Origin of the sequence: Candidatus Hamiltonella defensa 5AT (Acyrthosiphon pisum) (assembly GCF_000021705.1) — a bacterium.
Taxonomy (GTDB): domain Bacteria; phylum Pseudomonadota; class Gammaproteobacteria; order Enterobacterales; family Enterobacteriaceae; genus Hamiltonella; species Hamiltonella defendens.
The window spans coordinates 1,352,006-1,409,676 of sequence record NC_012751.1 but is presented as its reverse complement, the minus strand read 5'-3'; the positions used below and the strand labels follow the sequence as shown (position 1 = coordinate 1,409,676).

The window sequence follows — 57,671 nt, the reverse complement described above, 5'->3', positions numbered from 1 at the left end:
AGGTATGTACTCAGATGATTTCACGCATTTGCAATGTGCTTCGCAAATTTGACAAAAACATATTTTAAACTTTAGCAATATTAAAGTTATTATTTTATACTAGAGCCCATATTTCATGGGGAGAATTTTATGGCGAGTAGAGGTATCAATAAGGTGATTTTAGTGGGGTATCTAGGCCAAGATCCAGAGGTTCGCCGTATGCCAAGTGGTAACCCTGTTACTAACATTACTATCGCAACTTCTGAAAGTTGGCGTGATAAGCAGACAGAAGAGCAAAAGGAAAAAACAGAATGGCACAGGGTCGTGATATTCGGAAAATTAGCAGAAGTAGCTGAAAAATATTTGCGCAAAGGGTCGCAAGTTTATATTGAAGGCGCTTTACAAACTCGTAAATGGACCGATCAAAATGGCCAAGATCGTTATACGACAGAAGTGATCGTAGGTGTCACCGGCAGCATGCAAATGCTTGGAAATCGCCAAAATGCGATCGTCCCTGCTTCCAATATCTCTATTAGCAATACCGCTTCGGAGTGGGAATCACAACAGTCGCAAATGCAAAGTGGCCATTTATTAAATAGCACTAAAACAGTAACTAAAGAACGATCGACTGCTTTTTCATCACCAGTTCATTCAGTACCTTCAGGAGAAGATTTTGATGACGATATTCCATTCTAATAGGCGATTTTTTTAAAACTACGGCTACGGTTTTGGAGCCTTTCAGGTAAGATACTTATAAGTGCTTGCTTATGTGAGGACCAAAAGACGGATGTGCTGGTTAAGCCATGGGCAGTAGAAAACTGGATAAAGGTGAAGGAAGTGATATCAGACAAGGGCTATGAATTGAGTGAAGTGAGAAACCTGATTCGTCAAAATGGAAAAGAGCCTATGATTCGCCGCTCTGCTATTGAACGTTTTTTTTGAAAAATAAAAAAACATAAAAGGCTTCTTTACGCTTTGATACGCTTGATGTTACCTTATTTTCTTTCTTTCTTTCTTTCTTTCTTTCTTTCTTCGCCATGGCTTGCCTTAAGCGCTTTAATTGACTTTCATTAACAGTGCCATAAAACCAGTACTTTCAGGTTAGATGAGTATATGATTGATGTGTTGAAATCCGGTATTCACTTTGATGAAAAAATGACAATTACATCACGAGCGCCAAGACGGTGTCTCAATAAGCGGATATTAATAATAATATGAATAAATAGTGGTACCCGAGGCGGGACTTGAACCCGCACAGCCATAAGCCAAGGGATTTTAAGTCCCTCGTGTCTACCGATTCCACCACCCGGGCTTGTAAATCTGGAGGCGCGTTCCGGAGTCGAACCGGACTATACGGATTTGCAGTCCGCTACATAACCGCTTTGTTAACGCGCCGGAGTCATTTCATAAAAATGACATTCATTTATTTAATTTGGAGCGGGAAACGAGACTCGAACTCGCGACCCCGACCTTGGCAAGGTCGTGCTCTACCAACTGAGCTATTCCCGCAATAAGGTCATATTTTCTTGCTCTTTAAACTGCGATGCATTCTACTTACCTAACGTGATGAGTCAATAAAAATTATTTAATTAAGACAGCATATTGAGCTTTTTTAAGTGATTATTGATCACCCATTCAAAAAATTTTTCCAAACGGCATTAAAATATCGAAACATCGACGAAAAACTCAGCACGGTCGCTACGTACAATAAAATCATGCTGATCATTTCAACATTGTATCCCGGAGACCAAAGTAATCCTATCAATGAAATCATTTGTACTGTTGTCTTTAGTTTGGCCAGTTTCGAAACCACAATGCTATTATGCTTCCCCAATTCAGCCATCCATTCACGTAATGCAGAAACGATAATTTCACGGGATATCATCGTGGCAGCAGGTAATGTTACCCACCACACATGATAACGTTCGCTGATCAGTATTAATGCAATCGCGACGATGATTTTATCTGCCACAGGATCAAGAAAAGCCCCAAATCGAGTGGTTTGCTTCCATCGAGAAGCTAAAAATCCATCAAACCAATCTGTCGCTGCTGCTAATACGAATATCATTGCACAGGTAAGAGGAGCCCATGAAAAAGGCAAATAAAACGCCACAATGAAAAAAGGAATGAAGGCAAGACGTAATATGGTGAGCCAAGTGGGTATATTTATTTGCATAATGTGGCAATCTTTGTCAGGGAGCGGTGATGAGGCTGACTTGCAAAACCTGTTACAGACTATGACTTCTGAGTTCCTCATTTTTTATAAACCAGTGGGTTTGCCGTCTTTATTCTATATAGATTCGGTGGCTTTGCTCGGAGAGTCTTGCTAACAATCCTTGCCACTGTTTTACAACAGGCCTAAGTATCAAAAATAGTTTGCAATATCAGCTCACTGTTTCAGTGCATTATAAATTTTTTGAGCCAATATTCGAGAGATATTTGGAATTTTAGCGATCTCTTCAACACTGGCATTCAGTAAAGGTTTTAGTCCACCCATATATTTTAATAACATTTGTCTGCGGCGAGGACCAACGCCCTCAATCATTTCTAACATGCTGGTATTTTTTATTTTAGCGTGACGTCGCCGATGCCCTGTGATCGCATGGGTATGTGACTCGTCACGAATATGCTGAATTAAATGTAGTGCCAATGAATCACAAGGTAAAGACATCCCCTTCCCTGTAACATAAAAAAATAATGTTTCCAATCCAGGCTTACGTTCACTGCCTTTTGCAACAGCAACCAGCTTCGGTTTGTCTTTGTTCCAGCACACCTTTAAGGCAGAGAACATATCTATCGCCTTTGCTAATTGCCCTTTACCTCCATCAATAAAAATAATATCGGGGATTTGTTCGTCTTTTAATGATTTACTATAACGGCGTTGTAGCACCTGTGACATGGCAGCATAATCGTCTCCCGGGGGGAGACCCACTATGTTATAACGTCTATATTCTGATTTCACAGGGCCCTGTTCGTTAAAAACAACACAAGAAGCAACCGTTTGTTCTCCCATATGATGACTAATATCAAAGCATTCCATACGTTTTATCGGTGTGAGATTCAAGACAATTTCTAACGCTTTGAGTCTGCTGTGAAAGGTGGATTTTTGGGATAAACGGGTGCTTAAGGCACTAACAGCATTAGTAGAGGCCAGTTTTAAGTAACGGGCTCGATCTCCTCTAGGACAATTTTGTATTTGAATTTTTTGACCTGCTCGTTCTGTTAATAAAGAAGAAAGCGCAGTTTTTTCAGGTAAAGAGAAATTGAGTAAAATTTCCTTCGGGAGCGTTCTCATTTCACTACCTGCTAAATAAAATTGTCCAACAAAAGTTTCGACCACCTCACCCAATTTTGTGCCTCCAGGTACCTTAGGAAAATAGCTGCGACTACCTAATACCTTGCCATAACGAATAAATAAAACATGGACACAAGCTAAGCCAGCCTCAAAAGCCACTGCTATGACATCGAGATCTTGATTATCCCCAGAAACAAATTGCTTTTCGGTGACCTGCCGAACGGATTGAATTTGATCACGAATGCGAGCGGCTTTTTCAAAATCCATTGATCGACTGGCCTCTTCCATCTGAGATACCAATTTGTTTAATACTTGTTGATCTTTTCCAGAGAGAAACAAACGGACATAATTCACCTGCTGTTGATATTCTTCGTCACTGGTTAATCCTTTAACGCAAGGACCAGAACATCGCTTAATTTGATACTGTAAACAGGGGCGTGAGCGATTTCGGTATACCGTGTTTTCACATTGTCGTACGGGAAAAAGTTTTTGTAATAAGGTTAAGGTTTCTCTGACTGCATAAGAATTTGGGAAGGGCCCAAAATAATCTCCTTTTTGATGTCTCGCTCCACGATGGATGGTGAGACGGGGATGATTTTCTGCACTCAGAAAAATAAGAGGATAAGACTTATCATCGCGTAAAAGCACATTGTACCTTGGCTGATAACGCTTGATATAATTGTGTTCTAGTAATAGTGCTTCTGTTTCAGAGTGCGTGACTGTAACATCAATTTTAAAAATATGTTTTACTAAAGCTTCTGTCTTATGGCTGCTGACCTGTTTTCGAAAATAGCTGGTGAGACGTTTCTTCAGATCTTTCGCTTTACCGACATAAATAACAGCCCCAGTCGTATCGTACATACGATATACACCAAGCTGATGTGTGACTGTTTTTAAAAATTCTTCGGCATAAAACATTCATTCACTGTTAGAAAGAGTCGAAGTATTAAATAAACCGTGCTTTATCGCCAAATGAGTTAAAGCAACATCGCCACTGATATTGAGTTTATTAAAGAGGCGATAGCGATAACTATTGATTGTTTTTGGGCTTAAGTGCAGTTGTTGGGATATTTCATTCACTTTTTGCCCTTTTGTTATCATGAGCATAATTTGTAATTCACGATCAGAAAGACAACAAAATGGGGTAGAGGGAGGCGGCTCAATGTGGCTTAAAGCAATTTTTTGGGCGATATCAGACGCAATATAACGTTGCCCTGAGTGAACCGCTCTGATGGCGCTAATGACTTCTTTAGGTGCGGCTCCTTTGCTTAAATAGCCACTTGCACCCGCTTTCATGACTTTCGCTGGCAATGGATTTTCTGTATGTATCGTCAGCATAATGACTTTAACGCCAGGAGAAAATCTCAAAATTTTCCTAATCGCTTCGAGTCCACCTATACCAGGCATACTCATATCCATTAAAACAACATCAATTGGATTGCTGCGACACCACTTTACTGCGTTTTCACCACATTCTGCTTCACCGGCAACTTTGATACCTCTAATATCTTCTAGAATGCGTCGTATCCCTGCCCGCACGAGTTCGTGGTCATCAACAAGAAAAACGCTAATCAAGCAAAATTCTCCAAAAATTAAAAAAGTGGCTTAACTTTTTTTTTTACATAAAAATGGTCAACTGTTTTTATACAAGAAAATATTCGTTAATTAAGCATTAAAAAAGGAAAATATGAAATATATAGAATGGAAAATATGTTGAAAATACGTCATTAAAAGAACAATCTTATGGGTCGTGCAGGGATCGAACCTGCGACCAATTGATTAAGAGTCAACTGCTCTACCGACTGAGCTAACGACCCATAGCCGTGAATTATTGTCTTTTTTACCCATACTGTCAAACATTTAATCAGGGTATTTAGGGATTATTTTATAATAATAACCAATAGGTTAAATGCATATTTTTGTGTATTCATCGCGAGCTTAACGATAACCATAACAAAGATTTTCATGCTGGGAGCAAGGCCGATAATATGCAGCATAGCTAACGATACCGCACTGGCCTCGAGGTCAGCACGAATGTGACATTTTTTCAAAAATATCATTCCTCTTATTCTATTATTACTCAAGATACGTCAGAGGCTTTTGACGATACTTCGTCAGCTTTTGCTTGCTCTATATACAGCTTTATTTTTTAGATCCGCTCTAATTCTTCACGTGCCGCATCATGTTCTAACAGCAACTTATTATATTTAGCTTTCAACATAATATTCTCCTTCATTTTCTTTTCTGCAAAGTTGCATGCTTCATCAAGAGATGATTTTATATCATTAAGCTCTGATTTTGTACTATCAAGGTCGCTTTGCAAGCATTTAATTCGTTCATGTAAATCGATAGTATTTTGATCATCATTTTGATTCTCCTGATGAGATTGAGTTAAAATGACTGAATCAAACGTTGCTGTGTAACCTGAGCTTTTAATAGAGTTCTCTAATTGAGCAAGCCGACTCTGTAAAGCGTTTTTTTCTTCTTCTAAGGCTTTATTTTTTATTTCTAAGGCTGTGTTTTTTTCTTTCAAAGATGTAATCATCTTATTTTTTGATTTATCACTCTTGATGAGTAAAGTATTATGACGTTGCAAATTCTCTTCTGATATATGGTAACCGATAATCTTACTTTTTAAGTTATTTAATTCTCCATCTTTTTCATCTTTTTGTTTTATAAGAGATCGGATAATTTGACCTTGCTCACCAGTGAAGTTGCTTAAATTGGAATAATTCAATTTGAGGTGTTGAACTTCTTTTTTTAATTCTAAATTTTCTGCATCTATTATTATTTTGGCGTCTGGTTTTTCTGTAAATATTTTTTTCTTTAACGGAATTATTTGATTCTCTGGCTCCAAGTTTACTAATTTTTTATCCCGTATTATATCTAAAAACTCCCGTGAGCAAATATTTAAAATTTCTGAATCTTTGCAGATATTTGTAATTTCTTCTTTAATGTTTTTTTGCCCTTTAATAACTGAAGATATATTTTTTTTCACAGCATTAGAACTATTTTCTATTTTGAATTCGTATTTTTTTGGTGCCGTTTCTTCACAGCCAAATTCATATTGATTTTTATTGTCTGATATTTTTACTATTTGATTTTTTTGAATGACAATAAATTTATTTTCTTTTAAAAGCTTTTTTATGTCTGATACAGACTGAGTATGTGGAATAATCTTAATACCACAATTGCGGGCTTGTTTTAAAAATCCTTGTATTTTCTGCATTTCGTTATCATTATCAAAAAACACGATAGAGGCATTTGTTGCTGGTTCAGTTATCATATTATTTTACCTATTAAAAAGTCAGTTAGATTTGATCAATAAATAAAATTTATTGATCTCAATTTTGTTTTTGTCTATCTCATGAACCTTTATTAAAAGGTAATATTAAAATATTAACAATACATTTTTCGTTTAATGACTGATTTTCAGGTAATCACCTGAGGTATTAAATCAAGATCTCGTTCGAAATAAAAATGAAGATAACCCGTTATTGTAAAAGCGCTTTTGCTTTGGCAACCACATGATCAATCGTGAAACCAAATGCTTTAAACAAACACTCGGCGGGTGCCGATTCGCCAAAACTGCTCATGCCAATGACGTCACCTTTCAGGCCTACATATTTGTACCAAAAATCGGCAATACCCGCTTCTATGGCTAATCGAGCAGACACTTTGCCAGGTAAAACCTCATCGCGATACTTTGCAGTCTGTTGATCAAACAGATCAGTGGAAGGCATAGAAACCACTCGCACTTTATGACCCATTTCAGTTAATCGTTCAGCTGCCGAGATGGCTAAACTCACTTCAGATCCTGTTGCCATCAAAATTAATTCAGGCTGACCTTCAGCATCTTTGAGGATGTATCCCCCTTTTTTGATGCTGTCTAATTGTTTTTGTGTTCTTGATTGTTGTTGTAAATTTTGGCGAGAAAAAATCAGCACACTGGGGCCTTCTGTCCGTTGGACGCTCAATTGCCATGCGACGGCCGATTCCACCTGATCGCAAGGGCGCCATACACTTAAATTGGGTGTGACACGTAAGCTGGCCATTTGTTCCACCGGTTGATGAGTCGGGCCGTCTTCTCCTAATCCAATAGAATCATGGGTGTAAACGAAAAGACAGCGAATTTTCATCAAAGCCGCCATACGCACTGCGTTTCGTGCATATTCAACAAACATCAAAAAGGTCGCGCCATAAGGAATAAAGCCACTATGAAGCGCGATGCCGTTCATGATGGCCGACATGCCAAATTCTCTGACACCGTAATGAATGTAATTGCCCATGGGATCTGTTTTGATAGATTTGGAACCAGACCAAAGGGTTAAATTACTGGGCGCTAAATCGGCAGATCCCCCCATCAATTCTGGTAATATTTGGCCAAAAGCCTCTAAAGTGTTTTGGGAAGCTTTACGGCTCGCAATGTTCGCCGGATTCGCTTGTAAATTTTGAATAAATTGATGGGATTGAGGCTCAAAATCAGCCGGTAATGCACCCTGGATGCGGCGCTTAAATTCTAAGGCCAGCTCGGGGTACGCTTTGGCATAATCTGAAAACAATTGGTCCCAACGCGCTTGTTGCGATTGGCCTTTTTCTTTTGCATCCCAAGCCTGATATATCTCACTGGGGATCTCAAAAGGAGGATATGGCCACCCAAGCTCTGCTCGCACGGCCTCAACCTCAGCGGTACCTAAAGGCGCGCCGTGCACATCATGACTGCCGGCTTTGTTTGGCGAACCATAACCAATGGTGGTTTTACAAATCAATAACGAGGGTTTGTCTGGAACAGAACGTGCTTCTTCAATAGCCGATTTAATCGACTCAGGATGATGGCCATCTATTGTGTCAATGACATGCCAACCATAAGCCATGAAACGCCCGGCCGTATTATCCGTAAACCATCCGCTCACATGACCATCAATAGAAATATCGTTGTCATCGTAAAAGACAATCAATTTCCCTAATTGTAACGTGCCCGCTAATGAACAGACCTCATGAGAAATCCCTTCCATCATGCATCCATCTCCCATAAAAGCATAGGTATGATGATCCACTATAGGGTATCCATGACGATTAAACTGGGCACCCAGGGTTCGCTCTGCAATCGCCAAACCCACGGCATTTGCAATCCCTTGCCCTAAGGGGCCTGTGGTGGTTTCTACCCCAGGCGTATAGCCATATTCTGGGTGCCCTGGTGTTTTAGAATGTAGTTGTCTGAAATTTTTTATTTCTTCTATCGAAAGATCGTAGCCTGTGAGATGCAGCAGGCTATAAAGCAACATGGAAGCATGCCCGTTCGATAAAACAAAGCGATCTCTGTCACACCAATCAGGGTGTCGTGGATTGTGTTTTAAATAATCACACCATAACACCTGGGCGATATCTGCCATACCCATCGGGGCACCTGGATGCCCTGATCCTGCTTTTTGTACCGCATCTATACTGAGCGCGCGAATGGCATTAGCGCATTCTTTTCTAGAGAGGGTTTGATGAAAAATCATATTTTGCTCCAGAGAGTATTAAAAAGTGCGTGAATATTTGTTTTTGCTGATCGTTTTTTAGTCGTGTTCAAGATAGGTATACCCGTACAAGCTTGCTTCAAATTCTTCCAAAAATGCCATTTGTAACTGAGCATTTAAATCCGTTTTTTTGATTTTTTGAGCAAAGTACGCGAGCAATGCCTTCGGATCTAATTTTACGTATTTCAACATATCAGAAACCGTATTCCCTGGATTATCTATCTTCACTGAAATTTTTTCTTGTTCATCAAGGCTGACTTCTACTACGGCTGTGTCGCCAAATAAATTATGCATATTTCCAAGGATTTCTTGATAGGCCCCTACCATAAAAAATCCTAATATAGGGGGATTTTCAGCATCGTAGGGTGGTATAGGCAAGGTGTTCGCTACACCATCGCCATCCACATAATGCTCAATAATGCCATCAGAATCGCAGGTAATATCCAGCAAAACCGCTCGACGCTCAGGGCGTTGATTTAATCCTTCCAATGGTAATATCGGAAACAATTGATTAATGCCCCAAGCATCTGGCAATGACTGAAATAATGAAAAATTAACGTACAATTTATCCGCCATGCGCTCCTGTAAATTATCAATCATGGTCCTGTGTGCCCGATCACTCGGATCGAGCTCTTTTTGAATGTGATGGCAAATCTGCAGATACAGTTGTTCTGCCCAAGCGCGTTGCTTTAAATCTAATATGCCATGCGTATATTGCGTATGCACATCCTGTAAATCCCTTTGACTGTCATGTAAACATTCTCTTAATGAGTGTCTATGATCTGGTTTTTGCATTTCTTGCCAGGTGTACCATAGACTTTCTAATGCACGGGGCGAATGTTTTTCAGGGGCTTGAGGAGGGCTAAACTCATTACGTTCAACGCCGATCACGTTTGATATCAATACGGTATGATGCGCTGTGAGTGCTCGACCAGATTCACTGATTACGGTGGGATGAGGCAAATGGTTTTCATTACAGATTTCTCCAATCCCCCAGATCACATTGTTGGCATATTCTTTGAGCCCATAATTGACCGAACAATCCGATTGTGATCGCGTGCCTTCATAATCCACACCTAGACCGCCCCCCACATCAAAGCAGCTGATTTTGACGCCCAATTTGTGTAATTCGACATAAAATCGAGCCGATTCTCTGACACCAGTGGCAATGTCGTGAATATTGGATAACTGCGAGCCCAGATGAAAATGCAAAAGCTGCAAGCCAGATAAACAATCCGCAGATTTTAATATTTCGACCAGCTGTAATACCTGCGTCGCCGATAAACCAAATTTAGACTTTTCTCCGCCACTGGCCTGCCATTTTCCTGAACCTTCTGAAGCCAAACGAGCACGTACACCGAGACGAGGGACGACGTTTAAGCGCTTTGCTTCCTCTAATACCATTTTAATTTCTGACATTTTTTCGATAACGAGATACACCTTATAGCCCAGCTTTTCGCCCATTAATGCCAAACGAATATATTCTCTATCTTTATAGCCGTTACAGACAATGAGGGAGCGCGTACCACCGGCATAAGCCAGTACAGCGACCATTTCTGCTTTAGAACCCGCCTCTAAACCTAAAGATTCGCCCGATTTCAACAAAGATTCAATCACACGCCGGTGCTGATTCACCTTAATCGGATAAACCAAACAATAATCTCCTTGATATCCAAAAGAATCGCGTGCGCTTTTGAACGCCTTATTAATGGCATGTAAACGGTGCTGTAAAATTTGCGGGAAAAAAAACAAGGCCGGCAAAGGTTGAGGGTTTTTTCCTTCTTTTTCTTTCAACAGTTCTGCAAGATCGATAGAAGACTGAGACACCTCAGGATTTGGGCGAACACAGATATGGCCTAAATCATTAATATAAAAATAATCATTTCCCCAATAGGCCACGTTATAAGCTCTACGAATTTTTTCGGCATGACGATCATTCATATGAATTTCCTGCAGGAGAGTGAAAGAAGATGCCAGAGCCTTAACATTTTCTGTGCAATACGATGCTCGGCAGACGAAAAAAGAAATAAATAAAAGAGGCGCATTTTGAGGTTGTTTTTAGAAAACAACAAGCAATTAAGAGGCCTCGAAAAAGCCTGACTCAGCATGATCATAAAAAACCAATACAGAAAGCCGAAGTCGGTAGTTGATTTTGAAAAAATCTATTGCCTGATTAATCTTCCGACATTGAAGCTGGATTCATAATCACTCCTGAAAGGATTTATATCTAATCCGCCTCTACGAGTATATCTCGCAAAAACGGTTAATTTTTCAGGACGACAATATTTTTTGATATCCATGAATATTCTTTCTACACACTGTTCATGGAATTCATGATGCTGTCGAAATGAGATGATATATCTGAGTAATTTTTCTTTGTCTATTGGATGGCCCTCATATTTGATAAAAACACTGCCCCAATCGGGTTGATGGGTGACCAGACAATTGGATTTTAAAAGATGTGACATCAATGTTTCACTGACAAAAGGGGCCGTTTCCTGGGTTGCGTCTTTTAAATACCCCTCATTAAAACGGTAATCAGGGACCTCTATGTCTATGTCATCGATATTCACTCCCTCAGGGTGATGAATGTGTAAATCATCATTTTTCATTCCTTCAGAGACAGTGATGTAAACTGCTCCCACAGCGGCGTTAGAGAGGTCTTTTGATAAAACAGATTGAAGTGCTTCTGAAGAATCAAAATGGGATTGGTTTAAACTATTGAGATACAGTTTTAATGATTTTGATTCAATTAAATTTTTTGATTGGGCTGGTATCTTAAATTCAGCCATGCCGACCATCGGTTTTCCTTTTTGATTTAACCAGGACAGCTCAAAGGCGGTCCATAAATCAAATCCATCGAAAGGAAGCGTGTCGTCCATCAGCCCTATTTTTTTTCTGCCTAACACTCTGGGGACAGGCTCTAATAAAGAAGGTGTATAAGTATCTATATAGTCTGATTTTTTGCCAAGATACTTTGAATAAACATCTTCATTATCATGCATTTTTGCGTCCTTAAAAATTGAGGAGTGGCGGGAGGAATCAGGAAAAACTTCACATCTCAATGACGAGGTGACCGACTTGGTGGGAGGTCGTTCGATGAACCAATAAGGTCAGTGTTTTCAGTGCAGACGTAAAAAAACCTCGCCCTTAAGAAGGACGAGGACGATATTAAGATAGTGAGACAACAGGTAGTGGTGTCATTTAGCGGCAACTTTTTGCTTCTTTTTGACTGGTGCTGCTAATTTTGTTTTTCCCCCCACATCCTCTGACCCTTTAAGTGCGTCTTTTAAGGCTTTTGCAAAGTTCAAAGAAGGAACATAGCATGCAGGAAGTTCTATTGGTTCACCAGTTTGAGGGTTACGCGCATTACGCGCATCACGATGTTTGACGTTAAAGGTACCAAAACCCACGAGTTGCACTGACTCGTGTTTTTTCAAAGATTCAGTAATTCGATCTAAAATGATATTTAAAACCGTATTGGCTTTAATTTTTGTTATACCAGCATTTTCTGCTATTTCATCAATCAGTTGAGCCTTATTCATAAATTGATCCCTATCTCTTTTTATCATTTGTAAAACATCAATCACGACGGATATGCCTGTTGCAATCGCACTTTTACTGCCGTCAGCCATTTTTTCAGGCACTAATGTAGAACAGATAGCAGTACCTGTGAAGTCTCAATTACAACAAAGAAAAAATTAAATGTGGTTTTGGCGAGTAATACAGAATTTGACATTCTCGAACTCTAATAACACAGCATAAAATAAAGCATAGAAATCCATTTTTTCCAATGATTTTAAAGTAATTAATTTTTATTCATTACTAAGATAGATGATGTCTTCCTGGTTTCACAAATTGACTGATCAAAATAATGCCCCCAATGAACAGATAAATAGCAAAAATACCGATCAGGCATTGTGCCATGTCAAGTGACATCAACTGCCATTGTTGGCTAGCGCAATCACTGTAAGGCGCAAATAAAAAAGGCAACCATTTATCTAAAGAAAGCCATGAAGGAAAATCCATCAGTAAAACACAAGAATGAAAAGGACTGGGATCTGATTGGATTTTAACCTGTTCCCAAGCGAACTGAAGACCTTTCGCGGCACTGTATATCCATAGCAATATACCAAGATGCCGTAACAAAGATTTAGGATAAATAGCAGCAAGTAACGATGCTCCGATCAGCCCCAAAAAAGCGCATCGCTGATAAATACATAAGACACAAGGGGAAATCAGCAGAATATATTGAAAATAAAGTGCTATCAGTAAAAAGCAAAAACCCGTCAAAGCAATAAAAAACCAGATACAACGTCTTTCAGAATAACATTTAAGTAATTGCAACATATTTTTATATTTCCATCATATCTAGATTTCGTTTCCATGTGTAAAATGATCTCAGGTGATCATAAATAAAAAGGTAATAGATATTTATGAAGCAATTTAAAATGTTAACAAACCGATGTGTTCATTTAATCTTAAATATCGGAGACTTCAATTTTTCAATTTTATCATCATTTTTATTGATAATCACAGCCACATTAATCGAAATTATTACAGTTTTTACACTAGATAAAAAAATGAATGAGCTTAATTTATTACGCCTCATTTTTTTTATTTCTTTTACTGTAGTAGTGATACTGTATTTTCTCTCCAGGGTCATCAAAAAAGTGGAGCAATCCCGTCAAAGTTTATCTCGTTTGATTGATCAATTTGAAATAATGCGCTCACGGGATTTTTTTCATCAAGATGCTTTAAAAAAAATCAATAGAGATCAAGACAGGTTTATCTCCACCATCAGTCATGAGTTACTCACGCCTCTGAGTGGGATTGTGGGGCTCAGTCATATTTTACTGGATACAGAATTAAACCCTGATCGAACACAATATCTGAGAACGATTTATATCAATGCGTTCACTTTAATTCATATTTTTAACGATATTATGAATATCAATAAAATAGAGCGGGCCGAAATGGTGCTCGATGAGCAAGAAATTTCTCTTACTGATTTTTGTGTGGAATTAGAACATATTTCTAATTTATTGGCCTATTCGAAGGGGCTAGAATTTAAAATAAAACTGTCGCCTGATCTACCCAAAAAAGTCATTATCGATGGTACGCGGTTACGTCAAATACTCTGGAACTTAATTGGTAATGCCGCCAAATTTTCTGATCAAGGTAAAATTATTGTTAACGTCTCTTATGAGTCAGAAAATCGATTAATATTTTGTGTCAAAGACCCTGGTATTGGCATTTCTATTGAAGAACAAGATAAAATTTTTACTCTGTATTATCAAATTAAAAACACTCCAGGCAAAACAGCAAACAAAGGGGCTGGTATCGGCTTGGCTGTATCAAAACAGTTCGCCCAAAAAATGGGAGGGGACATTACCGTAAAGAGCATGAAGGGTCAGGGATCTTGTTTTACTTTGTCCGTAAAAGCGCCATTATGTTTAGAAAACACAGCCGTTTTGAAGAATGAGGATATCAATTTGCCTCTGCTTCATGTTCTTTTGGTTGAAGATGTTGATATCAATATTACCGTCGCTTGCGCTGTTTTTAAAAAATTAAAGATCAGTTTTGAAGTGGCCATGAGTGGCAGTGAAGCGCTGTCAATCTTTAGTCCTGAACGTTTTGATCTGGTTTTTTTGGATATTCATCTGCCAGATATGACTGGTTTTGAGATTGCTCAGCAGATTCGATCAGATCATCATCAAAAGTCACTGCCCCCTTTGATTGCCTTTACGGCTAATATCTTAAAAAAAGAAAAAGAGTATTTAGAGAAAGGCATGAATGAGGTACTCTCTAAACCGCTTTCTACGCAAAGTCTTATTCAAATAATCAGAAAATACTTTTCCGATTTTTCCCCACCTCATCCAGAGAGAAAACAGCAGTATCGAGATATCGAGGATAAAGGATCTGTTTTCAATCTGACCTTGCTAAAACACTACATAGAACTGTTAGGATTTCCGACCATGAAAAAAAATGTGGCGCTGTTTGAAAAAACGCTTCCTCATTATTTGGCCACATTAGAGGATCATGCAAAAACAAAGAATCAGCAGGGTATTTTAGAAGAGGCACATAAAATTGAAAGCGCCTGCGGCTCTGTTGGACTGTCTTACTTACAGCAATGTTGCCACGAAATACAAACCACATCTCAATGGAATAAAATACAATATGGCGTCGATGATCTAAAACAGCACTGGAAGAGCCACATAAAAATGTTGCGTGAATGGATTGAGCAAAATGGAGAGAGGATGCAATGATTCCATTTAACAAACCCGCCATAGTGGGAACCGAGATTGCTTACATGCAACAAGCCATGCAATCGGGAAAACTCAGTGGTGACAACCGCTTTACCCAACGATGTCAAGAGTGGATCGAAGCACGTTTTAAATGCGAAAAAACACTTCTGACGCCATCTTGCACCGCTTCTCTTGAAATGGCGGCATTACTGTTAAATATCAAACCCGATGACGAAGTGATCATGCCAAGCTTTACTTTTGTTTCTACCGCGAATGCATTTGTTTTACGGGGCGCAAAAATAGTGTTTGTTGATATTCGTGCCGATACCATGAACATAGATGAAACAAAAATTGAAGCGGCGATCACTCAAAAAACACGGGCCATTGTTCCTGTACATTACGCCGGTGTCTCTTGTGAAATGGACTTTATCCTTGATTTGGCCAAAAAATACCATTTATATGTGGTGGAAGATGCTGCACAAGGTGTGATGTCGACCTATAAAGGAAAAGCCCTGGGAACCTTAGGAGATATCGGTTGTTTTAGCTTCCATGAAACCAAAAATTACACAGCGGGTGGAGAAGGGGGGGCGATCCTCATTAATGACAAGGGCCTGATTGAAAACGCTGAAATCATTCGTGAAAAAGGCACTGATAGAAGCCGATTTTTCCGGGGTCAGGTGGATAAATACACCTGGCGTTCATTGGGGTCGAGCTATGTAATGTCCGATTTACAGGCAGCGTATCTTTGGGGGCAACTAGAGGCCGCAGATCAGATCAACGCTCGTCGGTGGGTATTGTGGAAAAATTATTATTCCGCTTTAGAACGGTTCGCTTTGTCTTGCCAGATAGGCCTCCCCTATGTCTCTACAGACAGCATACAAAATGCTCATATGTTTTATATTAAATTACCTGATAAAGAAGATCGGGAACATTTTACTCATCATATGAAAAAGAATGATATTTTCATCACTTCTCATTACGTTCCATTGCATATCAGCCCCGCGGGGAAAAAATTTGGGCGCTTCGTTGGGGAAGATACAAACACCCTACAAGAAAGTGATCGTTTGGTTCGCCTGCCTCTTTTTTACAATCTTTCTGATGAAATACAAAAAAAAGTGATAGAAAGCGCTGTCAGTTTTTTTGCCTGAATCATTTTTTTAATCACCACTGGTGATGAGATCAGTCCATCTCTTTTTGAGCGTACAACATATAATTCACATCCACATTCGGGCCAAGCTTAAAACGGTCCAGTATCGGATTATAATGCAAGCCTATCATATGTTTTTCCTGCAAAGAGGCCGCTTCTAACCAGTCAATCAACTCTGATGGCCGAATAAATTTTTTTGCATCATGCGTTCCTTTAGGTAACATTTTTAAAATATATTCCGCCGCCACGACTGCCAACAACCAGGCTTTGGTATTCCGGTTAATGGTCGAAAAAAAAACATGACCAGAAGGTTTGACTAACGTCGCGCAGGCCCGCACAACAGACGCAGGATCTGGCACATGCTCGAGCATTTCCATACAGGTGACCACATCATAATCTTGAGCATGATCTTCTGCATAAGATTCCACTGTTTGACACACAAAATGGATCTCAAGCCCACTTTCCAGGGAGTGCCTCCGAGCAACCTGTAGCGATTGAACATCCATATCCAATCCTGTCACCTGAGCTCCTTCTCGTGCCAAACTTTCTGCTAAAATCCCCCCGCCACAACCGACATCAAGCACTTTTTTTTCAAAAATCCCTTTTGTATGCTGCAAAATATAATCCAAACGTAAAGGATTAATACGGTGCAATGGCTTAAATTCTCCCGAGGTATCCCACCAGCGGGAAGCCAGAGCCGAAAATTTGGCGATTTCCTGTTCATCTACGTTGTGTGGTTTATTCCATTTGTCGATTTTTGGCATGATTAAAAATGGCTCCTTTTTTGTGAGAGATTGAAGATATCATATCCGGCTAAGATTCAGATTGTGATAGTATTAAATCATTTTAGATCCCCTCCATCATCAAAAAGAATATCAAAGGAATAGCACTTTAATGAGCCAGCTTGCCAAAGAAATTATCCCAATCAACATTGAACAAGAACTTACAGATTCCTATTTAGAATATGCTATGTCGGTTATTATTGGGCGAGCTTTACCCGATGTTCGAGATGGTTTCAAACCCGTTCATCGCCGTGTGTTATATGCCATGAAAGTATTGGGGAATGATTGGAACAAAGCCTATAAAAAATCGGCCAGGGTCGTCGGGGATGTGATTGGTAAATATCATCCTCATGGTGACACCGCAGTATATGATGCCATTGTTCGTATGGCCCAACCTTTTTCTTTAAGATACATGCTGGTGGATGGCCAGGGCAATTTTGGCTCAGTTGACGGAGATTCTCCCGCTGCCATGCGTTATACCGAAATTCGCATGTCAAAAATAGCGCACGAAATACTGGCAGATCTTGACAAAGACACAGTGAATTTTGTGCCCAATTACGATGAAACAGAGCAAATTCCAGAGGTGATGCCAACCAAAATACCGAATTTGTTGATCAATGGATCCTCGGGTATTGCCGTTGGGATGGCAACCAATATTCCTCCTCATAATATTTCTGAAGTCATAGCAGCCTGCCTTGCTTACATTGATGATGAAAATATCAGTGTTGAACATTTGATGAAACATATGCCAGGCCCTGATTTCCCTACCGCCGGTATTATTTACGGGAGTAAAGGCATAGAACAGGCCTATGGTACAGGGCGAGGCCGAATTTATATTCGAGCTAAAGCAAACATAGAAGTGGACGAAAAATCCGGGCGGCAAAGCATTATTGTCGATGAAATTCCCTATCAGGTGAATAAAACAAAATTGATTGAAAAAATCGCAGAACTGGTCAAAGAAAAACGCTTGGAAGGGATCAGTTGCTTGCGTGACGAATCTGATAAAGAGGGGATGCGGATCCTCATTGAATTAAAACGCGATGCCATCGCTGAGGTGATACTCAATCAGCTATATTCGCTGACACAATTACAGGTTTCTTTTGGCATCAATATGGTGGCTTTGGATCACGGGCAACCCAAAGTCATGACCCTAAAAGACATTTTGAGGGCTTTTATACGACATCGGCGAGAAGTGGTGACACGCCGTACGCTCTTTGAATTACGTAAAGCTCGTGATCGGGCTCATATTTTGGAAGCATTAGCCGTGGCCTTAGCCAATATTGATGTCATTATTCAGTTAATTCGCAATGCTGGGAACCCCACTCAAGCCAAAACAGGATTGCTGGCGCAGGCTTGGCCATTAGGTCATGTGACGAGCATGTTAGATTGTGTTGGAGATGAAAAAGATATCGCTCGTCCAGAATGGTTAGAAGCCAGATTTGGGATTCATAACGGGGAATATCATTTTACTGAGCAGCAAGCCCAAGCGATACTGGATCTGCGTTTACAAAAATTAACGGGTCTGGAACACGACAATCTACTCAATGAATATAAAGAACTGTTAAACGCCATTCACGAATTACAAAAAATCCTTTCTGATCCCGATCGTTTATTGGAAGTCATTCGAGAAGAATTTTTGTCCATCAAAGCCCAATATCATGATCCACGTCGTACTGAAATCAAAATCAATACCGCGGATATTCATCTTGAAGATTTGATTCCTCAAGAAGATGTGGTGGTGACACTTTCTCATCAAGGATATATAAAATATCAACCTCTGAGCGATTACGAAGCCCAGCACAGGGGAGGGAAAGGGAAATCGGCGGCTCGAACCAAGGACGAGGACTTTATTGAGCGCCTGCTTGTGGCCAATACGCACGATAACATTTTATGTTTTTCAAGCCGTGGGCGCCTTTATTGGCTGAAGGTATATCAATTACCTGAAGCAAGTCGTGGATCACGAGGCAGGCCCATAGTGAATCTATTGCCATTAAATCCCGATGAACGCATTACCGCTATTTTACCGATTAAAAATTATGAAACAGGGCAATATGTCTTCATGGCAACCGCCTGTGGCGTGGTCAAAAAAATCGCTTTATTGGAATTTAGTCGCCCTCGCAGCACTGGCATCTACACACTCAATTTAGATGACGGGGATGAACTGATAGGCGTCGACCTCACGGATGGCACTAATGAAGTGATGTTATTTTCCTCTAAAGGAAAAGTCATTCGTTTTTCAGAAGATGATGTCCGCGCCATGGGCCGAACCGCAAGAGGGGTTGGGGGAATACGTTTGGCTCAAGAAGATCGCGTTGTGTCACTGATCATTCCTCGTGGAGACGGAGATATCTTAACCGTGACAGCGAATGGTTATGGTAAAAAAACCTCCAAAGAAGAATATCCCACAAGGTCTCGAAACGGTATGGGCGTGATTTCTATCAAAGTGAATGGACGCAATGGCAATGTAGTGGGGGCGATTCAAGTAGATGAAAACGATCACCTAATGATGATTACTGATGCAGGCACTTTAGTTCGTACTCGTGCATCTGAAATGAATTCAATCAGCCGGAACACGAAAGGGGTGACCTTAATACGTACTCAAAATAATGAAAAAGTAGTCGGTTTACAACGTTTGGTAGAAGACTAACAGATCACAAACCCCCACTTTTTGCAGAGCCGCTGAAATTGATTATCAAGAATAAGCTGTGTTGAAATGATTGTTACATCATCTATTTCTATTGGGTTGGATGATTCTTGAGAAGGCTCAGTAGAGGGTGATGTTACAATGTTCTTCGCCTGTGATGTCATATTGACCATCAATAAAAAAAATAAAAAAACAAATAAGATTTTGTCATTCAGGGGCTTTCCTTGTCTAAAATATTAACTGTAAAATTTTTACTCTATACAATCAACCTATTGAATACACGACCTGATAGGCTGTATTTCGTTCAAACAATAGGTGTTGGTGTTGATCTGTGAAAGAAGATAAAGAAAAAAATGAAGAGAAAAAAAGAAACCACTTGGTGCGTCCGAGTGGACTCGAACCACCGACCCCCACCATGTCAAGGTGGTGCTCTAACCAACTGAGCTACGGACGCACATATCAACATTTCTTATTGGTTTTTAACGCGAGCGAATACTAACGAGCTGCTGTGCAACTGGCAAGAAAAAAATGGTATTTTTAATTAAAATGTCATTTTTTAAAACCGATACTCTGACAATACAAGAAATGGTCTATCTCGATCCTTGGCAATGGGCTAAATTCATTCTTAAATTCTCTCAAAAGCGATTTTTATTCACCGGATGATCACTTAATTTTTGAAAAAACGATATATTGCATTTATGAACGAATTTTTTATCCAACTACTGGTGCTAAAATTCCAGATATCAAAAAGGTTAGGATGATTGCGATACTGAACGTTTTTTGTCAGTGGCTGTAAATCTTCATCTTCTATTGCTTTCAAGGTCTCTGGTGTGGATTCGACTGCTTTGCCTTCTATGGAATTAGAGCTGTTCGTTTCATCTTTTTTTTCTATCAGATACTTTGGATTGACTGTACTAGTAGCGCGGCCAGGTGTATTTTCGACAGACTCTAGATTATCATTTGATCGCTTATTAGCTTCTCGTAAAGATGACTTCGCTGACTGACTATGGGTCATTTTTTCTGGTCGATGAGGTATTCCTTTAGAATGAGGTGTCGTGTTTTTACCGCCTTTAAGTTTATAACAGCAGGGTAAATCCTGTGATAATGCCTTATAAATATCTTGACAATTAATTAAATTGGCGGGATCCAGGGAAGAAAATGATTCAACATGATTTTTTAGTTGTCTAAACTCATGCTTATCTAAATCAACATGTTTTTTCATCTCATCTGAATTCAAATAAGTATTTTTTTCCATAAAAATATCCAGGATACTTTTATCTTCGTGCTTATTATTCTTAGCTAAATCATCAACTATTTCTCTTATCGTTCCCTGCAAAGACTGAGTCAGTTTTTTGTTTTTTCTTAAAATATCTAAAGAATTCTGTTGGTCATTAGATTTTTCAAATGCGGTTTTTAATTTTAAAAAATCAGATTGTAAGTCTTTTGTCCATTTTCCCAGTTTTTGACCATCACTTTTGCCTTCTACAGATTCTAGTATCATAGCCGCGTAATTCACAATGTTGCTAAAATATTCGACTTTCTTTTCATTGCCTTCACATTGAGGTAATTGATATCGACATTGAGGTAATTGATACTTGGCGACGCGTTCTTTTTCGTTTTCTTTTATATTTTTTTCTATCTCGCCCCTTATTTCTTTAATACCAGTCGTCATTTGATCATCTGTTGCTATTTTTGAACCAGGCATAGGATGATCTATAGAGCTGACCTTTCTTAAATTTTCTTCCAAGGCGCCAGTTTTATGCTCATCATTGTTCTGACCCAACGTATTTTGGGTCACCATCTGATTTTTGTGCGTCTCTATAAAAGGCATTGTATTCACCAATTTCTTACAATTCCTATCAAAGCCTCTGCTATCATCTGACATGCATTAGCTAATACTTTATATAAATTTTCGGCCATCGAATGGGCTTGACTCAATTTTTGCGCGGATTGTCTGGTGTCTCCTAAAGCATTATCTGTCATCGTGGTGCCAGTCGTTTTCAATGGGCCAAATTTTTGAATATCTATTTCGTAGAATTTATCGTTTGTTGCCATTTTGGATTTCGCATCCTTCAGCTCCCTTTCTGCTGCCTTCAAAAGATCGTATGATTTATTAGCCTCCGTCGTTAGGGGGATTTTTTCCCAAAATGCCCAAGATGACGTATTTTTAAATCGATCAGATACGTCTTTATAATGATCCTGACGTCTTTTTAACTCCTTTTCAAGATAATCTATATATTCTTTATGTGTCCGTTGTGAGTCTTCAGTAATTTCTGGAAACGTGTCTTTTACCGACTTAATCAGAGTATCTATATCAGAGGGATTCGCAACGATAATGTAGCCTGTTTCATATCTTCCCTTACTTTCATCCCATATCTTCACTTCAACAAGAGACTTTTCAGGCGATAATCCAAGGTCATTACACAAATTTGTCATCTGATCTTTTTTTGTTAACTTGGCATTTACTTCACTTGCCACTGTAGGATACAAGACTTTTTTCTTGGTATAACTACCATCAGTGTTATATTGCGAAACTTCAATAGACGCATTATCATTATTTGCTTCATTAACATTGACATAATCACCGCCTTGTGACTTTTTTTGATCCTTAAACACTATCTTGGTTCCTTTTTCGACCCCATAGCTCTTTTTCAATTCCTCTAATGCGTTGAGATAGGCACCTGCTTTAAATTTTATTTTTTCGCCAGACTTATCCGTATTGTCTATCCATTGTTCCATACGATTTATTTCGCTCAATTCTTTTGAATAGTCTTTTTGGGCGTTCGACACACGTCCATGTACATCAACATAACTATCTTTGACACTCTCCATAACACCAATTACTTTCGTATACACTCTTTCTAGCAGGCCACCTCCATCGCTGCTCGGTGGCGCTGGCAGGCTCGGTGGCGCTGGTGGTACATGAATCGGTTCTCCTGGCAGGCTCGGTGGGGCTGGCGGCGCATCAAGCTCATTTGTACTGCCGCTGTCATTTTTTAACTGTTTATTCACTGGGTCTAAAATAAGAGAAGATGTTTCAGGAAAAAGGTTAGCAATCTGTTGTTCACAAAACTCTTTTTCGTTCGCTTCCAGACCTGTTGAATCTAAAATAAAGCGTTTCAGCACTTCTACTGATCCACCCTCGGAGATGAAGGTTTTTTTAAATATCTCTTGAAAAAGTGTTTGCTGTTCAGCACTCGAGGCTTTTGATAACGCTATCATTGCACGAAGATGTGTTGCGCCTATGTGCTGATTTAATTCTGTTGTTTGTTCATTCTGATAACATTTGAATTCTGATAAAAAATTCTTTAAAGATTCTTTATAAATTTCAACATTAGCATTATTATTATGATGGTTTTTGAATTCCAGAGAAGGAGAGTCTGAAAGACTTCTCTCTTTTTTATCCAATTGATTTTCTGGAATTTTGTCATTTGGTTCGGTTTTTATATATTCACTTGAAGACATCCAGATTCTGGAAGTAGCAGTAGCAGTAGCCATAAAATGTTGAATCCTATTATTTTAGTTGAGAACTTTTTTGTATTATTAGGTATGAGATGAATCATCCCCTTCTGCTCTTTTACGCCGATTTTGAGGCCTGTATCTGGCTACCTATAGTATTTGATGCTATATCTGCAGTTCCATTGATACCTTTATTGACATTTGTCAGGCCGTCATGAGCATCCTGTAATCCTCTCTCTGCAAGATTTTTTTCATATTCACTGAGCTTTTGTTGCACCATCGCTTCTTCTCCCAGGGATTGCTTGGTGACGGTTCTGATGACTTCACCAACCTGACCGGCCATTTGAAACCCAGCACTAGAGATGCTTTCATACACTTTTGCTTTCTTTATCTCTTCATGCTTTTTATTGTATGCTTTGTTAATTGCATCCAGGTGTTCATTTTTTTCCTTTTCATGAATTTCCTTAACCTTTGGATTGCGTGAATTGTTAGCGTGTTGCTTGTTAGCCTTCGCAAGTGGTCTATGTGTGCTTTCTATTTCTTTATATTTTGTTTTTGCTTGATGAGTCTTTGTTAAACTTTTTAAACTCGCAACTGCTGAAACCGCTGACACGGTCATGGTAGAAATAAGTCCATATATGGCCGCCGTCTTTTCAGCCGTCATTTGCTCTTTCATCCCCAAAATTTCTGAATCTAATGCTTTTTTAGATAGTTCACCCATTTTCTTCATGATAGCTATTTCACTGCTTTGCATATCACGTAATAAAACTTTGAGTTCACCAATCATTGAAATTAGATTAGCCAGGCTTCCTCTATTTTCAGGTGAAAATATATCAGGCCTGCTGATCTCCAATTTAAGCGCACCCATTATTTTTTCATATTTTTGAGAAAGCTTTTTATGTTCAGATGCTGCTGCTAAAATTGACGGATCTTTTAATGCTGATTCGACGATATCATTGATTTTATTGTACATCTCTTCCGAGATTTCATCGCTTATATCTGAGTCTGAATCAGACTCAGACTCTAATGTTGATTCATGTTCAGATATGATTGCTTCAACTTCTTCCATAGATACATGTTGATGGTTCTGCAATTTTGTAACTAAATTTTCCAGTTTTTCAATTGCTTTTGAATAGGAGTGATTAATATTTTTGATACCTGTTTCTATATTTTTGTTAAACTCAGCTTCTGCTCCCTCTTTTCCTAACTCATGAGCTTGTGTTGATTTTTTTGCTTTTTTTAAAACAACAGCCCTTGTATTTTTCTTTATAGCATCTTCCGCAAGCGTGTCAGAACAGTCTTCAACACCAGAAGCGCATGGTTGCTGTTCTTGAGGATTTAACTCTTCTGGGGGGGTACTGCTGGGATTGGTTTTATTACCGTCATTTGGTGTAACGTTCATATGTATTTTCCTTTTTATTATAAGTAATATTTAGCCTTTTATGGCTCTTACAAAAACTTGCATACTCGAAAGTGCTCTCAAGATCGCTTGACTGAGATCTTCTTTTAAATGAACTACTGCGTCAGAAATGCTTTCCATAGGCGATTCAATACTTTGTCTTAGCTCATTAATACGCTTTCTCTCAAATTGTAACCTTTTGATCTCAGCCTGAGCATCCACGGACTTTCCCTTATACTCGTTCGAGATAATCTCTCCCGTGCCGTTTATTGCATGACCGGTTGGATGTAAAATTGCACGCAGAGCCTGCATGACATAATTACCGTACTTAAGCATTAACTGGGTTGTTTTTGAGGACATTTTTCCAATAAATTTTGAAATAAATTTAGGGACGATTTTAGAAATTAATTGAGAAACCGATTTCAAAGCCAAGCCTGCTGAAACTAACACAAGCGCTACAACCAAAATAATTGCAGTCAAGATGGCGGCTATTAAATTAGCCGTGTTTTTATCAAGACCATCTTTTTCAAGTCTAGATGCAATACCATCAGCTATGGCTTTCATGAGGGGCTCCATGGCCCTGGCGGTTAATGATTTTTTTCCAGAAAGTTCCAGGCTTTTGTCTGCAGCTAATAAACCTAGAGCAAGTGCCGCTATGACTAAACTGGCTCCCCCTGTAAAAACGGCAGCGATACTGCTGAGAACAGTAATCGCAGTGACTACATGTCCAATCACCTTAGCAATACACCCCATTTTTTCTTTCATGGTTTTTGCTTTCTCCATTGCCTCTTTATTTTTTTTTATTTGCTCCTTCATTTGTGTAATATTGTTTTGGAATTCAGCTTCCATCACTTTTTTAGTATTTTGTATGTCAATGCTAGCGCTCTCACTCATCAGATTTATTACTTCAGCCATTAATTGCGTTAAAGATAAAACATTGTCTTGCATGCGTTTCATTTGATCGTGAGTCAGATCATAATTTTTAAGTAAAGTATTTGTTTTTTCATTTAGGTCTTTAATTTTTAGACTGATTTGTTGTAATTTTTTCTCCTTCTCTTCTTTATCTGTGATTTTTGATAATTTTTGCAGTTCTTCCTTGAGTTCTTCTCTGCTAGTGACTAAACCTTGAATTTCTTTTGAGTTGTTTTCTACGGCTTTGCTGTTTTCTTTCAATAACTTTAAATTCTCTTTTAACTTAACAATATCCGCATCCCCCAAAATATTAGCGACCTCTCCAAGCAGCTCGTACAATCCCCCATAGGAAGATTCCGCTCCGCTAACAGGCGCTCTCATAATCGGGATATCTGTGAACTCAGGATTTTTTTCAAGATCGGTTTTTTCAGCAGATTCGACGAGCTGTAATTCTAATAATGCCTGATTTGCTTGAGCTAAAAACGTTTTAGGATCAAAAAGCTCTAACTCATTCGCTTTATGTTGTGCGGCTTCCTTCATAGGATGTTCCGCACGCTTTTTCGCGGCTTTTTGTGAGCCGCGTCGTCCTATAAAACCTTTTCTATCATCAACAGCACTTTCAGCCTCATGATCATCTTCCTGAGCGTCAAATTCCTCTTCAAATTGGTTAGGATCGGCATAATCAGGTAATCAGGTGACGGAATGAAAGGATTGTATGAACCTGCGACATTGTTCAGCATGTTATGCCTCCTGTGTGGCTGTTTTTTTAGATTTTATTTTTTGCATGGTGTCTAAATACGCTTTTGCTTTTTTTCGTATGAATTGATCTTCTATTTTTTCATACACTAATTCAAAACAGAGTTTGGCTTGTCTGGGTTTGCCCATGAATAATTGACACTGGCCACTCAAAAAGACAATTTTGTAATCAGAGGTTTTATTTAATGCAAACGCGATAGCGTATAAATCGATGGCTTTTTTGAATTGTTTTTTTAATTGATAGACGGCCGCGAGCCCGACGAAATAATCAGAATTATAAAGGTCATACATGCACAAAAACCGAAAGAATGTTTCTGCTTCATCCAGTTTTCCTTTTTGATAAAAATCGTAAGCGTAAGCATATAATCCCTCCATCATTTCTTCAGGAATATTATGAATATCTTTTAAAGACGCTGAATTTATAATCGCATCAGACAGCATTTCTGCTGTTTCATCATCTATTTCTAATATTTTTTTTTGATTAATATCTCGTATTACACTCATATTTCCCCCAGTTTTTAAAATGCTTCAAAAAATTGCATTATTGATAGATCATTTTTTATAAAAATATTTTTATTAGTTTCTTTAAAGTAATTTATAAAGTGCATTTAAAGTAATTTATAATACCCTTCGCTTTCTACATCATATAACCAGAACAATAATTTTAAGAGTTCATCTAATTCATCCATACGAACAAAAGAATAGCGATTATTGTTTTTATATATTGCTCTGGCTAATGAAATATTTTGAATAACAGGGACCCCGACTTTTTTTGCATAAGCCCTGACTGCCAATGCTTTTTGATTCGTTTCTAAAACTGAAATAAAAGGCATCATGACAGTATCTGGATTCACATAAATGCCTACTGCAATATGTGTTGGGTTGGCAATAATACATTGTGAATTTTTAATATCCGATTTAATTTGTTCCGAAAGTATTTCCATATGTAATTCACGACGCCTTCCTTTTATTTCTGGGTTTCCGTCTTGTTCTTTCATTTCACGTTTCACTTCCTGTTTATCCATTTTCAGATCTTTGATGTGCAAGAAGTATTCTGCCAAGGCATCTAAAATTAAAATAATCACGATGCATCCCAGGCAGGTCCATAATATGCTTTGTAAAAGCTGGCCCCAAACCATCGTGATTTCATAAGGGCTGCTGCCATGTAATTGTTGAAATAAAACACCTCTTTTTGTATTCCAAACCACTAGGACTGCAACAAAAAAAGTACCCAAATATAAAACAGATTTAACGGCATCTTTGGCTGTGCGTAAGCTGAATATTTTTTTAAATCCTTTAGTCGGATTTAGTGCGCCTAAATTCAGTTTGATGGCTTTAGTCGCTAGTAAAAATCCAGTTTGTAATAAACTCGGTAAGGCGGAGCAAAATATACAGAGCAATAAAATAGGTAAAAAAATTTTAAATCCAATCGATAAAACAGAAATCGTATAACGATGAATATCGTATTCAAAATTAAAAGAAATAATTTCTTTATAAAGAAACATTAATTCACTAAAAGAAGCAAAAGAAATTAAATATTGCACGCCCGCTAACATTAAACAGGCAATAATAAAATCTTTAGTTTTAAAAGATTGCCCTTTTTTTGCAGAATCTTTTAATTTTTTTTGGGTCGGTTTTTCTGTTTTATTAGATGACATAATAGATTAATTCATTTCATTTAAATAACTTAATGTTATTTTTTATCATTAAAATAAAAATGAATATATGATTCACTTTTTTATTTTTTTCATCTTTTTAATACGAATTGAATTCTATATTAAATTATTTATTTAAATGTCATGAAATGTAATTTTAAAGTAAATTTTTTAAATTTTATTTAAACCAAATAGGGAGCAACTCTGAATAGAAAGACAGGGAATTTATTTGATCTGGAATAAAAGCAGAAAAATACAGAATGATCACTAAAAATGCGATTAAACTTTTTACGGTTAGCGCAATAGAAAACGCATTTAATTGTGGTGCAAAGCGGGATAATAATCCTAATATCGCTTCTGTCATTAATAATACGGCTATCACAGGGCTGGCCAGGATTAACGATTTTGACATCAATTTAGTGAGAATGGCAAAAATAGGAGAAAAAGCAAAAGTACAGTCTCTGAGAGGGGAACATATTTGATAGCTTTGATGATAGCTTTCTAAAAATAAAGTCATGCCGCCACCTTGTAAAAAAACCGCCGCGGCAAATAAATTAAAAAAATTAGACAGTTCTGAAGTATCAACACCGCTGATAGGATCGATGCTACTACTGATGGTCGCTCCCCTTTGGTTATCAATAATAGCTCCTACCGCATGTAAAATCCAAAAAGGCCAGGAAATAAGGAAAGCCAAAAGTACACCAATCAGCAGCTCTTTACTGACTAAGCCCAGGTATAAAAAAGTTTCAAAAGGAGGTAATACCTTTTCCTGATAAGGCCATAATGAAAAAGCCACCAGCATGGTAATGGGCAGTCTTAAAGAACCGGTTAATACGTTGTTGCTAAAAAAAGGCAAGAGAAAGAAGGCAGGCATTAATCGAGCAGAAGCAAAAAGAACGACGATTAATTCATTTAAAAAATGATTAGTGAAGTCTATCATCATTTTTATGGCCGTCGCAATGCGATACCAATCACTTCACGTGCATAAGCCAAGAGGGTGTCTCCATACCAACCTGCTAATAAAAAAAGACATAAAGAGACACTTAATAGTTTGATTCCAAACGGCAAGGTTTGTTCCTGTAGCTGTGTGACAGTTTGAATCAGGCCAATGATCAGCCCTACTGCTGTTGCCACAGCAACAGGAATCGCGCTTAACGTTAAAATTAAATAAAGTGCTTTGTTACCTGCAAATACCAAATCATTCATATTTTACTCTGTCTGTTCAAGAGCTGGCTCCAGCTAAATCCATATATTGTAAAATCATTCCTTTAGAAATCAGGGTCCAGCCATCTAATACAACAAATAAGACCAGTTTGATCGGCACAGAAATGGTGACAGGGCTCATCATCATCATCCCCAACGCCAGTAGAATGCTGGATATCAATAAATCAACCACCACAAAGGGCAAATAAATGTAAAAACCAATTTTAAATGCGCTTTTGATTTCGCTTAACGCGTATGCAGGCAAAAGAGCAAAGATAGAGGGTTTTTCCTCTTCGGCACCAGCAAAATCTTCTTCCTTTCTGTCAGAGGCGGCTTTTTCAAAAAATTGGGTTAACTCTGGATCTGCATATTTGACAAGATAAGAACGATAGCCATCGAGACCATTTTCAACGAATTCGATCACCGAGGAAAGGTTTCTGACATCGAATTGTGCATTTTTATGGCCTTCATAGATGTTTTTGACAATAGGCATCATCACAAAACTGGCTAACAGCAAAGCGACACCATTGAGGGTCATATTTGACGGGATCTGCTGCAATCCGAGGGCATTTCTGACCATCACAAACACAATCGAAAATTTGATATAGCAAGTGCCTGATGCGATGACGAAGGGTAATAATGTTGAAAATGCAAGAATTGAAATGAGTGAAATGTCATTGTCCATCTTAGGTTTTCCTATGTTTTACTTTGGTAAAGCTGAGTTAATTCGACACCCAATGCTCCATTTTCCATCCCAAGTAATTTGCCACGAGCAATCCGTACATTGTTGGCCCTGATTTCAATTCTTTCCTCTATAGAGGGTTCAAGCGGAATCACTTCACCTTCATACATTTTTTCTAATTTCTCTACTGTGACTTTATTTTTTTGCAAGATAAAGGTGAGTGTCACTGGAACCTGAGCACAAAGAGATGAAGATTTTTTTTGATCTTCTGGATGATGTTCATGCACTTTATTTTCATTTCCGGCGTCATCGCCATCATCATTTTCTTGATCTTTTTGATGTTCCTCATCTTCGTGTTCATTCTGTTCCTCATCCTCATATTCATCCTCATATTCATCTTCTTCTAGATTTTTATCATATTCTTCATCTCTTTTTTCAATCATGATCTTTCCTTCATTTTTTTGATAACAACCAATGCCAATACCGGCAGTACTGACTCTATCTGTTAACTGTGAAATTAATAATATATCCCCCACTGATATTTTTTTTAACAAACCCAAACTTAATTGGCTGACGCCGATTTCAAATGTTAAAGGGATGGGTAAAATCGACAGGTTTAATTTTTTAGGCAACGATGGACGGGGGATCTCCATTTCAGGCAATTTTGTGATCCAAAGTGCCCCTTGAGAAGTTTCCAGACACAATAAAGGTTTTTCAAATATACTGTGATCAGGTAGGGCCTGTAGTCGTAATTTTTTATAAGATAATGATTGTGGAGGCAGATCGACAGGGCGCTCTGTTGCTGAAAACAGTCGTTTTAACTGCAGGTTGTCATACATTTGGTTTGATAATCCTGACATTTCAGGTGCAACATGAGAAAATCATTCTCCCAGATTCATCACCCCTTGCCAGCTTTCATCAGCAGTAAAAAACAGTAATTCTGAAAATGCATCAGGGGACGAAATGCTCACGGGAACCCCTTCTGCGCGCCAGAAAGTTTCAAGTCGACGCTCTTTTATCTCCGATAATAAAGGTAATTTTAAGCAATTCACGTGCTTTCCTCATCCATTTGTTCTTCTTGTTTTGCTTGATGTTGATGATCCTTTGGCTGTTCGTTTTGATCATCTAGCAAAACCCAGCGTCCATGGTTGGCTTCTTCCCAGTGATCTTTTAAATGCTGCCCTACTGCAGGGCTGGAGGGTGTCAACAAAAATTGCCTTGGTTCATCATTGATTTTAGGCGGCATCACAATATTGACTGATTTTTCTCCTGCCCCTTTCCAGCTTTTAAAATGATAATTGTTTCCAGTATCAGCCTCTTTGAGATTGGTGATATCCTGAACAAATGGAAGTTCCTGTTTTTTAGAAGCCAACTCAGGCGTATTTTTGCCCACCAAAGGTTGCTGTTCTTTAAATGTTTGATGCAAGTGCATACCCGTAGGGGTAGACTCCATTTTTTCTCTTATTTCCTTCTTTTCACCTACTTTAAAAGATAAAAAATCAGATGTTTTGTCTTCTGGTAAAACATCGTCTTTCACTTTATCTTTATGATGATGATAAGGATGTAATACCGGCTCTGTATTCAATGTGTCAGATTTTTCAAGCCCCTTCTGGTTCTTGGTTTCAGGTGAAATGGGGGCCACTTTTTCCCCTTTTATTGGGTTCATTTGTGTCTGTTTTTCTGCATAACTTGCTGCCATCAAATGTTTTTTTCTAAGACAATTGCTTTCCAAACTTCCTGCTTGAATGTCATCGGATGCTTTAGATTCAGCCTGAGGTTTTCTAATCTGTTCTAATTCATGACTAGACATGGGCTTGTAGACCTGAATGACCATGTTGGCTTCTTTAGGAAGAGTGTCATCTTCTTTTTCAGATGTATCGTATTCTTCGGTGCTCATATCATCAAATTCGTCATTGATTTCTGATGATTTCTGAGATGTATGATTCACCTCTTTTTGCTGATCAGAGCATTGACCTTCCAGTCCTTTTTTTAAGAGCGTTTTTAACTTTTCTGATAAAAAAGAATCTAATTGCAGATCTTTATCTTGTTTCGGTACTGGCAGGGCTTTTATTTCATTTTCCGGCATTTCTTGTTGCAAATTATTTTGCAAAAAACCGATGTCTATTTTTTCTTGCATGTGATGATCTCCTCCATTTCTGTTTCTTCTTGTTTTAATTGAGCCATGCGGCGTAATTTTTTTTGCACTTTTTGCCAATGGTGATATTTATCTGATTTACGTAGCCAATATTGGCGCTCTTGCATTACTTTTTCTTTTTCTTTTTGGTATTCCATCTTTTTTTCTTGTATTGGGACTTCCTTTAAATTCAACTCTGTTAATTGACGCCGAACAATCGCTAAACGTCTTTGAATAGCGTAAAGACCCGTTTTGTTCATTTTCCCTTCTGGCTTTTGTAAATAAAGAAGGGTTTTTAAATGCTTTCGTTTTAATTCAATCTCTTCAAGTTTTTTATCTAACTTCTGTTCTTTTTGCTTGATTTGAAACACAGCAATGTCGCATCTTCTTTGATGCATTTCACAACGATTTAATAAAACAACGATGTTATTGAGTAAGCTCATTCATGGCCTGCAAGGTTTGCTCAAATGATGAGTGTTCGTTCATACTCTGTTGTAACCATTTTAATAATGCCGGCCGTTTTTTGATGGCTCGGTCATTTTCCGCGTTTTCTCCCTGGCGGTATTCACCCAGTTCAACAAACATTTGCAGCTCTTGAATTTTAGCTAAAATATTTCTGAATTCACCGGCCATGCTCAGGTGATTGGTATCGCAAATCTGGCTTGAAACACGGCTGATGCTGTGTAATACATCAATGGCTGGATAATGATTTTTGATGGCCAGTTTTTTGCTTAAATAGATATGACCATCCAGGATAGAACGAATTTCTTCCGATATCGGATCAGGCTCATCATCGCTTTCGAGCAAAATAGTGTAAAAAGCAGTAATACTGCCATTTTTGGTATTGCTTGGCCGTTCCAATATCGAAGGCAGTGAATCAAAAACAGAGGCAGGATATCCTCGCCGTGCGGGTGCCTCTCCTGCTGCCAACGCCACATCACGTAGCGCACGGGCATAACGTGTAATCGAATCAAGAAAAAGTACGACTTTTTTACCTTGATCACGAAAATACTCCGCAATGGTCGTGGCCAGTAATGCCGCGTTACAACGATCCAATGAAGAAAAATCTGAAGTGGCATAAACCACAATACATTTTTGCGCGCGCCCTGACTTGGATAAAACTTCAGTAAATTCAGTGACTTCACGTCCCCGTTCACCCACAAGCCCTATCACAAAAACATCTGCATCTGCCTGTTCAATCAGCATATGCATCAATGAAGTTTTACCACAGCCTGCAGCCGCAAAAATCCCCATTCTTTGACCTACACCGCAGGTGATTAACCCATCTATTGCTTTCACCCCTGTAATAAAAGGATCACGAATAGATAGTCGATGTAAATAAGAAGGGGGTGGAGAATCAATAGCACGAATTGAAGGATTATGCATTATCTCTGTAGGCTCGCTTAAATGAGCCACTATTTTCCCCGAAGGATCTACAACACTACCCAACAGGGAATCATCTATTGTGACTAATAAAGCTGCCCCTGTTGGTATAATCACCACATCCCTTGATAGACCCCGTGCATTCCCTATTAAACTCAGAACACTTCTGTCATTATAAAAACCCAAAACCTGAGCTCGACAAATGACCTCTGATTCAGAGCAATCAGACCTGATGTCACAAATTTCCCCTATCTTTACGCCGAACAACCGTGCTTCAATAATAGGGCCTGACAGGCGAAGTGGATGCGCTTTATAACGCAATAATCTGAGTTTGTGCATTATCGAAGCATCTCAGAATAGGTTTCTATTTCTTCAAAAAAGCCGGTTAATACGTTTGAAAATTTTTCATGATCATGTAAATAATCGGGATCTACTTTAACTTTTAAATGAATAGCGTCTTCGTCGTTATCCAACTCAAGTTTCTTGGTGGCCGAAAAATCACATTCCGCCTCTAATTTTTCTTTTATCAAACTCGCCGATCTTTCCAACAGGGTCTCGCGCTCTGGCTCTGTTAAAAGAGGCATTAAGCTAGACCATACCCAAATTTCATCTTCATCATCACGAGAGATAAAAATACTGGGCTTTTCATCAAACTCTAACTGAATGGTGGAATGCGCATCAAAATTTTGTAATAAGTTTTCATTACAACCGCATGAAATAAGCGCTTTACGCACTAAATCAGCCAGATCAATATTATTATTCATTATTTATTTTTCCTCTTTTAATTTAAATGGTTTTAAGAACATTTACAGAGACCGTTTCAGAGATTTCTCCAAATGACATCACTTCTAAATCTCGAAAACGAGACTCTATAAATTTTTTAACAAAACGTCGGGTGTCAACCGATGATAAAAGGACTAAATCTTTATGATCAATCAATAAATTTTCTAAATTAACAGAAAATAAATCCATTAATTGATCAGATACCGCAGGCTCTAAATTAAGAAAAGTCCCCCCTGATGTGTTTCTTATTCCTTGACGTATCATATCTTCCACTTCTGATGATAAAACGATCGACCTGAGTTCATTATTGACAGAAAATTTATGACAGATGTATCGAGATAGTCCACCACGAACATGTTCGACTAACGAGATGACATCTTTTTCACGAGGCATCCATAAAGCTAAAGATTCCATAATCAGCCGCATATTACGAACCGAAATACGTTCAGAGAGTAAACGCTGTAGTACTTCGGTAATCCTTTGTATTGTGGCGTGCCTCATAATTTCTTTCATTAAATCAGGATATTTATTTTCCAGTTTATCCAACATGTCTTTCGTTTCCTGGATACCAAAATATTCGCTTACATGACGAGACAGTAAAGCTGCCATGCTGTGATAAAGTTCATCTATTGGTGAACGTAATTGATACCCCATATTTTCCAGTGTTTCTTTATGTTCAGGTTTCACCCAGACAGTACCGTTATCGAGCACAGTCTCTATCTCTAGTTGCATAAGCTCATCTGAGCTGTTGACGATTCTCAATAAATCAAGCTGAAGTACAAATTCTTCTGCTCGAATTTCATTGATCAAGAAAACAGCTCGATTTTTTGATACGGTAGTCGATGCCCTTAACAAGATGTTAGGGAGACGAATACCATAATCAATAAAGAATTGGCTACGTAAATGCTCTACTAATTTTTGATTTTCTAATTTTTCTAAATCAGAAGAAGACACCAGCATAATAAAAGGTACGGTTTCGGATGAAACTTTATCTAAATTACCAATCAGCCCCAAAGAACTGTCAATAGAATGTGTCTCATTAAATACGCTATCTTCTTCTTTACTATCAGCTTTTTCTAAAGCCTCTGTGCCTTTCTTTTTTTCAAAGAAATGTTTGTATATAAAAAATCCACTTAAAACACCGGCTAAAATGACAAAAACAAATAGAGGAAAGCCGGGTAAAAACCCAATGGTCAATGCTAATCCTGCCGTAACCATCAACGCAAATGGGTTTGATACTAATTGACTCATCATGGTACGACCCATGTTGTCACCGTCCCCATTTACTCGGGTCACGATAAAACCGGCACTGATTGCAATCAATAATGAAGGGATTTGAGCTACCAGGCCGTCTCCTATGGTCAACATGGTATAAGTAGAAAGCGCCGATGACATACTCATACCATGCTGGCTGACACCCACACTTATCCCCCCGATAAAGTTGATAAAAATAACGATAATACCTGCAATCGCATCTCCTTTAATAAATTTCATCGCACCGTCAAAGGAACCATACAGCTGGCTTTCTTTTTCTAAAACAGATCGCCGTTCTTTGGCAGCATCGGAATCAATGACGCCCGCTTTCAAATCCGCATCGATACTCATCTGTTTACCAGGCATAGCATCAAGAGAAAAACGGGCGGCGACTTCAGCAACACGTTCTGCCCCTTTTGTAATGACGATAAATTGCACAATGGTGACGATCCCAAAAATAACAAAACCGACCACTAAATTATCGCCGATGACAAATAACCCGAATGTGCGCACGATTTCTCCGGCATCCGCGTCATTTAATATCAATCGGCTGGTACTAATCGACAAAGCGAGCCGAAATAAAGTGGTAATCAACAAAACCGCAGGGAAAGTAGAAAAATTTAGAATTCGGTCAATGTAGAAGGATCCCATAAATACCAATAAGGAAATCACGATATTGAGCCCGATTAAAAAATCAACAAGATAAGTTGGTAGAGGGATGATCAGCATCGCAATAATCATGATGACTAAAGCGAGGATCAATAACTCTGGTCGGTTCCGTACATTTTCTAAAAATTTATTCATCTCTATTTTTTATCCACTCAATTCGTATTGTCATCTGAATAAAAATCAAATGATTTTTTGTTCTTTTTATTTTTATATTTCTTTCTCTTTATTTTTTCGTTTCTTCTGGCTTCAATCATTTCACGTCGATAAGCAACCGCTGCTAGTTGCTCGAATCTCTCAAGCATAGATTCTCTCTCTTCTAAGCCGACAAATAATTCGATAGGTAATTTTTTGCAAGCTCGATAAATCACTTGTAATAACTGTGAGCGCTTGGCGTGCTCACGCATTAAAATTCTTTCGCCCAGAACTTCACTTAAAAAGTCATCTAAATATTCGGGCTGCTGAAGCACACACAGCATAAACAACAACCAGGCTTTTTCAGATTCGTTAAAAGATTTGACCAGAGGACTTTTTAAAATTGATTTGATAAAGATAATGTCACTTGAACGTAATAGTTTTAATTGCCCTAATTTGCCGAGTAAATGACCAAATTCAAGCATAGAACAACTGGGATCTTGAGAATCGATGTCAGCAAGCAAAGCGCCTTCCATAAAATCAACTACAGCCCCTCGTTTTTGATAACCATAAATTGATATCCAATCCTGGTAATTTTCTAGCTCTGTTTTTTCATTTTCTAGAAAATTTCGATAACTTTCACGTACCAGAGCGGGGTCAAGAGATAAATATCTTCCAAACAAACGGGCTTTTAATGCGACATTAATACCCGCTTTCAATCGACGTGGATCAGCCGTTTCTTCAAGATGTGCGAGCAAACTCATCAGACGTTTTCTGAGCTTTGGATTTAATTTGCGACGTTTTAATATCTCACGCAATACCAACACAAGATCACTATCGTCAGGGAAAAATTTCCGAGCGTGGGTTAATAAATTCTGAATACCAGCGCCTTGTGAAGACTCTACTGATTTTATTAATTGATTCACTTTTGGTACAACGTCTTCTTCTAGAACCCGTTCGAAGCTTTCTGACATCAAACCTGATTTCTTTTCTAAATCTCGTCTATTACGCAATTGTGCCAGCAAGACTGACATTTCATCTGAAAAGTAAGCAAATTTTTGTACCTGCGCTCCTACAGAAAGATCTTCAATAATTTCACCTGTTTTATGTAGTGAATCCATTTGAGCGTTATATTTGTTTTTATTCTCCTCCATTGAGTCTTTGGTGCGTCTCTCCCTGGCGATACCTTTGGTATAAAGGTTTCTAGCAGGTAAAACACTTTGAGTGATGTTCATGATTGACTATCCAAATAATTTTTTACCCAATCCTGCAATGGGATATCAGATGAACTTTTAATGATGTCACTTGCAAGATCACTGGCATCTCGATTAAGTGGGGCATTAATTTCACGAGGCTGGATAAGAAATACCCGAACTATGCTTGATATAGATTTATTTTCGTAGCTGAATAATTTACCGATAAGAGGTAAGCTGCCCAAACCGGGAATTTTGGTGTTTTCGGAGGTATTCGCATCACGCGTATAACCTCCTACAAGCAAACTTTTCCCTTTAGGCACGCGTGCAATCGTACTGATATTGGTCCGCCCAACTTTAGGTAATGAAGTTTTTGTCTCATGATCAGATTGTGAAACTTCATTACCATCTTCAATATTGATCATCATCTCTATTTGATTGTTTTCTGTAAATCGTGGCAAAACACTGACCAGGGTTCCGTATGTCACATTTTCTAATTTCACATTTTTTTCACCAAGCAATTCGCTATAAAAAGTTCTATTATTATCAAAAACAGCCGGGATATTTTCTTGTGTTAAAACCATAGGGCGAGAAACGACATTCGCTTTCTTTTGACGACTCAATGCCATCACAGAGGCAATAAATTGCCCGCCTTCCAAGGTGCTTGTCCCTGCATTTAATCTGACTCCCAATTGATTTTTAAAATTCATTCCGCCCTTCCAGTCGACACCCATTTGATCCAATGTATTTTTATCGAGATCAATAATCCAGACAGAAAGCTCTATATGACGCTTAGGTTGATCTAGCTCAGACACTAATGTTTTAACAAACGCAATTTGTTCAGAAGACCCTTTTACCAACAAACTGTTGTTATTAGGGTTTGATACAATTTGCACATTGTTGTTAGGGATGCTCTTTATTAAAGGCCCCTGTAATTTGATCTGATCTATGTTAGAAGTTGAACTCCCGCTTGCTGAAGCAGAAGCTAGACTCTTTATGTTGGAAGGTGCCTCTGTGGCGTTCGGCGTCATTAGCTCTAATGTTGACCGCGGGTTAGATGACAATAAATGACTAATGATTCTCGCAATACCTGGTATCACGATAGTTTGATTGCGATATTGATATTGTCTATCTTCTACAAAGGTATTTTTTAACTTAATCAGAGCGACTTTCTCTGGACCCGCTCCTGATTCGGCTTGACTATCTAAAAACCGAGTCGCTTTCGTCACTAATTCAATATAAATCGGAGGTCCTGAAACATAAAATAAACCATTGATTTCGTCACTGCGTAAAGGATAGCGTTTATCATAAAGATGAGATTGCACTAAAAAATTTTTGACAGCAGAAAAAGAGGCATTATTTAAGCTAATAAAGGCATTACTTATTTCTGTTCCATCATAAATATAAACAGAATGACCATCGTAATACCAAATCAAATTTAATTCATTTGATAAGTATTCAATGAGTTCTTGTGGATTATTTAAATCAAAATTCCCTCCAATCTGTTTACGCGCCGCCAATTTACTCAAAATAATCGGTTTATTGATACGGGATGACAGGGCGTCAAAAACACCTTTTACACTTTCTTTTTTTGCAATATATCCCTTAGTCTGATCTTTAGGAATTTCCTCAGCCCATGCAGAAACAGACAAGCCTACAAACAACAGTAAAACATAATGATAAATGAATATTTTTTTCATAAGGCAATTTTACTTAAGTTAGTTGGTGGTATTAGTGATGGTTTGCAATAATTTTTTCGGTGAAACTCCCAGAGCTTCTTTGACTTCACTAGAAAAATGAGAAAGAGAAGCGTAGCCATGCTCAAAAGCGACCTCAGTCAAATTTTGATTTTTTAATACTAAATCCAGTATTGCTTTTACCATACGCCAATCTCGTAATGCTACTTTTGTTGTATTTCCTAAAGCGATACGACAGATACGACGAAAATGTGCAAGAGACAATCCATACCGTTGGCAAAGATTTTTTAATCTATTGTTGCCATTAAATTCATTCAAAAGAAAATAAACGACCCAGTACCATTCTGTATTTCTTAATAAGTTAAGAAATTGATCTGTGCCTGATTTTGGATTTAAAGTTTCACCCAACAACCAATATTCTATTTCACGACGAGAGTGGAGTATCGAACTATCAGGCACTTCTACTACGGCAAAAGCTTCGTCAGATTTAGAGATATGCTGTGCGCTTTTTTTAACTAAGGACTTATCTATAAAGGCTTGTAATTTTGCCATCATCATGACATTGATCCTTTTGTATCTTAATGAGCCGCTTTGAATTTGAAGACACGAGGGATTTATGGCAACAAAACCGCGCCAGCCAGATTTAAAAACCATCTCAGAATTGTTGCCAGAGGCGGTTTGTATCTGTATTTTGCATTCCATTTTTCCTATTTGAACAAACCAAATAACCATTTTTGTGATTTGTTTTTTATGTCGCTCATTTAAAACATTTTGTATGTTTTTGATTTTCATACATCACCCTTATCGCTTTATCTTAGAGCTGGATTATGTTTGAAAAAATTTGAATAATCTTGATGTAAATATGATGAAAGATAGCGAAGCATCGAAAAATTGAAATAAATTCTATTAAATAGATTGTATAATAATTTGAATTATTTAGAGAAATGAAAAAATATTCTAATATAATTGCTCATCAAGCATATTTGTCATTAATAAAAAAGTTTACATACGACAATGTAAATACCCTTGAAGCGCGTTTTCCCAATTTTTTGTAGAATCAATATCGATATCAAACACCTGATTTGCGTTCATATAATTTTGAATATACATGGGCATTCCTATTTTTTTTACTTGGGAACAAATTTTTGTCAGGCTCAATTCATTTGTCAGAATGCGATTTAAATGTGCCTCAAAAATATTTTTTTGTTCTTGATCCAGTAATTGCATTGCGTTTTTGAGAAGCCGATTATGAAAATGAGCGTTAACTCCTTGAGACATTCTATAAAAATCGAAATAAGAATAAGTTCCCGCAAGAGAAAATAACATAACAGCATGATTATATTGATGATATTCAATACATCGGATCATATTTTGATATAAAAGAATTGGATTGGATTGAGGAGTTACTTTGATATCCTTTCCACATACACTGATGGTCCATTTTTTTGATAGATCAGTTTCATTGGTCTTTAAATTAAGAAGGGCACATCCCGATAGAAAAAAAATCAGTATAAAAACATATAAATATCTCAATATCATCATTTTTATCCAATACAAGATAACAAAAGATCAAACTCAATTTTTAATCTTTCTTCAATCACAAAAATCAAAAAAATCAAAAAACACCGATAGCACAAAAATGTGTTTTAAAAAATTTTTAATTCAATTTGAGCGTTTTTTGAAAATTTTGACAGCTTTACATATGATTTACGTTTTTTTACTAAACAAAGATTATCATCTTCAACGTTAATTAAGTTTCTAAAAGTGTTATTTTTTAATAATAGCATAAATATCACTAATATCTATTTGTAAAAAAATATCAAAATTTATTTTTATTTTAAATATTAGTATCTTTAAGTTAGGTCATTCAAATTAAGAGTTAATAGAAAATGAACAACATATTATCTCATTCAGAAAAGTATATTTTTGGTGAATTTACTTTAACTGCAGACGCGTTGCTTTCTTATAAAAATAAGATAGTTAAAGTTCCACCTAAAGAGTTTTCTATTTTAATGTTATTACTCGATTCAGCTGGAGTATTAATATCTAAAGATGATTTTTTAGAAAAAGTATGGCCTAACGAATTTGTTAGTGAAGAATCATTAACGCGTTGCATTTATGTATTACGTCGTCTTCTTCATGAAAACAAAAATAACCGTTATATAGATACTGTTTACGGAAAAGGTTATCGATTTATTCAACCCGTCACTCAGTCAGAACGCTTCGCTGAATCTCAATGTAGTTTGGCTGTACTTCCTTTTAAATTACCTCAACACTTTGATTCATTAATGATCCATGATTTTTTAATACAGAGTTTGTCAAAATACACTTATTCCGGTTTGAACGTTTTGCCTTCCACTTTAATTAACAGTTGCAAAGATTACGATGGTATCATGTGTTTTCTTGAAAAAATGAAACCTAATTATTATCTTTCTGCTCATACCATCAATGATGGTGACATTTCTTCACTACGTATTGAATTAATTAGAACGCATGATCACTCTATTGTACATAGAGAAAAATTTGATCTCTGTGACAATGTTCATCTGACTTGTTTAAATTTACAAGGTGTTATACACAAATTGTTAGCTCGTCATATTCCTTCTTTAAATAAAAAAAGCAGTTCTGTCCCTGTTATGAAAGAATTTGATACCACTTTTGCTTATTTAAACGCACATCACAAATTTTACTCTCATAAATTGTATAATATTAAATAAACTTTATGACAGTTTCTACTGAGTTTGAAAAAATTCACACTACTTCTACTTTTTAGAGAAATATCTCTGAATATTATTTTGTAAGCCCAAAAATGGCACGCTGGGTATTTATGTAATAGTTTGAATTTATGTAATATTTCGAACAGTTTATCCTAACGTAAAGAAGTGTTAAAGTTGACATTCAAAATAAAATTTCATACACGCCATAACCATAATATGTCAGAAGATAACACATTGAACATAAATAAAAATGATATTAATACTTTAAATCATCGTTTCCGTGGATATTACCCTGTTGTTATTGATGTAGAAACCGCGGGGTTTAATACTAAGACTGATGCATTACTTGAAATTGCTGCTGTGACTCTTTTTATGGATAAAGAGGGATGGTTGCATATCGAACAATCGATGCATTTTCATGTTGAACCTTTTTCTGGAGCTAATTTCGAACCTGAAGCATTGGCTTTTAATGGGATTGATCCCCATAGTCCGCTCAGAGATGCGAAGAGCGAATTTGAGGTATTGAAAAAAATTTTCAAATGGGTTCAAAAAGGAATGAAAGAGCAATATTGTAAACGTGCCATTATAGTTGCGCATAATGCGGGCTTTGATCATGCATTTGTCATGAACGCCGCGAAGCGGACAGGATTAAAACAAAATCCTTTTCACCCTTTTTCTACATTCGATACGGCTGCATTAAGCGGTTTAGCGCTTGGCCAAACGGTTCTGGCTAAAGCTTGTTTAACGGCAGGACTCAATTTTGATATGAGCCGAGCACATTCTGCTCTTTATGACACACAACAAACCGCTCGCTTGTTTTGTGAACTTGTCAATCGTTGGAAGCGCTTAGGTGGTTGGCCACCATCGCCACTGCATTCTTAGCTGTTTTATTTAGATTCTTTATCTCCAGTTATAGGAGATAACTTTTCTTGATATTGGAATTGCAATAATTCCTTTAATTCACCTTTTTGATGCATCTCTGTTAAAATGTCACATCCTCCTACTAATTCACCATTAATCCATAGTTGTGGAAAAGTAGGCCAATTTGCATATTTTGGTAATTCAACGCGAATGTCAGGGTGCTGTAAAATATCGACATAAGCAAAACGCTCACCACAAGCAGATAAAATATTGACAGCCTGTGCAGAAAAACCACAGCTAGGCATTTTAGGTGATCCCTTCATATATAAAAGAATCAGGTTATTTTTTATTTGAAACTGAATTTTTTCAACAGTCGTCATATTTAACTTCCTTATGTATCTTTATATTTATAAAACTACTTACAAAAATTTTTAATGAGGCCATTTAATTAATGCTGCAATAAGTTTCAGCCAAAATAGGTAACATATTTTCAATAACGGTGCTAGAACGTTGGGCGGCTATGCACAAAAATTGTTCAAAGCTCAAATGAGACGCTTGATCAGCGACATCAGAAATCGCACGGATGACCACAAAAGGCGTCTCAAATTGATGGCAAACTTGAGCAATAGCGGCCGCTTCCATCTCTACTGCTACGGCTTTTGGGAAAAAAGTGCGAATACGATCGAGAGCTTGGTCACCATTAATAAAGGCATCTCCACTGCAAATCAGGCCTTGCACTGCGTTTAAGTTTAAGTTTTTGACACATTCTAATACGATTTCAATGAGTTTTTTATCCGCAAAAAACGCCGGAGGGCAAAGCGCCATTTGCCCCCATTCATAGCCAAATGCAGTGACATTCACATCGTGGTAACGAACTTCGGTAGAAATCACGATATCTCCTATTTTCAAATCAGGCCAAAGACCTGCCGCAGATCCTGTATTAATTAAAATATCAGGCTGAAAATATTCGAGGAGTAAGGTTGTACCCAAAGCAGCAGAGGTTTTTCCAATTCCTGATTGAAGTAAAACAACATTCGTTTCCCCTAAAAAGCCGGAGTAAATAGAGCATCCTGCTCGTGTTAAAGTTTGACATGATTGAATTTTTTGACACAACAGAGTGACTTCTTCTTTCATAGCACCAATAATACCCACTTTCATTTTTGATCCCCTGATGTAAAATAATTGTTAAAAATTTTTATTTATCAAAATATTAGTGTCATTTTTGAGTTTATCATGTCAATCAATTAATAAAAAACAAGGATCTTTGGGAGATACCATGCCGAATATTGATTTTAATCAAAAAATTATCTGTAAGCGGCTTTATCCTCATGATAAAGATCGTGTGATGAAAGATGAAGACTCCATCATTCGATTTTTTGAAAGTGACAGAGGAAGGATTATTAATTCTGCAGCCATACGTCGTTTACAGCAAAAAACACAGGTATTTCCTTTAGAACGCAATTCATCAGTCCGAAGCCGTTTAACGCATTCTCTCGAAGTTCAACAGGTCGGCCGTTATATTTCCAAAGAAATTATTTTTTATCTTAAACAAAAAAATCAGATCGATGCATTAGGATTGCAAAAATTGCGGGTCCCATTTGAAAGTCTTGTTGAGATGGCGTGTTTGATGCACGACATTGGGAATCCCCCTTTCGGTCATTTTGGAGAATCTGCTATCAAAAATTGGTTTAAAGAAAAAACAGATCCTTACAAAGGGGACAATCCATTATTGCGGCTTAGAGAAAACGAAAAAGAGCTGAATTTATTACGTCAAAAAATCCATCAGGATTTGAGTCAATTTGAAGGCAATGCACAGGCGATTCGTTTGGTACATACGCTATTAAAATTAAATCTGAGTTATCCCCAAATTGCCTGTATTCTAAAATACAGCAAGCCCGCTTACTGGTCAGTAGATATCCCTAAAAATTTTGATTATCTAATGAAAAAATGCGGATTTTATTTATCAGAAGAACCTTTTGTAATAGAGCTACGAAATGCACTTAATATGGAGAGATTCGCCCGTTTTCCTTTGAGCTATATTATGGAAGCAGCGGATGATATTTCTTATTGTATTGCTGATTTAGAGGATGCTGTTGAAAAAAATATTTTTAATATTGATCAACTGTTTCACTATTTAAAAGAAATGGCGGGCGCTTTTGTCAAGAATGAGATTTTCGATACTGTCATCCACAATGCTTTCAAAGAAGCGAAAGAAAGTTGGCGTAACGAAGAAGCTGAATTTTTTATGTGTCTGAGAGTCCAAACCATGAAAGTATTGGTGCCGTATGCAGTCGAACGTTTTGTCAATAACTTGCCTGAAATATTCGCTGGCACCTTTAACCAGGCTCTTTTAGAAGATATCGGTCCTTGTTCTACATTACTCAAACTCTTTAAAAAAGTGGCCCAAAAATATGTATTTACTCATCCAGAAGTAGAACAAATTGAATTACAGGGTTACAGAATCATTATCGGTTTACTCAACATTTATCACCCTCTTTTAATGATGCCATTTGATTCTTTTTCTCAATTAGTTTTTGATAATCATCATGCTGAATATGCTATCGAAACACGTTTATTTCATAAATTGCCGGATAAACACCGGTTAGCTTATCAAGAAGCCGTAAAAAAACTCAAGGATGTCTCTATAGAAGAAAAAAAAATTTATGAATATTATTACAGGGCTCGTTTAATACAAGATTATATCAGTGGTATGACCGATCTTTACGCATATGATGAGTATCGCCGTTTGATGACCTCAGGATAAGTTTTTAAAATTTGAGGGCCTGCTTACTTCTTACGATCAAAAATATTGAAAAAGTAACTTGATTAAATCTTTGCCATCATATTCAATGTTTTCTTTAATAAAAAGAATTCTTTATTTTTTAAAAAGAGAAATAAATCATGAAAAATACAGCCATAAAAAAAATGACTTTAGCCTTGAGTGTGCTCGCATTAAACATAGGGTTAACAATCGGAACAATACCTGTCAAAGCTGCTGAAACAATGCTTTCTCATAGTCAGCAGGCACTTCCAAGCTTGGCGCCTATGCTGGCAAAAGTCATGCCTTCGGTGGTCAGCATCAGTGTTGAAGGTAGTACTACTGTGAATAATTCGAGAATGCCGCCACAGTTTCAGGATTTTTTTGGAAAAAGCTCCCCATTTTGTCAAGAGGATTCTCCATTCCAAGACTCTCCTTTTTGCCAAAGAAGTTCCCCATCGATGAAAGAAAAATTCAAGGGATTAGGCTCAGGAGTAGTTATAAATGCCAATAAAGGCTATATCGTGACCAATTACCACTTAGTCGAAAACGCCAATAAAATTCAAGTACAGTTAGATGATGGTCGTCAATATAATGCAGAAGTGGTTGGTAAGGATCCGCGTACTGACATTGCATTACTACAATTAAAAAATTTTAAAAATTTAACAGCGGCTAAAATGGCGGATTCTGATGAACTACGTGTGGGAGATTATGTTGTCGCTATAGGTAACCCTTATGGCTTGGGGGAAACCGCCACATCAGGAATTGTTTCAGCGCTGGGAAGAAGTGGTTTAAATAGAGAAAATTATGAGAATTTTATTCAAACTGACGCGGCGATCAACCGTGGTAATTCAGGCGGAGCATTAGTGAATTTAAATGGTGAACTCGTTGGCATGAATACTGCTATTTTAACGCCGGATGGAGGCAACATTGGTATTGGATTTGCTATCCCCAGCAATATGCTTAAAGATTTAACAAACCAAATGGCGAAAGGGGGGGAAGTAAAACGGTCTGAATTAGGGATTGTAGGGGCTGAACTTAATGCTGAATTAGCGAAAGAAATGAATTTAAATGTTCAAAAAGGTGCATTGGTCACTCAAGTTTTACCGAAGTCTGCCGCCGAGAAAGCCGGTATTAAAGTAGGGGACACCATCGTCAAAATAAACGATAAACCTTTGAATAGTTTCTTTGAACTCAGGGCTAAAATTGGCACATTACCAGTAGGAAGCAATGTGACTTTAGGTCTGTTACGTGATTCAAAATTAATTTCACTGAAAGTGATTTTAGAAGAAAGTGTTCGTGATAAAATCGAGTCCGAAAATATTGCGGGTATTCAAGGGGCGGAATTAAGCGACTTTTCGGGTAAAGGCGTAAAAGTCAACAATGTCAAAGCTGGTAGTACTGCCGCCGCCTTGGGCTTAAAAAAAGGAGACATTATTACTCATGTCGCCCAGAAAAAAATTAAAAATATCGCTGAGCTACGCAAAATCCTTGATAAAAAATCTCATCTATTAATACTGAATATCGAACGTGGTGAAGAAAAACTTTTAATCATCATTCAGAATAAATAAATCTATCTTCCCCTCCCTGTACAAAAGCGGGAGCGAAGTACCTCACTCGACCTCTTTCAAAACCAGATCGAGGTCTGTGTCGTCAAAGTGATAGCGCTGCCGACAGCAATAATACACAGATTTATGAATCACGACGAGCTTGCTGGTTTATCAGTACATCAAAGAGACCATCATTATGAATAAACTTTTTTATTAGCTTTAATTTTTCAGTTATCTTTAGCGATGGGTTCTGTTTCAATGCCTTTGAGTAAACTTAGAAATGCTTTATTAAAAGAGATTTGTTTAAAACAAAACAACAACACGGATCTAAATTATATTTTAGTACGACAACAGGAAAATTTATGAAAAATGAATCTCAATTGAATAGGATTAAATCAGTTTTGACGTTTTTATCTCAAAAATTTCCACGTTGTTTTGTGCTTCAAGGCAAAGTACGGCCTCTAAAAATTGGTATTTTTCAAGATTTAACTGAACGTTTGCAAGGAGATGAATTGACTAAAACACAATTACGCTCAGCTGTGCGTTTTTATACTTTAGGCTGGCGTTATCTTTTTTCGATGAAATCAGGAGCCAAAAGAATTGATTTAGAGGGGTTTTCATGCGAAACGGTTGAAGAACAACACGAGAAACACGCGCAAAAACAGCTTTCAGACGCAAATATACGTCGACAAAAAAGAAAAAATGATGCCCAAATGAACAAAAAGTCTCAAGCCATTGTAAACCGTGACCAACTTGGGTGATGAATAAATTGATGAAACTGCGATTTACCACTGGTTTATTTTTTTTATATTTCGTATTTAGCAGTTATGCCAAAAGTACTGTTTATAATATTGAGAGTCTGCCTCAGCTGCATCAAGAGGTACAGCACGCTACTGTGAGTCAACGTGTGGTGTCGCATTTGATGTATTCTCATTATCGTCAATTTAATTTAGATCAGGCTTTTTCAAACAAAATTTTTGACTGCTACCTTAATATGCTAGATCCTCGTCACAATATATTATTGACTTCTGATCTTGATCCATTTATGGAAAAAAAATCTTTTTTGGCTAATGAGTTAAAATCAGGTCATTTGTCGATGGCTTACGATTTATTCAATATTGTTCAAAAACGTCGCTTCGAGCGTTATCAATATGCTCTGTCTTTATTAGAAAAACCTATGATGTTTACGGGTAAGGATAGCATTGAAGTTGATCGTTCAAATACCCCTTGGCCATCAAATGAAAATGAGCTCAATCATCTTTGGGATCTCAAGGTGAAGTTCGAACAATTGAATCTCAAATTAGCAGGGAAAACAGACAGTGAAATTAAAAAAACTTTGATCAAGCGTTACCATTTTGCCCTAAAAAATCTGATACAAACCAATAATGAAGATGTATTTCAAATAATTATGAATGCTTTTGCTCGTGAACTTGATCCCCATACAAGTTACCTTTCCCCTCGTAATACAGATCAGTTTAATATAGAAATCAGTTTGTCTCTCGAAGGCATTGGGGCAGTACTACAAACTGATGGAGAGTATACGACAATAAGATCTATGATTCCTGACGGGCCAGCCGCAAAAAGCAAAGTGCTTTCGGTTGGTGACCATATTGTTGGGGTAGGGCAAATGAATCAACCGATAGTGGATGTTGTGGGCTGGCGTTTGGATAATTTGGTTGCCCTGATCAAAGGCCCTAAAGGGACAAAAGTACGTTTAGAGATTTTGTCTGGGGATAAAAATAAAAAACCCAAAACCGTGACACTAACGCGAGAATTTATCAAGTTCAAAGATCGTGCTGTAAAAATGTCCGTTAAAAGCACGGGTAAAGGTTTAAATAAAGAAAAAATCGGGATACTAAAAATTCCTGGGTTTTACATTGGCTTGACACAAGACGTAAAAAAACAATTACAACAAGCGCATAATCAGCATCTCAGCGGTATTGTGATTGATTTACGGGGCAACGGTGGAGGTGCATTAACAGAAGCTGTGGCTTTATCCGGTTTATTTATTTCTGGTGAAACCATCGTACAAATCAAAGATAATCACGATAAAATCCGAGAACAAAAAAAGAGCGATTCAAAAGTTTATTATAAAGGCCCACTTGTCGTATTGGTTGATCGTCACAGTGCCTCTGCCTCTGAAATATTTGCAGCGGCTATGCAAGATTATGGCAGAGCGTTAATTGTAGGGGAGCGCACCTTTGGGAAAGGCACAGTGCAACAGCATCGCTCTTTAAATAGTTTTTACGATAGGGTATTACATCCAGAATGGCCTGAAATGGGATCAATACAATATACCATTCAAAAATTTTATCGAGTCAATGGAGGCAGCACTCAAATTAAAGGGGTTATACCCGATATTCTGATGCCAACAGAAATAGATCCTTCAGAAACAGGTGAAAGCTTTGAAAAGAATGCGTTACCTTGGGATAGCATTCAAGCCATCAAATATACTAAACAGCCTGATTTAGAATCGATGAAACCTATTTTGTTAAAAAGTCACAAAAAACGAATTCAAGATGATCCTGAATTTAAAAATATTGAGCAGGATATTGCTCGTTATCATATTTGGAAAACAAAAAAAAATACCGTATCTCTTAATTATATTGAACGCATGAAAGAGAATATGGATGAAGACCGTATACGCTTAGAGCGTTTAAATCAGCGTTTTATAAAAATGGGGAAAAAACCCTTAAACTCTTTGAAACAGCTGCCTAAAGATTATCAACCCCCTGATCCTTATTTGGATGAAAGTGTTCATATTGCAATAGATTTAGCTCACTTGAAAAAGGGGAAAAAATCTTTTAAAACTGATTCAATTTATCAAGAAACACAAGCTCAACATTTTTATTAATTTACATTTCTTTTTTTATTATTTTTTATTAATGATCAGGAAATCACTTTTTATGATGCGTCTTATTTTATTTATTTTTACTAACTTAGCAGTCATGTTGGTTTTCGGGGTGATATTGAGTCTGCTGGGAATTGAATCCAGCAGCGTCTCTGGTCTTATTATTATGGCCGGCCTTTTTGGATTTGGGGGCGCTTTTATTTCATTACTGATATCGAAATGGATGGCACTGCGTTCAGTGGGAGGCAAAGTAATAGAAACACCGAATAATGAGACGGAGCGTTGGTTGGTAGATATGATTCGGAGACAATCTCAATCTCTAGGTGTTGAGATGCCTCAAGTCGCTATTTATGAAGCACAAGATATGAATGCTTTTGCAACGGGCGCGCGACGTAATGCTTCTTTGGTGGCTGTCAGCACTGGTTTACTACAAAATATGAGCCGTGATGAAGCAGAAGCTGTCGTTGCGCATGAAATGAGTCATATTTCTAACGGTGACATGGTCACGATGACTTTGATTCAAGGCGTAGTTAATACTTTTGTTATATTTATCTCTCGTTTGCTTGCTCAAATTGTCTCTGGTTTTATGTCGGATCAGCGTGAAGGTGAACAAAGCTCACCGAATCCGATGGTGTACTTCCTCGTTTCTACGGTATTAGAATTAGTATTTGGCATACTTGCCAGTATCATCACTTTATGGTTTTCTCGTCACCGTGAATTTCATGCAGACGCAGGGGCCGCCAAACTGGTCGGACGTCAGAAAATGATATCGGCTTTAGAAAGACTTAAAAGTAGCTATGAACCGCAGGAAGCCAATAGCTTGATGGCATTGTGTATTAACGGGAAAACCAAAGCTTTCAGTGAATTATTCATGACCCATCCTTCTATTGAGAGACGAATTGCAGCGCTAAAATCCGGACAGTATTTACAATAGTGAAAAACAATTCATTTTTTCAATAATTACCGTATTAATTTTGAGTGATGAGTAGGGTTTTATAACTGAGTATATTTAAAATAGAAATGAATAAATTAATCATCATTATTGTCATTTTAATGCTGATGGGTTGTCACTCGTCTCATATGATAGACCGTTGTGATTATAAAGTAGATACTCGTTATCCTGCAGCAGGAAAAAATAATAGAATCAACTCGATAGTGTTACATTACACGGCTCTTAATGATGAAAAATCTCTTAAAGTATTGACTCAACAAAAAGTGAGTGCTCATTATCTTATCCTGATAAATCCAAAAAAAATTGGCAATAAACCAGTTGTTTTACAGCTTGTCCCTGAAGACAAACGAGCTTGGCACGCAGGGTCCAGTTATTGGCGCAATCGCACAAACTTAAATGATACTTCTTTAGGGATTGAGATTGTTAACTTAGGATACAAGCCAATGTTTTTTGGGAAGCGCTGGTATCCCTTTAATGATCAGCAGAGAGTCCTTATTGAACGTTTAACTAAAGATCTTGTTAAACGATATGATATAAAGCCCACCAATGTGCTCGCTCATAGTGATATTGCTCCGTTGAGAAAACATGATCCAGGTCCTTTATTTTTTTGGGAAAGGCTTGCAAAAATAGGTGTTGGAGCCTGGCCAGATCAGGTTGTTGTAAAAAAATATATAGGACCCCGAAATATAAAAGATCTTGCTTCTGTTGCTAACATCCAAAAATTGCTCGCTCAATACGGCTATACCATTCCCCAAACGGGCCAATTAGATCCCGACACAAAAAAAGTGAACAGCGCATTTCAAATGCATTTTAGGCCTTCTGATTTCAGTGGAAGACCAGATGCCCAAACCGAAGCGATTGCAGCCGCTTTGCTTGAAAAATATTCATTTTGAGGTGATTTTCACGAAGCATGGGACACGTTTAATATAGAGCTGGCTTCTAAACGCATTTTTATCGTTCAGGTACCATTAATCTTTTCTAAATCTTTATAAATATCATGCGACTGCCAATAGTAGATCTTTAAAAATGCGTTTAGAAGCCAGCTCTATATTAAACGTGTCCCATGCTTCGTGAAAATCACCTCAAAATGAATATTTTTCAAGCAAAGCGGCTGCAATCGCTTCGGTTTGGGCATCTGGTCTTCCACTGAAATCAGAAGGCCTAAAATGCATTTGAAATGCGCTGTTCACTTTTTTTGTGTCGGGATCTAATTGGCCCGTTTGGGGAATGGTATAGCCGTATTGAGCGAGCAATTTTTGGATGTTAGCAACAGAAGCAAGATCTTTTATATTTCGGGGTCCTATATATTTTTTTACAACAACCTGATCTGGCCAGGCTCCAACACCTATTTTTGCAAGCCTTTCCCAAAAAAATAAAGGACCTGGATCATGTTTTCTCAACGGAGCAATATCACTATGAGCGAGCACATTGGTGGGCTTTATATCATATCGTTTAACAAGATCTTTAGTTAAACGTTCAATAAGGACTCTCTGCTGATCATTAAAGGGATACCAGCGCTTCCCAAAAAACATTGGCTTGTATCCTAAGTTAACAATCTCAATCCCTAAAGAAGTATCATTTAAGTTTGTGCGATTGCGCCAATAACTGGACCCTGCGTGCCAAGCTCGTTTGTCTTCAGGGACAAGCTGTAAAACAACTGGTTTATTGCCAATTTTTTTTGGATTTATCAGGATAAGATAATGAGCACTCACTTTTTGTTGAGTCAATACTTTAAGAGATTTTTCATCATTAAGAGCCGTGTAATGTAACACTATCGAGTTGATTCTATTATTTTTTCCTGCTGCAGGATAACGAGTATCTACTTTATAATCACAACGGTCTATCATATGAGACGAGTGACAACCCATCAGCATTAAAATGACAATAATGATGATTAATTTATTCATTTCTATTTTAAATATACTCAGTTATAAAACCCTACTCATCACTCAAAATTAATACGGTAATTATTGAAAAAATGAATTGTTTTTCACTATTGTAAATACTGTCCGGATTTTAGCGCTGCAATTCGTCTCTCAATAGAAGGATGGGTCATGAATAATTCACTGAAAGCTTTGGTTTTCCCGTTAATACACAATGCCATCAAGCTATTGGCTTCCTGCGGTTCATAGCTACTTTTAAGTCTTTCTAAAGCCGATATCATTTTCTGACGTCCGACCAGTTTGGCGGCCCCTGCGTCTGCATGAAATTCACGGTGACGAGAAAACCATAAAGTGATGATACTGGCAAGTATGCCAAATACTAATTCTAATACCGTAGAAACGAGGAAGTACACCATCGGATTCGGTGAGCTTTGTTCACCTTCACGCTGATCCGACATAAAACCAGAGACAATTTGAGCAAGCAAACGAGAGATAAATATAACAAAAGTATTAACTACGCCTTGAATCAAAGTCATCGTGACCATGTCACCGTTAGAAATATGACTCATTTCATGCGCAACGACAGCTTCTGCTTCATCACGGCTCATATTTTGTAGTAAACCAGTGCTGACAGCCACCAAAGAAGCATTACGTCGCGCGCCCGTTGCAAAAGCATTCATATCTTGTGCTTCATAAATAGCGACTTGAGGCATCTCAACACCTAGAGATTGAGATTGTCTCCGAATCATATCTACCAACCAACGCTCCGTCTCATTATTCGGTGTTTCTATTACTTTGCCTCCCACTGAACGCAGTGCCATCCATTTCGATATCAGTAATGAAATAAAAGCGCCCCCAAATCCAAAAAGGCCGGCCATAATAATAAGACCAGAGACGCTGCTGGATTCAATTCCCAGCAGACTCAATATCACCCCGAAAACCAACATGACTGCTAAGTTAGTAAAAATAAATAAAATAAGACGCATCATAAAAAGTGATTTCCTGATCATTAATAAAAAATAATAAAAAAAGAAATGTAAATTAATAAAAATGTTGAGCTTGTGTTTCTTGATAAATTGAATCAGTTTTAAAAGATTTTTTCCCCTTTTTCAAGTGAGCTAAATCTATTGCAATATGAACACTTTCATCCAAATAAGGATCAGGGGGTTGATAATCTTTAGGCAGCTGTTTCAAAGAGTTTAAGGGTTTTTTCCCCATTTTTATAAAACGCTGATTTAAACGCTCTAAGCGTATACGGTCTTCATCCATATTCTCTTTCATGCGTTCAATATAATTAAGAGATACGGTATTTTTTTTTGTTTTCCAAATATGATAACGAGCAATATCCTGCTCAATATTTTTAAATTCAGGATCATCTTGAATTCGTTTTTTGTGACTTTTTAACAAAATAGGTTTCATCGATTCTAAATCAGGCTGTTTAGTATATTTGATGGCTTGAATGCTATCCCAAGGTAACGCATTCTTTTCAAAGCTTTCACCTGTTTCTGAAGGATCTATTTCTGTTGGCATCAGAATATCGGGTATAACCCCTTTAATTTGAGTGCTGCCTCCATTGACTCGATAAAATTTTTGAATGGTATATTGTATTGATCCCATTTCAGGCCATTCTGGATGTAATACCCTATCGTAAAAACTATTTAAAGAGCGATGCTGTTGCACTGTGCCTTTCCCAAAGGTGCGCTCCCCTACAATTAACGCTCTGCCATAATCTTGCATAGCCGCTGCAAATATTTCAGAGGCAGAGGCACTGTGACGATCAACCAATACGACAAGTGGGCCTTTATAATAAACTTTTGAATCGCTCTTTTTTTGTTCTCGGATTTTATCGTGATTATCTTTGATTTGTACGATGGTTTCACCAGAAATAAATAAACCGGATAAAGCCACAGCTTCTGTTAATGCACCTCCACCGTTGCCCCGTAAATCAATCACAATACCGCTGAGATGCTGATTATGCGCTTGTTGTAATTGTTTTTTTACGTCTTGTGTCAAGCCAATGTAAAACCCAGGAATTTTTAGTATCCCGATTTTTTCTTTATTTAAACCTTTACCCGTGCTTTTAACGGACATTTTTACAGCACGATCTTTGAACTTGATAAATTCTCGCGTTAGTGTCACGGTTTTGGGTTTTTTATTTTTATCCCCAGACAAAATCTCTAAACGTACTTTTGTCCCTTTAGGGCCTTTGATCAGGGCAACCAAATTATCCAAACGCCAGCCCACAACATCCACTATCGGTTGATTCATTTGCCCTACCCCAACAATATGGTCACCAACCGAAAGCACTTTGCTTTTTGCGGCTGGCCCGTCAGGAATCATAGATCTTATTGTCGTATACTCTCCATCAGTTTGTAGTACTGCCCCAATGCCTTCGAGAGACAAACTGATTTCTATATTAAACTGATCTGTATTACGAGGGGAAAGGTAACTTGTATGGGGATCAAGTTCACGAGCAAAAGCATTCATAATTATTTGAAATACATCTTCATTATTGGTTTGTATCAGATTTTTTAGGGCAAAATGGTAACGCTTGATCAAAGTTTTTTTAATTTCACTGTCTGTTTTCCCTGCTAATTTGAGATTCAATTGTTCGAACTTCACCTTGAGATCCCAAAGATGATTGAGCTCATTTTCATTTGATGGCCAAGGGGTATTTGAACGATCAACTTCAATGCTATCCTTACCCGTAAACATCATAGGTTTTTCTAATAAAGACAGAGCATATTGATAACGCTCGAAGCGACGTTTTTGAACAATATTGAATAAATCGTAAGCCATCGACAAATGACCTGATTTTAACTCATTAGCCAAAAAAGATTTTTTTTCCATAAATGGATCAAGATCAGAAGTCAATAATATATTGTGACGAGGATCTAGCATATTAAGGTAGCAGTCAAAAATTTTGTTTGAAAAAGCCTGATCTAAATTAAATTGACGATAATGAGAATACATCAAATGCGACACCACACGTTGACTCACAGTAGCGTGCTGTACCTCTTGATGCAGCTGAGGCAGACTCTCAATATTATAAACAGTACTTTTGGCATAACTGCTAAATACGAAATATAAAAAAAATAAACCAGTGGTAAATCGCAGTTTCATCAATTTATTCATCACCCAAGTTGGTCACGGTTTACAATGGCTTGAGACTTTTTGTTCATTTGGGCATCATTTTTTCTTTTTTGTCGACGTATATTTGCGTCTGAAAGCTGTTTTTGCGCGTGTTTCTCGTGTTGTTCTTCAACCGTTTCGCATGAAAACCCCTCTAAATCAATTCTTTTGGCTCCTGATTTCATCGAAAAAAGATAACGCCAGCCTAAAGTATAAAAACGCACAGCTGAGCGTAATTGTGTTTTAGTCAATTCATCTCCTTGCAAACGTTCAGTTAAATCTTGAAAAATACCAATTTTTAGAGGCCGTACTTTGCCTTGAAGCACAAAACAACGTGGAAATTTTTGAGATAAAAACGTCAAAACTGATTTAATCCTATTCAATTGAGATTCATTTTTCATAAATTTTCCTGTTGTCGTACTAAAATATAATTTAGATCCGTGTTGTTGTTTTGTTTTAAACAAATCTCTTTTAATAAAGCATTTCTAAGTTTACTCAAAGGCATTGAAACAGAACCCATCGCTAAAGATAACTGAAAAATTAAAGCTAATAAAAAAGTTTATTCATAATGATGGTCTCTTTGATGTACTGATAAACCAGCAAGCTCGTCGTGATTCATAAATCTGTGTATTATTGCTGTCGGCAGCGCTATCACTTTGACGACACAGACCTCGATCTGGTTTTGAAAGAGGTCGAGTGAGGTACTTCGCTCCCGCTTTTGTACAGGGAGGGGAAGATAGATTTATTTATTCTGAATGATGATTAAAAGTTTTTCTTCACCACGTTCGATATTCAGTATTAATAGATGAGATTTTTTATCAAGGATTTTGCGTAGCTCAGCGATATTTTTAATTTTTTTCTGGGCGACATGAGTAATAATGTCTCCTTTTTTTAAGCCCAAGGCGGCGGCAGTACTACCAGCTTTGACATTGTTGACTTTTACGCCTTTACCCGAAAAGTCGCTTAATTCCGCCCCTTGAATACCCGCAATATTTTCGGACTCGATTTTATCACGAACACTTTCTTCTAAAATCACTTTCAGTGAAATTAATTTTGAATCACGTAACAGACCTAAAGTCACATTGCTTCCTACTGGTAATGTGCCAATTTTAGCCCTGAGTTCAAAGAAACTATTCAAAGGTTTATCGTTTATTTTGACGATGGTGTCCCCTACTTTAATACCGGCTTTCTCGGCGGCAGACTTCGGTAAAACTTGAGTGACCAATGCACCTTTTTGAACATTTAAATTCATTTCTTTCGCTAATTCAGCATTAAGTTCAGCCCCTACAATCCCTAATTCAGACCGTTTTACTTCCCCCCCTTTCGCCATTTGGTTTGTTAAATCTTTAAGCATATTGCTGGGGATAGCAAATCCAATACCAATGTTGCCTCCATCCGGCGTTAAAATAGCAGTATTCATGCCAACGAGTTCACCATTTAAATTCACTAATGCTCCGCCTGAATTACCACGGTTGATCGCCGCGTCAGTTTGAATAAAATTCTCATAATTTTCTCTATTTAAACCACTTCTTCCCAGCGCTGAAACAATTCCTGATGTGGCGGTTTCCCCCAAGCCATAAGGGTTACCTATAGCGACAACATAATCTCCCACACGTAGTTCATCAGAATCCGCCATTTTAGCCGCTGTTAAATTTTTAAAATTTTTTAATTGTAGTAATGCAATGTCAGTACGCGGATCCTTACCAACCACTTCTGCATTATATTGACGACCATCATCTAACTGTACTTGAATTTTATTGGCGTTTTCGACTAAGTGGTAATTGGTCACGATATAGCCTTTATTGGCATTTATAACTACTCCTGAGCCTAATCCCTTGAATTTTTCTTTCATCGATGGGGAACTTCTTTGGCAAAAAGGAGAGTCTTGGAATGGAGAATCCTCTTGACAAAATGGGGAGCTTTTTCCAAAAAAATCCTGAAACTGTGGCGGCATTCTCGAATTATTCACAGTAGTACTACCTTCAACACTGATGCTGACCACCGAAGGCATGACTTTTGCCAGCATAGGCGCCAAGCTT

General features: G+C 37.7%; 48 protein-coding genes, 5 tRNA genes and 2 pseudogenes. 13 read left to right on the top strand and 42 right to left on the bottom strand.

What is annotated here, in order from left to right:
- Window positions 1-129: 129 nt before the first annotated feature.
- A complete protein-coding gene (gene ssb, locus HDEF_RS06920) occupies window positions 130-675 on the top strand; it encodes a single-stranded DNA-binding protein (RefSeq protein WP_015873923.1) in 546 nt (181 codons plus the stop codon).
- A gap of 93 nt (window positions 676-768) precedes the next feature.
- Window positions 769-921, top strand: coding sequence for a hypothetical protein (locus HDEF_RS12585; RefSeq protein ID WP_015873922.1), 153 nt, complete (start codon window positions 769-771; stop codon window positions 919-921).
- 284 nt (window positions 922-1,205) lie between these two features.
- Here HDEF_RS12585 and HDEF_RS06915 read toward each other — a convergent pair.
- The 13 genes from HDEF_RS06915 to dsbB form a co-directional block, all read right to left on the bottom strand.
- A tRNA-Leu gene (locus tag HDEF_RS06915) sits at window positions 1,206-1,291 on the bottom strand.
- Window positions 1,292-1,300: 9 nt separating this feature from the next.
- Window positions 1,301-1,374 (bottom strand) — tRNA-Cys (locus HDEF_RS06910).
- A 38-nt stretch (window positions 1,375-1,412) separates the two neighbouring features.
- Window positions 1,413-1,488: transfer RNA gene (locus HDEF_RS06905), tRNA-Gly, on the bottom strand.
- A gap of 118 nt (window positions 1,489-1,606) precedes the next feature.
- Window positions 1,607-2,155: a CDP-diacylglycerol--glycerol-3-phosphate 3-phosphatidyltransferase gene (gene pgsA, locus HDEF_RS06900; RefSeq protein WP_015873920.1), complete on the bottom strand. Its 549-nt coding sequence runs from the start codon at window positions 2,153-2,155 to the stop codon at window positions 1,607-1,609.
- Between the two features lie 213 nt (window positions 2,156-2,368).
- Complete coding sequence (gene uvrC / locus HDEF_RS06895; RefSeq protein ID WP_015873919.1) at window positions 2,369-4,192, bottom strand: excinuclease ABC subunit UvrC; 1,824 nt, start codon at window positions 4,190-4,192, stop codon at window positions 2,369-2,371.
- Complete coding sequence (gene uvrY, locus HDEF_RS06890; RefSeq protein ID WP_015873918.1) at window positions 4,193-4,849, bottom strand: UvrY/SirA/GacA family response regulator transcription factor; 657 nt, start codon at window positions 4,847-4,849, stop codon at window positions 4,193-4,195. It lies immediately after the preceding gene.
- 169 nt (window positions 4,850-5,018) lie between these two features.
- Window positions 5,019-5,091: transfer RNA gene (locus tag HDEF_RS06885), tRNA-Lys, on the bottom strand.
- Window positions 5,092-5,423: 332 nt separating this feature from the next.
- On the bottom strand, window positions 5,424-6,560 hold the full coding sequence (locus HDEF_RS06875; protein ID WP_015873917.1) for a hypothetical protein: 1,137 nt from the start codon (window positions 6,558-6,560) through the stop codon (window positions 5,424-5,426).
- Window positions 6,561-6,768: 208 nt separating this feature from the next.
- Entirely contained in the window at window positions 6,769-8,778 is a 2,010-nt protein-coding gene (tkt, locus tag HDEF_RS06870; RefSeq protein WP_015873916.1) for a transketolase, read from the bottom strand.
- A gap of 57 nt (window positions 8,779-8,835) precedes the next feature.
- Complete coding sequence (gene speA / locus HDEF_RS06865; protein WP_015873915.1) at window positions 8,836-10,737, bottom strand: biosynthetic arginine decarboxylase; 1,902 nt, start codon at window positions 10,735-10,737, stop codon at window positions 8,836-8,838.
- Between the two features lie 221 nt (window positions 10,738-10,958).
- The gene (gene queF, locus HDEF_RS06860) at window positions 10,959-11,801 is read right to left on the bottom strand and encodes an NADPH-dependent 7-cyano-7-deazaguanine reductase QueF (RefSeq protein ID WP_015873913.1); all 843 of its coding nucleotides are present in this window, start codon (window positions 11,799-11,801) and stop codon (window positions 10,959-10,961) included.
- Between the two features lie 195 nt (window positions 11,802-11,996).
- Entirely contained in the window at window positions 11,997-12,443 is a 447-nt protein-coding gene (locus HDEF_RS06855) for an HU family DNA-binding protein (RefSeq protein ID WP_234813250.1), read from the bottom strand.
- 178 nt (window positions 12,444-12,621) lie between these two features.
- A complete protein-coding gene (gene dsbB / locus HDEF_RS06850; RefSeq protein WP_015873911.1) occupies window positions 12,622-13,146 on the bottom strand; it encodes a disulfide bond formation protein DsbB in 525 nt (174 codons plus the stop codon).
- 86 nt (window positions 13,147-13,232) lie between these two features.
- On the opposite strand from dsbB, the gene HDEF_RS06845 reads away from it, so the two are divergent.
- Entirely contained in the window at window positions 13,233-15,065 is a 1,833-nt protein-coding gene (locus tag HDEF_RS06845) for an ATP-binding protein (RefSeq protein ID WP_015873910.1), read from the top strand.
- A complete protein-coding gene (gene rffA, locus HDEF_RS06840) occupies window positions 15,062-16,192 on the top strand; it encodes a dTDP-4-amino-4,6-dideoxygalactose transaminase (protein WP_015873909.1) in 1,131 nt (376 codons plus the stop codon). The genes HDEF_RS06845 and rffA overlap by 4 nt, the downstream gene beginning before the upstream one ends.
- Before the next feature lie 31 nt (window positions 16,193-16,223).
- Here the strand turns inward: rffA and ubiG are convergent, their stop codons facing one another.
- Window positions 16,224-16,955 (bottom strand): bifunctional 2-polyprenyl-6-hydroxyphenol methylase/3-demethylubiquinol 3-O-methyltransferase UbiG, encoded by a 732-nt coding sequence (gene ubiG / locus HDEF_RS06835; protein WP_015873908.1) that lies wholly within the window; start codon window positions 16,953-16,955, stop codon window positions 16,224-16,226.
- Between the two features lie 130 nt (window positions 16,956-17,085).
- On the opposite strand from ubiG, the pseudogene gyrA reads away from it, so the two are divergent.
- Window positions 17,086-19,614: pseudogene (gyrA, locus tag HDEF_RS06830) on the top strand (DNA topoisomerase (ATP-hydrolyzing) subunit A); the annotation flags it as partial.
- Between the two features lie 380 nt (window positions 19,615-19,994).
- Here gyrA and HDEF_RS06825 read toward each other — a convergent pair.
- The 21 genes and pseudogenes from HDEF_RS06825 to HDEF_RS12725 all read right to left on the bottom strand — a co-directional run bounded on the left by HDEF_RS06825 (window position 19,995) and on the right by HDEF_RS12725 (window position 40,296).
- Window positions 19,995-20,071, bottom strand: a tRNA-Val gene (locus HDEF_RS06825).
- Window positions 20,072-20,284: 213 nt separating this feature from the next.
- Complete coding sequence (locus HDEF_RS06820; protein WP_193432919.1) at window positions 20,285-21,448, bottom strand: hypothetical protein; 1,164 nt, start codon at window positions 21,446-21,448, stop codon at window positions 20,285-20,287.
- Between the two features lie 5 nt (window positions 21,449-21,453).
- Window positions 21,454-23,115, bottom strand: a complete 1,662-nt coding sequence (locus tag HDEF_RS06815) for a hypothetical protein (RefSeq protein WP_015873905.1) — start codon at window positions 23,113-23,115, stop codon at window positions 21,454-21,456.
- 79 nt (window positions 23,116-23,194) lie between these two features.
- Entirely contained in the window at window positions 23,195-24,478 is a 1,284-nt protein-coding gene (locus HDEF_RS06810) for a hypothetical protein (protein ID WP_015873904.1), read from the bottom strand.
- A gap of 30 nt (window positions 24,479-24,508) precedes the next feature.
- A complete protein-coding gene (sctE, locus tag HDEF_RS06805) occupies window positions 24,509-25,927 on the bottom strand; it encodes a type III secretion system translocon subunit SseC family protein (protein ID WP_015873903.1) in 1,419 nt (472 codons plus the stop codon).
- Window positions 25,928-26,128: 201 nt separating this feature from the next.
- A complete protein-coding gene (gene sicA / locus HDEF_RS06800) occupies window positions 26,129-26,647 on the bottom strand; it encodes a type III secretion system translocator chaperone SicA (RefSeq protein ID WP_015873902.1) in 519 nt (172 codons plus the stop codon).
- A 104-nt stretch (window positions 26,648-26,751) separates the two neighbouring features.
- The gene (locus tag HDEF_RS06795; RefSeq protein WP_015873901.1) at window positions 26,752-27,801 is read right to left on the bottom strand and encodes an EscU/YscU/HrcU family type III secretion system export apparatus switch protein; all 1,050 of its coding nucleotides are present in this window, start codon (window positions 27,799-27,801) and stop codon (window positions 26,752-26,754) included.
- A 175-nt stretch (window positions 27,802-27,976) separates the two neighbouring features.
- The gene (gene sctT / locus HDEF_RS06790) at window positions 27,977-28,741 is read right to left on the bottom strand and encodes a type III secretion system export apparatus subunit SctT (protein ID WP_015873900.1); all 765 of its coding nucleotides are present in this window, start codon (window positions 28,739-28,741) and stop codon (window positions 27,977-27,979) included.
- Between the two features lie 2 nt (window positions 28,742-28,743).
- Window positions 28,744-29,004, bottom strand: a complete 261-nt coding sequence (locus HDEF_RS06785) for an EscS/YscS/HrcS family type III secretion system export apparatus protein (protein ID WP_015873899.1) — start codon at window positions 29,002-29,004, stop codon at window positions 28,744-28,746.
- Window positions 29,005-29,020: 16 nt separating this feature from the next.
- Entirely contained in the window at window positions 29,021-29,686 is a 666-nt protein-coding gene (locus HDEF_RS06780) for an EscR/YscR/HrcR family type III secretion system export apparatus protein (protein ID WP_015873898.1), read from the bottom strand.
- A gap of 11 nt (window positions 29,687-29,697) precedes the next feature.
- Entirely contained in the window at window positions 29,698-30,126 is a 429-nt protein-coding gene (locus tag HDEF_RS13990) for a FliM/FliN family flagellar motor switch protein (protein WP_174889250.1), read from the bottom strand.
- Window positions 30,121-30,735: pseudogene (locus HDEF_RS13985) on the bottom strand (hypothetical protein); the annotation flags it as partial. The pseudogene HDEF_RS13985 and the gene HDEF_RS13990, both read right to left, overlap by 6 nt.
- A complete protein-coding gene (locus HDEF_RS06770) occupies window positions 30,732-31,820 on the bottom strand; it encodes a SpaN/EivJ family type III secretion system needle length determinant (RefSeq protein WP_015873895.1) in 1,089 nt (362 codons plus the stop codon). The gene HDEF_RS06770 and the pseudogene HDEF_RS13985, both read right to left, overlap by 4 nt.
- Entirely contained in the window at window positions 31,805-32,260 is a 456-nt protein-coding gene (locus tag HDEF_RS06765) for a type III needle complex assembly protein (protein WP_015873894.1), read from the bottom strand. The genes HDEF_RS06770 and HDEF_RS06765 overlap by 16 nt, the downstream gene beginning before the upstream one ends.
- On the bottom strand, window positions 32,244-33,539 hold the full coding sequence (gene sctN, locus HDEF_RS06760; RefSeq protein ID WP_015873893.1) for a type III secretion system ATPase SctN: 1,296 nt from the start codon (window positions 33,537-33,539) through the stop codon (window positions 32,244-32,246). The genes HDEF_RS06765 and sctN overlap by 17 nt, the downstream gene beginning before the upstream one ends.
- Window positions 33,539-33,964, bottom strand: a complete 426-nt coding sequence (locus tag HDEF_RS06755; RefSeq protein WP_015873892.1) for an InvB/SpaK family type III secretion system chaperone — start codon at window positions 33,962-33,964, stop codon at window positions 33,539-33,541. The genes sctN and HDEF_RS06755 overlap by 1 nt, the downstream gene beginning before the upstream one ends.
- A 22-nt stretch (window positions 33,965-33,986) precedes the next feature.
- Window positions 33,987-36,041: an EscV/YscV/HrcV family type III secretion system export apparatus protein gene (locus tag HDEF_RS06750; protein ID WP_015873891.1), complete on the bottom strand. Its 2,055-nt coding sequence runs from the start codon at window positions 36,039-36,041 to the stop codon at window positions 33,987-33,989.
- A gap of 17 nt (window positions 36,042-36,058) precedes the next feature.
- A complete protein-coding gene (locus HDEF_RS06745) occupies window positions 36,059-37,273 on the bottom strand; it encodes a YopN/LcrE/InvE/MxiC type III secretion system gatekeeper (RefSeq protein WP_015873890.1) in 1,215 nt (404 codons plus the stop codon).
- Complete coding sequence (gene sctC, locus HDEF_RS06740; RefSeq protein WP_015873889.1) at window positions 37,270-38,931, bottom strand: type III secretion system outer membrane ring subunit SctC; 1,662 nt, start codon at window positions 38,929-38,931, stop codon at window positions 37,270-37,272. Before sctC ends, HDEF_RS06745 begins: the two co-directional genes overlap by 4 nt.
- A gap of 18 nt (window positions 38,932-38,949) precedes the next feature.
- Window positions 38,950-39,720, bottom strand: a complete 771-nt coding sequence (locus tag HDEF_RS06735) for a helix-turn-helix domain-containing protein (protein ID WP_015873888.1) — start codon at window positions 39,718-39,720, stop codon at window positions 38,950-38,952.
- A gap of 210 nt (window positions 39,721-39,930) precedes the next feature.
- A complete protein-coding gene (locus HDEF_RS12725; protein WP_015873887.1) occupies window positions 39,931-40,296 on the bottom strand; it encodes a hypothetical protein in 366 nt (121 codons plus the stop codon).
- A 521-nt stretch (window positions 40,297-40,817) separates the two neighbouring features.
- On the opposite strand from HDEF_RS12725, the gene HDEF_RS06725 reads away from it, so the two are divergent.
- On the top strand, window positions 40,818-41,645 hold the full coding sequence (locus HDEF_RS06725; RefSeq protein ID WP_015873885.1) for a winged helix-turn-helix domain-containing protein: 828 nt from the start codon (window positions 40,818-40,820) through the stop codon (window positions 41,643-41,645).
- Between the two features lie 216 nt (window positions 41,646-41,861).
- Complete coding sequence (gene rnt / locus HDEF_RS06720; protein ID WP_015873884.1) at window positions 41,862-42,527, top strand: ribonuclease T; 666 nt, start codon at window positions 41,862-41,864, stop codon at window positions 42,525-42,527.
- A gap of 5 nt (window positions 42,528-42,532) precedes the next feature.
- On the opposite strand, the gene grxD is transcribed toward rnt, so the two are convergent.
- Window positions 42,533-42,886 carry a Grx4 family monothiol glutaredoxin gene (grxD, locus tag HDEF_RS06715; RefSeq protein ID WP_015873883.1) on the bottom strand — a complete coding sequence of 118 codons (354 nt, stop codon included), beginning with the start codon at window positions 42,884-42,886 and terminating at the stop codon, window positions 42,533-42,535.
- A 64-nt stretch (window positions 42,887-42,950) separates the two neighbouring features.
- The gene (gene mtnN / locus HDEF_RS06710; RefSeq protein WP_015873882.1) at window positions 42,951-43,664 is read right to left on the bottom strand and encodes a 5'-methylthioadenosine/S-adenosylhomocysteine nucleosidase; all 714 of its coding nucleotides are present in this window, start codon (window positions 43,662-43,664) and stop codon (window positions 42,951-42,953) included.
- 118 nt (window positions 43,665-43,782) lie between these two features.
- On the opposite strand from mtnN, the gene dgt reads away from it, so the two are divergent.
- From dgt to HDEF_RS06680, 6 genes are all read left to right on the top strand, one after another.
- Entirely contained in the window at window positions 43,783-45,270 is a 1,488-nt protein-coding gene (gene dgt, locus HDEF_RS06705; RefSeq protein ID WP_015873881.1) for a dGTPase, read from the top strand.
- Window positions 45,271-45,422: 152 nt separating this feature from the next.
- Window positions 45,423-46,835, top strand: a complete 1,413-nt coding sequence (degP, locus tag HDEF_RS06700) for a serine endoprotease DegP (protein WP_044612540.1) — start codon at window positions 45,423-45,425, stop codon at window positions 46,833-46,835.
- A 278-nt stretch (window positions 46,836-47,113) separates the two neighbouring features.
- Window positions 47,114-47,575 (top strand): RNA chaperone ProQ, encoded by a 462-nt coding sequence (gene proQ, locus HDEF_RS06695; RefSeq protein ID WP_234809370.1) that lies wholly within the window; start codon window positions 47,114-47,116, stop codon window positions 47,573-47,575.
- A complete protein-coding gene (gene prc, locus HDEF_RS06690) occupies window positions 47,575-49,668 on the top strand; it encodes a carboxy terminal-processing peptidase (RefSeq protein ID WP_015873877.1) in 2,094 nt (697 codons plus the stop codon). Before proQ (HDEF_RS06695) ends, prc (HDEF_RS06690) begins: the two co-directional genes overlap by 1 nt.
- A 52-nt stretch (window positions 49,669-49,720) precedes the next feature.
- A complete protein-coding gene (htpX, locus tag HDEF_RS06685) occupies window positions 49,721-50,599 on the top strand; it encodes a protease HtpX (protein ID WP_015873878.1) in 879 nt (292 codons plus the stop codon).
- An 86-nt stretch (window positions 50,600-50,685) separates the two neighbouring features.
- The gene (locus HDEF_RS06680; RefSeq protein ID WP_015873879.1) at window positions 50,686-51,510 is read left to right on the top strand and encodes an N-acetylmuramoyl-L-alanine amidase; all 825 of its coding nucleotides are present in this window, start codon (window positions 50,686-50,688) and stop codon (window positions 51,508-51,510) included.
- A 189-nt stretch (window positions 51,511-51,699) separates the two neighbouring features.
- On the opposite strand, the gene HDEF_RS06675 is transcribed toward HDEF_RS06680, so the two are convergent.
- From HDEF_RS06675 to HDEF_RS06655, 5 genes are all read right to left on the bottom strand, one after another.
- Window positions 51,700-52,524 (bottom strand): N-acetylmuramoyl-L-alanine amidase, encoded by an 825-nt coding sequence (locus HDEF_RS06675; RefSeq protein ID WP_015873879.1) that lies wholly within the window; start codon window positions 52,522-52,524, stop codon window positions 51,700-51,702.
- Between the two features lie 86 nt (window positions 52,525-52,610).
- Entirely contained in the window at window positions 52,611-53,489 is an 879-nt protein-coding gene (htpX, locus tag HDEF_RS06670; RefSeq protein ID WP_015873878.1) for a protease HtpX, read from the bottom strand.
- 52 nt (window positions 53,490-53,541) lie between these two features.
- The gene (prc, locus tag HDEF_RS06665; protein ID WP_015873877.1) at window positions 53,542-55,635 is read right to left on the bottom strand and encodes a carboxy terminal-processing peptidase; all 2,094 of its coding nucleotides are present in this window, start codon (window positions 55,633-55,635) and stop codon (window positions 53,542-53,544) included.
- Window positions 55,635-56,096, bottom strand: coding sequence for an RNA chaperone ProQ (gene proQ / locus HDEF_RS06660; protein WP_234809370.1), 462 nt, complete (start codon window positions 56,094-56,096; stop codon window positions 55,635-55,637). Before proQ (HDEF_RS06660) ends, prc (HDEF_RS06665) begins: the two co-directional genes overlap by 1 nt.
- A gap of 278 nt (window positions 56,097-56,374) precedes the next feature.
- Window positions 56,375-57,671: Do family serine endopeptidase (locus HDEF_RS06655; protein ID WP_086935042.1), on the bottom strand; the 1,297-nt coding region annotated here is incomplete at its 5' end.

Coding starts and splice junctions, on each gene's coding strand:
- ssb (WP_015873923.1), top strand. CDS start 130: ATGGCGAGTAGAGGTATCAATAAGGTGATTTTAGTGGGGTATCTAGGC.
- pgsA (WP_015873920.1), bottom strand. CDS start 2,155: ATGCAAATAAATATACCCACTTGGCTCACCATATTACGTCTTGCCTTC.
- uvrC (WP_015873919.1), bottom strand. CDS start 4,192: ATGTTTTATGCCGAAGAATTTTTAAAAACAGTCACACATCAGCTTGGT.
- HDEF_RS06875 (WP_015873917.1), bottom strand. CDS start 6,560: ATGATAACTGAACCAGCAACAAATGCCTCTATCGTGTTTTTTGATAAT.
- tkt (WP_015873916.1), bottom strand. CDS start 8,778: ATGATTTTTCATCAAACCCTCTCTAGAAAAGAATGCGCTAATGCCATT.
- speA (WP_015873915.1), bottom strand. CDS start 10,737: ATGAATGATCGTCATGCCGAAAAAATTCGTAGAGCTTATAACGTGGCC.
- queF (WP_015873913.1), bottom strand. CDS start 11,801: ATGCATGATAATGAAGATGTTTATTCAAAGTATCTTGGCAAAAAATCA.
- dsbB (WP_015873911.1), bottom strand. CDS start 13,146: ATGTTGCAATTACTTAAATGTTATTCTGAAAGACGTTGTATCTGGTTT.
- HDEF_RS06845 (WP_015873910.1), top strand. CDS start 13,233: ATGAAGCAATTTAAAATGTTAACAAACCGATGTGTTCATTTAATCTTA.
- rffA (WP_015873909.1), top strand. CDS start 15,062: ATGATTCCATTTAACAAACCCGCCATAGTGGGAACCGAGATTGCTTAC.
- ubiG (WP_015873908.1), bottom strand. CDS start 16,955: ATGCCAAAAATCGACAAATGGAATAAACCACACAACGTAGATGAACAG.
- HDEF_RS06820 (WP_193432919.1), bottom strand. CDS start 21,448: ATGCCTTTTATAGAGACGCACAAAAATCAGATGGTGACCCAAAATACG.
- HDEF_RS06815 (WP_015873905.1), bottom strand. CDS start 23,115: ATGGCTACTGCTACTGCTACTTCCAGAATCTGGATGTCTTCAAGTGAA.
- HDEF_RS06810 (WP_015873904.1), bottom strand. CDS start 24,478: ATGAACGTTACACCAAATGACGGTAATAAAACCAATCCCAGCAGTACC.
- sctE (WP_015873903.1), bottom strand. CDS start 25,927: ATGAAGGAAGCCGCACAACATAAAGCGAATGAGTTAGAGCTTTTTGAT.
- sicA (WP_015873902.1), bottom strand. CDS start 26,647: ATGAGTGTAATACGAGATATTAATCAAAAAAAAATATTAGAAATAGAT.
- HDEF_RS06795 (WP_015873901.1), bottom strand. CDS start 27,801: ATGTCATCTAATAAAACAGAAAAACCGACCCAAAAAAAATTAAAAGAT.
- sctT (WP_015873900.1), bottom strand. CDS start 28,741: ATGATGATAGACTTCACTAATCATTTTTTAAATGAATTAATCGTCGTT.
- HDEF_RS06785 (WP_015873899.1), bottom strand. CDS start 29,004: ATGAATGATTTGGTATTTGCAGGTAACAAAGCACTTTATTTAATTTTA.
- HDEF_RS06780 (WP_015873898.1), bottom strand. CDS start 29,686: ATGGACAATGACATTTCACTCATTTCAATTCTTGCATTTTCAACATTA.
- HDEF_RS13990 (WP_174889250.1), bottom strand. CDS start 30,126: ATGATTGAAAAAAGAGATGAAGAATATGATAAAAATCTAGAAGAAGAT.
- HDEF_RS06770 (WP_015873895.1), bottom strand. CDS start 31,820: ATGCAAGAAAAAATAGACATCGGTTTTTTGCAAAATAATTTGCAACAA.
- HDEF_RS06765 (WP_015873894.1), bottom strand. CDS start 32,260: ATGAGCTTACTCAATAACATCGTTGTTTTATTAAATCGTTGTGAAATG.
- sctN (WP_015873893.1), bottom strand. CDS start 33,539: ATGCACAAACTCAGATTATTGCGTTATAAAGCGCATCCACTTCGCCTG.
- HDEF_RS06755 (WP_015873892.1), bottom strand. CDS start 33,964: ATGAATAATAATATTGATCTGGCTGATTTAGTGCGTAAAGCGCTTATT.
- HDEF_RS06750 (WP_015873891.1), bottom strand. CDS start 36,041: ATGAATAAATTTTTAGAAAATGTACGGAACCGACCAGAGTTATTGATC.
- HDEF_RS06745 (WP_015873890.1), bottom strand. CDS start 37,273: ATGAACATCACTCAAAGTGTTTTACCTGCTAGAAACCTTTATACCAAA.
- sctC (WP_015873889.1), bottom strand. CDS start 38,931: ATGAAAAAAATATTCATTTATCATTATGTTTTACTGTTGTTTGTAGGC.
- HDEF_RS06735 (WP_015873888.1), bottom strand. CDS start 39,720: ATGAAAATCAAAAACATACAAAATGTTTTAAATGAGCGACATAAAAAA.
- HDEF_RS12725 (WP_015873887.1), bottom strand. CDS start 40,296: ATGATCCGATGTATTGAATATCATCAATATAATCATGCTGTTATGTTA.
- HDEF_RS06725 (WP_015873885.1), top strand. CDS start 40,818: ATGAACAACATATTATCTCATTCAGAAAAGTATATTTTTGGTGAATTT.
- rnt (WP_015873884.1), top strand. CDS start 41,862: ATGTCAGAAGATAACACATTGAACATAAATAAAAATGATATTAATACT.
- grxD (WP_015873883.1), bottom strand. CDS start 42,886: ATGACGACTGTTGAAAAAATTCAGTTTCAAATAAAAAATAACCTGATT.
- mtnN (WP_015873882.1), bottom strand. CDS start 43,664: ATGAAAGTGGGTATTATTGGTGCTATGAAAGAAGAAGTCACTCTGTTG.
- dgt (WP_015873881.1), top strand. CDS start 43,783: ATGCCGAATATTGATTTTAATCAAAAAATTATCTGTAAGCGGCTTTAT.
- prc (WP_015873877.1), top strand. CDS start 47,575: ATGAATAAATTGATGAAACTGCGATTTACCACTGGTTTATTTTTTTTA.
- htpX (WP_015873878.1), top strand. CDS start 49,721: ATGATGCGTCTTATTTTATTTATTTTTACTAACTTAGCAGTCATGTTG.
- HDEF_RS06680 (WP_015873879.1), top strand. CDS start 50,686: ATGAATAAATTAATCATCATTATTGTCATTTTAATGCTGATGGGTTGT.
- HDEF_RS06675 (WP_015873879.1), bottom strand. CDS start 52,524: ATGAATAAATTAATCATCATTATTGTCATTTTAATGCTGATGGGTTGT.
- htpX (WP_015873878.1), bottom strand. CDS start 53,489: ATGATGCGTCTTATTTTATTTATTTTTACTAACTTAGCAGTCATGTTG.
- prc (WP_015873877.1), bottom strand. CDS start 55,635: ATGAATAAATTGATGAAACTGCGATTTACCACTGGTTTATTTTTTTTA.